Here is a 56,826-nt window from a genome sequence, read left to right on the forward strand (position 1 = left end):
CTCACCCCTCCCCGCGACAATCTGCCATATCCGACAGATCAGCTCCGTCAATTGCTCCGCATCCAGGCCTGTAGTAGAGTCGTACCGCATCGGCTTCCCGTTCCGAAAATAGCGAGCTTTGGAACTTCTATTCTCCCGAATGGGAAGCCGATGCCTCGGAACGACACGCCCGAGTCAGACCTTATGAATAACGCTCTAAGACGACCCACGAGAGCATCGGCATCCAGGGCGAAAGACGTGCGATCAGTTGATGACCCTGGCGGCGAAGCGACAGTTGAACCAGCACGAGCAGAATTCCTGCGATGAGGACATAGAAAACATATCCGAAAGCGAGCACGCCTCCAATAAAAGGCGCAAGGACGAAGACGACAACGACAGTCACGGCACCGAGTCCGCAAAAGCGAAGATAGACCTTCACCACTGCCCCTCCTGCCGATTCAACTCATTATGCTAATGTCGGTCATATTATGTTGGAAGATTGCCCATTGAGCGGTCGCCCCTACAAGGTAGGGACGCTTCCCCAAACCAGCGGGCTTGTCGTTGACGATGTACCCATGCACACTGAGAGTATACGTCCCCTCGCCCGGCTTCTTGAAGAAGGCGAGTCGATGAGCTTTCCGGCTGTGACAGCAACCCCCAGCGTCCCTTCGGCCAGCGCGGTTGCGTAGCCCGGCAGATCGGTGAGGCGAGTCAACTGAGAGGGATGTAGTCCATTCTCCAACTCTTCGAGGACAATGAGAACCCCGCCGATCGAACCTTCGTCACTCTGGTCCGGACGCGCGCCTACCGCGTTGTCCACATCGAGACCATGTTGAGACGAGAGTAAAGCAGTTGCAATGCCAATGAATCGCAACAACCCGTCACTCATCTGTCGCGCAGGCGTCCGCTCAGCCATCCCACCCGAGGACCCACGGACCTCCTCCAAAGCCAACATCACGTCGCCAAGATCCGACGAGACAAAAGAAATACCTTGAACTCGATCGTCGGCAATCCTGCTGACTAAATCGGTGATCTCCTCAAAGGCCCCCCGATCAGTTCTTTCGAGATTCTGAAGAGCGGCCGACAAGTTCTCGCCGGTTCGCCGGAGGTCGACATCGCGCCCAGAAACGAAGTCCCGCATGAGATGAGGAACTGGGTCGAAGTGGAAGCCCCCCCCCCCCCCCCCGAAGGGCGACTAATACAGCGTCTGAACCCTTCAACACCGACTGCTCTGCAACGTCACTTCCACTCAACGCCAACGGGATCTGACTGATGATGAGACGGCTATCGCGAAACTTGTGTGGAGGATTCTTGCCTCGCTTACCGTTGTGAAGCTCCGCTTCGATGCCAGTACCGGCGCTGAGTGCACTCTTCGTTTCGACGAGGGGACCGAACGAGATCTTTCCGCTACTGACCGCCACGCGGGGTCCCTGCAGGCGCTCCGAAATGATGCGCAAGTCGGGCCTTACTTCGATCTCCAGGTCGTAATCGTAGCGATCGGAGCCCAACTCGACCGAACAGCCCAGCTCAAAGCTGTTGGTCCCGTGAGGCGCACAACCGACAGACCCACCGCGGACCGCCCCACCCTCGCGCCTGCGACCGTCAAGGGCATCGACGAGGTCCTCGCCCTCGGCCAGACGAGCAAGAACCTCGAGCCCGTCGAGGGCATTAGATTTCCCGGAGCTGTTTCGGCCAGTGAGGAGTGTCGTGCCACCCAAAGGAAGCACGCTCCCCCGGAACGACTTGAACGCGCCCAAGCGGAGTTGAACTATCCGAGAGGTCACCATTCCCTCAAGGTAGGGGAGTAACTGGTGCCGACGACAGCTTCGAGGGCGGACCCCGCAGTGGGACGTTCCCACTACTGCTGACCTACAAAGTGATCGTCGCATGACCCTTGGTCATCGGTCCGATCTCTTCGCTCTCGTTACAGCACTTGCTGCCCTCGACGGCACCACCTCAGCCCACGTGCACGCCCGGGCGGCGTTCGCGGCGCGCCTCGGCGCGGCGCAGGACCTCGCGGGTGACGGGGGCGACCTCGCCGGTGCCCGTGATGAGGAAGCGGAACATGTTCGAGAGGGGGCCGCCCTCGGTCCACTCGAAGTAGACGTCGGGGATGACGCCGGTCAGGTCGCGGATCTCGAGCAGCACGGTGGCAATGGTGTTCGGGATGTTGCCACTGGTCACCGTGAGCACGCGAAAGCCGTGGCAGACGCGCCCCTGCACGATCAGGTCCTCCTCGAAGTCGGAGGAGTCCGTCGTGTGCACCTCCAGGAACAGCACCGGGCCGCGCATCGGCAGGTTGCTGTCGCGCTGCTCCTCCGCCAGCTTGTCGCGGTACTCCGCCTCGGATCCGTCGTCGGGTTCGTTGGCGAGGATGCGGATCACGCCGTAGTCGTCGGCGTCCGTGCTGAGGAAGTCGATCGCGGCGGCGTCGAACACCACGGAGGTGGCGCGCAGCTGGAAGGAGCGGTGCACGCGCGAGACGAGCGAGACCGCCAGGATGCCGACGATGAACACCGCCGCGATCCGCACGCCGTCGGGCCGCTCCACCACGTTGACCACCGTCGTATAGACGAAGACGAGAGCGATCACCGCGAAGCCCACCGCTCGCTTGCGCTGGTTCTTGCGCTTGGCCGAGAGGAACACGGCGACGGACGCGGAGGTGATCAGCACGAGCACGCCGGTCGCGTAGGCCCCGCCCTGGGCGTCGACGTCGGCGCGGAAGAGGATCGTGATGACGAGGACGAGCGGACGCACGGCCCCGGCCCACTGCGGTGCCATGCCGTAGCGGGGCAGGTAGCGCGGCACGATGTTGAGCAGGCCGGCCAGAGCGGAGGCGCCCGCGAACCACAGGATGCAGATCGTCGCAATGTCGTAGACGGTGCCGAAGCCCTCGCCCAGGTACTCGTGCGCGAGGTAGGCCAGGGCGCGGCCGTTGGCCTCGCCGCCGGGTTGGAACTGCGCCTGCGGGATGAGCAGCGTGGTCACGAAGCTCGAGGTGATGAGGAACGCCGACATGGTGACGGCGGCGGTGATCAGCAGCCGTTTCGCTCCGCGGATACGGCCGACCGGAGCGTCCTCGGTGTCGCCCGCGTCGCCGCGGATCTGCGGCATGACCGCGACTCCGGTCTCGAAGCCCGAGAGCCCGAGTGCGAGTTTGGGGAACACGATCAGGGCGATGCCGACCATGATCAGCGGATTCCCGTGCTGCGTCGTGAGCGCCGACCACCAGTCGCCGATGACGACGGGGTTCTCGGCCACGTGCCCGATCGCCACGGCGATCACGATCGCGTTGAGCAGGAGGAACACGGCCACGAGCACGACCGCGATCGAGATCGCCTCGCGGAAGCCGCGGAGGAACACGATCCCCAGCAGAGCGATCAGGCCCAGCGTGAGCGGCACCTCCGCCCCGTGGAACCACGCCGGGGCGAACGGGTTCTCGACCGCGTGCGCCGTCGCGTCGGCTGCCGAGAGGGTGATCGTGATCATGAAGTCGGTGGCCGCGAAGCCCAGCAGCACGAGCACGAAGAGCTTGCCGCCCCACCAGGGCAGCAGGCGCTCCAGCATCGCGATGGACCCCTCGCCGCGGAAGCTCTCGCGGGCGACGCGGCGGTACACGGGGAGCGCGCCCAGGAGCGTCAGCACCACCAGGACGATCGTCGCGAGCGGCGAGACCAGGCCCGCGGCGAGCGCCGCGATCGCCGGCTGGTAGCCGAGAGTGGAGAAGTAGTCGACGCCCGTGAGGCACATCACGCGCCACCAGGAGTGCGTCTTGGCCGTCGCCGCGTGCGGGCCGGGGTGGGCTCCGGAGTCGTCGCGCAGACCCTCGAGCAGCCACGCCTTCACCCCGCCCGCGCGCGCGGAGGAGAGAGGGGAGGGTTCGAGGGCGTCGGAGTCGCCCCGGACAACGGAAGAGGTCACTGGACGTTTCTACTCGCCGTGAGCCGCTCCAGAGCCCGGAACGGGCGGATCCTCACACTTTCCTCACGGGTAATCGGCTGTGGAGGGAGGTCGGCGCGCATCACACCTCGATGGTGGTGCCCGACGCGTCGATCAGGCTCACCCACACTTCGAGTCCGACGTCCTCGAACAGGTCGTTCCAGTCGCTCACCACCCGGTCGCAGAGGGCCGGGAAGAGGGGCCGGAGGTGGTGATCGCTGGTTGCGAAGGTGAGGACGACGTCGGGCGCGACGGCCGCCTGCACGGCCGACCGGTTGAACGAGATCGTGGTGCTCCGGTTCAACTCCACGATGATGTCGTTGTCGGGGATCTGCAGGATCTCCTTCGCCGCGGCGAACAGCAGGTCCATGACGGCGTCGCGGGCCTCGGTCATCCGCGCCTGGGATGTCTCGTTCTTGGGCAGGATGCGGATGTACGTCATGCGACGGACCGGCCCTCGTGGCGCGCCGCGAGATCCTGCGGCGGCCACGTCCCCGGGCAGTCACCCGCGACCAGGTGGGCGCCCTCGACCCGGGCGAGAGAGCTCAGCCGGAGCGCGGTCCCCTCCGCCACCTCGTCGGATCTCGGGTCTTCGGACACTCGTGTCGACATCGGAGGCCTCTCGTCACGTCGTCGTGCCGGCGCGGGCCGGAGCAGGCGAGGGGCGGGGCGATGCCGTCCCGGAGCTTCCCCGCATGCGGTGGAGAGTGAAACACATCCGCTCCCGCTTCGACAACCGGCGGCGCGGTCCATGCGGCTGTCACCCGGTGGGGCATCCGAGCTGCGCGGCGACCGCGGTCATCGCCCGCAGTGCCTCCTCGTGCGTGGTGACGCGGTCGGCGACGATGTGGATCCCGTAACCGTCTTCGAGGGCGACGAAGGTCTGGGCGACGAGTTCCGATCCGAGGGCGGGAGTGAACGCGCCGTCCTCGATGCCGGTCGTCACGATGCTCAGGTACGTCGCGACCTGCCGGCGGTTGAGCTCCTGCATCAGTTCCTCGTGCAGGTCGGAGCTGCCGGCGAGGATGTCGAGTTCGAGGAGCAGTCGCATCAGCGCGTCGTCAGGGCCGGACGGCAGGCCGGAGCGGAACGCGACGTCGAGCTTGGCCCGCGGATCCGACTCGGCTGCGACGCGCGCATCGCGCTCGTCGCAGAAGCGGGTGACTCCGGCAGCGTGGGCCTCGACCAGGAGCGAGTCGAGATCCTCGTAGTAGTACAGGACGGCGCCACGGGTCAGGCCCGCCTGCTTGGCGACGTCGGTCAGCGAGAGCGAGCGCAGACCGCGTTCGAGTCCAGCGGCGTAGGTCGCCTCGATGAGGGAGTTCCGCCGCGCCGCCTGATCACGTTGACGAGCCACCTGTTGACAGTACCGGCGCGCCGTGCCACTGTCTCTCCTAATTCTTTGACGCTGATGTCAAAGAATTATCGCGCCCCGTCGAGAAGAAAGCCGCACATGTCCCAGACCCCTGTCACCCCCGCCCTGGGCGAGGCCCCGATCGGCCTCTTCGACTCCGCTCAGTGGGCCAGCCTCGGTGTCGCGGCGGGAATCGTCGTCGCCGGCTACGTCTACGACGCCCTGTACCTCCGGCCTCGGAAGGGTACGCAGTTCCTCATGCTGGAGGCGCGCGACGACGCTTCGACCGAGTCCACCGGCTGACGACCGCCCGCGCACCTCGCAGCCCCGCCCCCACGTGAAGAGAGAGAACCCATGACTGACTCAAGCGACATCGCCATCGTGACCGGAGCGGGAAGCGCCGAGGGGATCGGCGCCGCGACGGCACTCCTGCTCGGACGCGCCGGCATGCGCGTGGTCGTCACCTCGACGACCGAGCGCATCCAGGAGCGCGTCGCCGACCTGAGGAGGGCCGGCGTCGACGCCCACGGGGTGGCGGCCGACCTGACGGGGCAGCTCGGGGTGGATGCGGTGCTCGACGCCGCGCGCCGCGCGTTCGGCGAGCCGACCGTCCTCGTCAACAACGCCGGCATGACCTCGGTGTCCACGGCCGACTCCCCCGCCGCGATCGACGACATCACCATCAACCAGTGGGCCATGTCCCTGGAGCGCAACCTCACCACCGCGCTGCGGATGACGCGGGCCGTGGTGCCCGCCATGAGAGCTGCCGGATACGGCCGCGTCGTGAACGTGTCGTCCCTCTCCGGAGCGGTCATGGCGTACTCCGGTGACGTCGCCTACCACGCCGCCAAGGCCGGGATGCTCGGGCTGACCAGGGGGGCCGCGGTCGATGTCGCCGCCGCCGGGATCACCGTCAACGCCGTCGCGCCCGGATGGATCGCCACGTCGTCCTCCAGCGAGCACGAGATCGCGATGGGGGCGGCGACCCCCGTGGGGCGTTCGGGGACGCCGGTGGAGGTCGCGGCCGCCGTGGCGTTCCTCGCCGGTCGCAGCGCGTCCTACATCACGGGACAGCTGCTCATCGTCGACGGAGCCAACTCCATCAACGAGGAACGCGGGGCTGCTGCTGAGTGATGCAGTGGATCCCGCCCCCGCGGTCGAAGATCGGGCGGGCGTCGATCGTCACGACGCGGCGACCGGGGTAGGCGTCGGCGATCATCTCCCGGGCACGTGCGTCAGCGGCCTCATCACCGAAGCCGCACAGCACGACGCCGTCGTTGGTGACGAGGTGGTTGATGTAGCTCCAGTCCAGCCAGCCTCCGTCGTCGCGGAGCGCCGTGGGAGCGGGGATGCCGGTGATGGTCACCTTCCGGCCGCGGGCGGCGAAAGCGGACTCGAGCTCGGCGCGGATAAGCCGCGACACCTCGTAGTCGGGGTGGCCGGGGTCGGTCTGCTCGTGCAGGAGGACGTGCTCCGGCGTGGCGAAGGTGGCGACCATGTCGACGTGGCCCTTGGTGCCGAGGTCTTCGTAATCGCGGGTCAGGCCCCGCGAGAGCCAGATCGCGTCGGTTGCCCCGATGGTGCGGGCCATCTCCGTGTCGACGCGGCGACGGTCGGCGAAGGGGTTGCGGCGCGGGTCGAGCTGCACCGTCTCGGTGAGCAGAACGGTCCCGGTGCCGTCGACGTGGAGACCACCGCCTTCGGCCACGAGGAGGGAGTCGATGCGCTCGATGCCCCTGTGCTCAGCGACCAGGCGGGCGATGTCGGCCGACTTCTGCCACTCGGCCCAGTGGGGCGCTCCCCAACCATTGAAGATCCAGTCGACCGCGCCGAGGACTCCAGGCCGTTCGGAATCGACCACGAAAGTGGGGCCCATGTCGCGCATCCAGAACTCGTCGATGGGGGCCTCGATGATCTCGACCGTCGAGGCGAGCATGCGCCGGGCGCGGGTCATCTCGGTGGGGTCGACCATCATGGTCACCGGCTCGAACTCCTCGACCGCGTGAGCGACGTCGGTCCACGCGCGGTAGCCCTCCTCGCGGCCCTCGGCATCGTCGCCGAGGGTGATCCCTTCGCGAGGGAACGCCATCCAGGTGCGTTCGTGCGGGGCGGTTTCTGCGGGCATGCGCCACATGGCGTGCTCCTTTTCCGGGTCGGGGTGGGTCAGTAGCCGGTGGTGAGGGTGCGGTCGAGGGCGTCGACGAAGACGTCGGCCGAGGCGCGCGTGATCACGAGAGGCGGCTTGATTTTGAGGACGTTCTGGTAGTCGCCGGTGGGTTGCATGATCACGCCGAGCTCGAGGAGACGGTCGCAGATCGCGGCTGTCTCCGTGGTCGCGGGCTGGAGTGTCTCGCGGTCGCGAACGAATTCGACGCCGAGGTACAGGCCCGCACCGTGCACGGTGCCGATGATGTCGTGCTTGCCGCGGAGCTCTTCGAGGCGCCCCTTGAGGTGGCGGCCGACGACGCGCGCGTTCTCCTGCAGCTCGTCCTGCTCGATGACGTCGAGCACGGCCATGCCGATGACGGCCGAGACCGGGGACCCGCCGGTGGAGGAGAAGAAGTACCCGCCGGTGCGGTAGCGGTCGGCGATCTCGCGGCTCGTGATGACGGCACCGAGTGGGTGCCCACCGCCGATGGATTTGGCGACGGCGACGATGTCAGGCACGGCGCTCTGCTGCTGGAAGCCCCAGAACCACTCGCCGAGCCGGCCGTAGCCGACCTGCACCTCGTCGGCGATCGCGAGTCCGCCGTGGCGGCGGATCGCGGCGTACACCTCGGTGAGATACCCGTCGGGCAGGGCTACCCCGCCGGCGTTGCCGAAGAAGGTCTCCGCGATCATCCCCGCAAGAGGTCGACCGGCCGCCGCGAGTCCGTCGATGACCGCGACGGCTTCGGGCGCGTACTTCACGGCATCCGCCCCACGGTGCACCCCGCGGTAGGAGTTCGCAGCGTCGACGGTGTGCACCCAGTCGGGACGCGACGCAAGCGCGTTCGGGTTGTCGGCGATGGAGGTGGACACCGCGTCGCTGGCGTAGGTCCACCCGTGGTAGGCCTCGCGCATCGCGACGATGTCGGAGCGTCCGGTTGCCGCCAGGGCCAGGCGGATCGCGAGGTCGGTGGCCTCCGACCCGGAGTTCACGAAGAACACGGTGTCGAAGCCGTCGGGCAGAGTCGCCGTGATCCGGTCGGCGTAGTCTGCGATCGCGCGGTAGTGGAAACGCGAGTTCGTGTTCAGCAGGTGCATCTGCCGCGAGCCGGCTTCGACCACGTGGGGATGAGCGTGACCCACCGAAGCGACGTTGTTGACCATGTCGAGGTAGACACGCCCGTCGACGTCGATCAGATGCTCGCGCCAGCCGCGCTCCATGCGCGGGGGCGCGGCGTAGTAGTGCTCCTGCACGTCTGCGAGCACGGCGTGCCGCCTCGCGAGCACGTCATCGGCCACGGGGGCGGCGGCCGGGATGCCGACGGCGGCACCCGGGTCTCCGGCGACCTCTCGCCACGCCGCGGCGAAAGCGGGAGTGACGCGCTCCGGCGGGGTCATCCCGTCGACGCCGCGACGCAGAACCAGGCGCGTGCGAGCGGGCAGGACGACGGAGGCCGGGTCGATGTCCCCGGTGATCGTCACCCTCTCCCCGCCGGAGGACCAGACCACGCTGTCGCCGTCGCGATGTGTGTCAGCGGAGGAGAGGGAGACGCTCTCCGCGAGCCAGACGGTCACACCGGTCGGCACCGAGTCGGAGGTCGAGGGCAGCGGGTTGGTCGTTCCGGTGAGCTGGGCTCGCCACGCGGGAACCGTCACCGTGGCCGCTCCCCGGTCGAGTGCGGCGAGGGCCGCCCCGTCGAGCGTCGAGGCGTCGAGCCACGCGCCCGCGTCGTTCAGCGGTGACTCGGTGGTCGCATCGAGCTCGACGTGCGGGGAGGCTCCTGCCAGGACACCCGCACCCGCCCACGTCGGCTCGTCTGCGGGCGGGCGGCCCAGAGCGGCTCGGGTGGCGGCGGTGATGACGGCGATCGGGACGGAGACCGCTTGCACCAGGATGCGGAACTCGCGATCGAGTGCGACGGCGGCGTAGTCGTTCTCGTCGTCGAGGCGTACCTGGGCGCGACCGCTGAGGACAAGCACAGCGCCCCGAAGGATGACGAGGGGCCAGAGCGCTGTGATCTCGTCATCGCCGAGCTCGCGCAGACGATCGAAGGCTCGGATGGCGGGCAGAGCGGTCTCGGGTGACGCACCGTCGTGGTGGAGCACGGAGGAGACGGTTGTCGCGATCTCGGCGACGCGCCACGAGGAGCACACATCGCCGAAGTCGATGACGGCGTCGGGCACGCGCGACCCGTCGGCACAGAGGACGTTGTCGTCGGTGACGTCGAAGTGCCCGGCCTGGAGGGGAAGCGCGTCCTGCACCGGCGCGAGGGCCGCGCGGGCAGCGTCGGCCGCACGCTGCACGATCGCGCGCACGTCGGTGTCGGGCTCGGCCGGGAGGAGGGTATCGATGACCCGACCTGAGTGTCGGAGGTCCCACTGCAGCACCCGACCGCTCGCCGGGTGAGTGAAGTCGGCCAGTGACATGCTCACCGCGCCGGAGAGCGCACCCATCCCCTCGACCGCGGCCGGCGAGAGGTAGCCGGACCCCATGAGGGTCCGACCTGCGATGTTCTCGATCACGCGGGCGTGGATGCGCCCCTGCGTCGAGTCCCACCACGTCGACATCGCTCCGCGCGGCCCCTCGACCAGCTTCGGGATGCGAAGACCGGCGCTGTGCGCGGCCACGGTGGCGGCCGCGGCATCCTGCAGGTCGATCTCTGCCTCGCTGAACACCGGGTTGCTGAGCTTCAGGACGCCCAGGGGCTCCGTCGAGCCGCGGGGGAAGACGCGGAAGTTCTGATCCTGCTGGCTGCCGAGCGAGCGCAGGTCGACCGCGACGCCGAACGTCTCGGCGAAGAGTCGCTGTACCTCGTCGTCACCGAGGGTAGGAGTGGGCAGGTCGACCTGCGTGAAGTAGTCGAAGACCTCGGTCATGGCGGTTCCTCGGGTGTCAGAGGGGTGAAGCGGAGGGGGTGGCGAGGGTACCGGCGACAGCGCCGGCATCGTCCCGGACGACCACAACGACGAGCGGGCCGTAGGGGGCGACCCATGCGCTTGCCGCGGTCGAGTGGTCCGCGGTCGCGGTGTGGGCAGTGCCCCGCACGCGGTCGCCGTCGAGGTGCGTCTCCACACGCACGCCGTCGACGTACGCGGCATGATCCAGCGCCGACCCGCCGCTGACGCTCGCAGCGAAGCGCACGACGGTCTCGTCCTCGCCGACCTCGACGTCCAGGTCGGTGACGGCCACGCGGAGCTCGCCGTCACCGACCACCCGCGCAGACGCGAAGACGGTCTCATCGGGTAGTGCCGGGGTGCGCGGGGGCGTCGTGCGGCGGTCGCCGAGAGCGGCCACGGCTGAACCCAGCTGCACGAGCCGGGCGTCGCTGTACGCGGGGCCGGCGATGGTCAGACCCACCGGGATCCCGGTGTCGTCCATCGTGCCCATCGGGACGGTGACCGTCGGAATGCCGAGGTGGCGGGGCACGAGGTTGCCGTTAGACACCCAGACGCCGTTTCGCCAGGCGATGGCGGCCGAGTCGGGATTCACATCCGCATCGGCGGGGCCCACATCGGAGTGGGCGGGGAAGATCACCGCGTCGAAGCCCTGGGCCGTCAGCCACTCCTCGAAGTCGACGCGGCGCGTGTGCTCGAGACCGCGCAGACCTGCTTCCAGGCTCGGCACCTCGCGCCAGTCGGGTTCCCAGTCCTGCGCCCGGGCCACATAGTCGCCGATGTCGTAGGCGATGTCGTAGTGCCAGATGCCGTAGCGATCCGGGAGGGCGCCAGGAGGGTAGGGGAAGATGCGCGCGGCATCGGCGTCGGCGAGGCGGTTGAGCGCCGGGTCGCCGTTCTGGCGAAGGAAGGTGTCCATCGCCCACACCGCCAGGTCGCCCACCTCGTCATCGAGGAAGTCGCGGGTGACGAAGCCGCGGTCGAGGAAGTCCTCGTCCCCGGGATGCAGCTTCTCGTAGCGGTCGACGACAGGGAAGTCGGTCTCGATGACGTCGGCTCCCGCGGCCTCGAGGTCGGCGCGCAGGTCCGCCCACAAGCGCATGACGCTGTCGCGCGTGAGGATGGGCGAGGCATTGTCGGGGTCTGCGTTGATGTAGATGCGCGGGATCGCCATCCGAAGACCCGCGAGCGGGAGCGGCTCGAGCGCGGCGAAGGAGTCGGGGCGCACCGTCGACGGGCGCGGAAGGTCGATCCACGGCTGCGTGCGCCACAGGTCGCCTTCGGTCACCGGGTCGTCGACCACGACGGCGTCCAGCACGAAGCAGAGGTCAGCTACCGACCGGGTGTGCGGCACGACGACATCCATCGTCGGGACAAGCGGCCAGTTGCCTCGGACCGAGATGATCCCGCGCGAGGGGGTGTAGGCCACGAGGGCGTTGTGCGAGGCGGGAGCGCGACCGGATGACCACGTCTCCTCACCGAGCCCGAACGCTGCGAAGCTGGCGGCCGTGGCAGTGCCCGAGCCGTTCGACGAGCCCGAGCCGAACGCCGAGGTGAGGTAGTCACCGTTGTAGGGCGACTCTGCGCGTCCGTAGACGCCCCGTTGCATGCCGCCCGCGGCCATCGGGGGCATGTTCGTCAGACCCAGGAGCACCGCGCCGGCCGCGCGCAGCCGCTCGATTGCGAAGGCGTCGTCACCGGCCACCAGCTCGGCGAACGCGGGAGAGCCCGAGGCGACCGTCAACCCGGTGACGCGGTAGCTGTCCTTCGCGGTGAAGGGGATGCCGTCGAGCGGGCCGAGCACCTCGCCGCGGGCGCGGCGCTGATCTGCGGCGCGCGCCTCTGAGAAAGCCCGAGGGTTCAGGACCGATACGGCAGCCAGGCGGATGCCCGCCCGGTCATAGGCCGCGATGCGGTTGAGGTATCGCGCCACGAGCTCGACGCTGGTCGCTGTGCCGGAGTCGAGCGCGGCGCCCAGGCTGGAGATGTCGGCATCGACAACGGTGAAGGCCCTAGAGGTCATGGCCGTAAACATACACCGTTTGTTTAGCATCGTGGCACGGGATCCCGGGGCTCCCGTCTAGGCTCGTACCGACCCTTGGAGGCTCCCATCGCTCGACCGCGCACACCGCTGCTCAGCCGCGATCTCATCGCGCGGACGGCTCTCGCGCTGGTCGACCGACAGGGCCCGGATGGAGCCAGCATCCGCCGCGTCGCCGCACGCCTTGGCGTCACTCCCGCATCCCTCTACAACCACGTCCCCAACCGGGCAGCGATGGTCGAGGATGTCCGCGCGCTCGTCTCCGAACACATCGACTCGAAACCGCTGCGAGAGTTGCCGTGGGAAGAGGCGCTCCGCGCGTGGGCGCGCTCGTACCGGCGCGCCTTCGCCCGGCACGCACGGGCCGTACCGCTGTTGATGACCGAGCGGGTCTCAGCCCCCGTCCTCCTCGCGCAGTACGAGGACTTCGCGGCCGCCGCGGACGTGGCCGGATGGGCGCCGCGCGATGTGATCCCGCTCTTGACGGCCTTCGAGTCGTTCATTCTGGGCAGTGTCCTTGACATGTCGGGGCCCGCAGTCGTGTTCGATCCCACCGGCCAGGAGGGCGAATTCCCTCGCTTTTCCGCGGCGTTCGAGACGCTCGCCGGCGAAGATCCCGCCGACCCGGTGGCCACACGCTCCTTCGAGCTGGGGCTCGACCTGCTCATCGCCTCGGCGCGGCCTCGCTGATTCGACGTTTCTCGTCGTCGAGCACGTCGGCGCGGATATCTGTAGCCGCCGGTAAACAAACGCTGTATGGTTTGCCCACCCAGTGATCTTCTCGGGCAGACATGGACGACCGATCCGTGGTGCTGATCCGATTGTCGAGACCGGGCTTCTGAACGGCCCATCCTCCACCCCCGTCAGGGCTTGGACCTGCGCGCCGGCGCTGATGCCGGAGAAACGAACGATGATGACCGTCACTGACTCCATCCGTTTACCCCTGACACCGAGACGAGCGGTCTCCACGTTCGCGATGTCGATGCTGGGGTTACTGACAGCGAACCTGCTGCCGTTGATGTTGATCGCGCTCGAGCAGTCTCTGGGTATGACCATCACGCAGGCGGGTGGCGTGTTGACCGGCTCGCTGCTGGCCACAGCCATCGCCTGCACGGCAGCTACGCGGTTGGCGGAAGGCGCAGGTCGCGTCCGTGTCGCTCAGGTCGGTCTCGTCATCTCTGCCGTCGCCTTCAGCATCGCGGCCATCAGCCCCGGCGTCGTTGCCACTGTCACCGCGGTGATCGTCGGTGGCGCGGGTGTTGGCGGAGCTCTGGCGGCCAGCGGGGCAGCATTGGCGGCACTGAAGAACCCCAACCGCACGTCTGCAGTGAACGGGTTGGTGAACCGCGCCGTGGTGACCGCGGTACTGGCGTTGATCCCCCTCATCGGAATTACGACAGGGAGCGCATTCGGGTGCGTCGCGGCCATCTCGGTCATTCTGCTGTTCACCGCACAGTGGCTTCCCCGCGCACCCCTTGCCACTACCCCTACCCTGGCGAGCGCGACCGTCGCGGAACCACAGAGCCGCGCAGTGACCATCGCCGGGATCGCGCTGCTGGCCATGTTCGCCCTCTGGGCGATCAGCGAAGACTCCGTCTGGGCGTTGGCGGGCACTATGGGCGCTGACCAGACCGGCCTCACCGACGCAGGCCTCGGCGTCGTGCTCAGTATTTCCAGCGCTGGCGGCTTCGTGGCAGCACTGGCCCTGATGGTCGTCGGGGACACGCTCGGCCGTGCGGTCCCCCTAGCGGTATTGCTCGTCGCGGGCGGAGCATTGAAACTGACCGCCTCGCTCACCAGCGATCCGACGGCGTACACCATTGTTCTCATCGCGTGGAACACCGTGTACCTCGCTGCTTTCCTGCTCTTCATCGCCACGGCGGCAGCTCTTGACGCGAATGGGCGCTTCTCCGGCCCGTCAATCGGTGTCTACCTCTTCGGGTCCAGCTTCTCGCCCCTGGTCGGTGCGTGGCTGGCCGAATCGTTCGGGTATTCCGGCTTCGGCTGGGCTATCGCGATCACGAGCTGGGTTCTGATCGTCCCTGTCGTGATCATCGCCGCACTGTCCACCCGCATCGAGCGTCGCGATCGACAGCGAGAAGCGGCATCCGAGAACGAACGAGAGGTCGTCCGATGACCCGTCTGGCCCTCACCCGTGCACGCCTTCTCGACCTCGCAGGAGACCGGCCCACGTCATCTGAGGCCACCGTCCTTCTCGACGATGGTCGCATCGTCGAGGGGAAAGCCGACGCCATCGCTGCCGATACCCCCACGATCGACGTCGGCGGTCGGGTGGTCGTGCCCGGTTTCATCGACTCGCACGTGCACCTGGTCTGGACAGGAGAGAGCCTCGCGAATGTGCCGCTCACTGATGCAGCCGATCTCGCCGAGATCCAGCGCCGACTCGTCGTCGAGCGTGCCCGTCTCGGCGAGGATGCACGCATCCTCCGGGGCAAAGGGTGGCTCTACGACGCACTCGACGGCGAGCCGACCGCAGCGATGATCGACGACGCCGTCTCTGACATCCCCGTGTTCCTCGACTCGAACGACATGCACTCGGTGTGGGTCAACACCGCCGCGCTGCGAGCGATGGGCGTCACTGCGACGACGCCGGATCCTCCAGCCGGTCGCATCTCGCGTCTGCCATCGGGGGAACCGGCAGGACTGCTTCTCGAGCGGGCAGCGCACGAGATCGGCTGGGCTCATCTCGCCCGGGCGACAACCGATGCAGACCGTGTCGAGTCCGCGAGACGGGCAGTGCACGCCTTCGCCGCCGCCGGCGTGACCTCCGTCGTCGACATGGGCATGGATCACGACGGCTGGCGCGCTCTGCAGACGCTCGCCGCCGAAGACGATGGCCGACTCCCCGTGCGGGTGGCCGCGCACTGGCTCGTCGCCGACGCCGGAAACGAGGACGCCAACCTCGCCCAGATCCACGACGCCGAACGTGCTCGCGCTGACACCACCGAGTGGCTCAGTGTGATCGGAATCAAGCTCGTCCTCGACGGTGTCATCGACGCGTGTACTGCGGCGATGCGGCACCCCTACTCATCCGGCTCGAACGCTGACCTCATGTGGGACGTCGACCGCCTGACCGCGGTCGCGGTCACGGCCGACGCGCTTGGATTGCGCCTCGCTCTCCACGCCATCGGCGACCAGGCCAGTGATGTGGCGCTCGACATCCTCGAGCACGTCGTCGCAGTCAACGCGGACTGGGATCGGCGGCCCCGCATCGAGCACCTCGAAGTCGTGTCGGAGGGAACGCCCGCTCGCCTCGCTGCCCTCGGAGTCACTGCCTCGGTCCAGCCCGCGCACGCCGACCCTGCCATTCAATCGAACTGGCGGGCCCAGCTCGGCGACGAGCGCGTCGACGGCGGATACCCGTGGGCCTCCTTCAGCGATGCGGGCGCCCGGATCGCTTTCGGTACCGACGCCCCCACCGCTCCCCACGAAACTCTGCTGCATCTCTACGTCGCCACCACACGACGGTCCGTCCTCGAGCCCGACCTCCCCGCGAACACACCGCAGTCGGTCGTGACGCTCGGTGCAGCTCTTCGACACGCCACCAGCGACGCGGCGGCGTCCTACGGAGTCGATGGAGACGTCGGCCGCATCGTGCCCGGGTACGTCGCCGACCTCGCTGTCCTCGAGCTCGATCCGGCGCACCCGGACGGCCTGCTCGGCAACACCGTGGTCCTGACCCTCATGGCCGGGCGCGTCACCCACCGGAGCGACAGCTTGCCCCTCCCGGACCTCTAGGCCGCGCAGGGCCAGCCCCGTCAGCGCTCAGCGGATCCGGATGAGCTTCTTGTTGGCGAACTCCTCCATCGCGAACCGGCCCAGCTCGCGCCCCGAGCCGGAGCGCTTCACACCGCCGAACGGCAGCTCCGCGGAGTCGCCCAGCACCAGATTGATCCACACCATGCCGGCGTCGATGCCGTCTGCGACGCGCAGGGCCTGCTCCTGGTCGGTGGTGTAGACGTAGCTGCCGAGGCCGTATGGGGTGTCGTTCGCGAGCCGCACGGCGTCCTCCTCGGAGGCCGCGCGGTAGAGCACCGCGACGGGTCCGAAGAACTCCTCGTGGTGAGCATCCATCTCCTCGGTCACCTCGGCGAGCACGGCCGGCGGGAAGAAGTTGCCCGAGGGTGTCCCCGAGGCCAGCACAGTGGCGCCCTGCTTCTTCGCGCGCTCGAGCTGCTCGGTGAGGCGCTCGGTCGCGGCGGTCGAGGACAGCGGGCCCAGCAGGGTCCCTTCCGCCAGGGGATCGGCCGGCTGCGCCGCCGTGAAGAGGTCGGTGAACTTCGCGGCGAAGTCCTCGTAGAGCTCGTCGATCACGATGAAGCGCTTGGCTGCGTTGCAGGACTGGCCGTTGTTGTCGAGGCGGGCGTTCACCGCGTCCTGCACGGCGGCGTCGAGGTCGTCGGTGGACAGCAGGACGAACGGGTCGGAGCCGCCGAGCTCGAGCACGATCTTCTTCAGGTGCCGGCCGGCCAGCTCCGCGACGGCAGCACCGGCACGCTCCGAACCGGTGACCGAGACGCCCTGCACCCGCGGGTCGGCGATGATCGTGGCGACCTGCTCGATCGAGGCGTAGACGTGGCGGTAGACGCCGACCTGGACGTGCAGTCCGGCGGCGGCGTCGTCGAAGATCCGTTGAATGGCGGCGGACGACTCCGGGCACTGCGGAGCGTGCTTCAGCAGGATGCTGTTGCCCAGCACGATGTTCGGGCCGGCGAAGCGGGCGACCTGGTAGTAGGGGAAGTTCCACGGCATGACGCCGAGCAGCACGCCGAGACCGGAGCGGCGGATGAAGGCCGAACCCGTGCCCTCCGCCAGTTCGATGTCCTCGTCGGCGAGGAAGGCCGCGCCGTTGTCGGCGTAGTACTGGTAGATGGCAGCGGCGAAATCGACCTCTCCGAGGGCCTGGTCGAGGGGTTTGCCCATCTCGCGCACGGCGATCTCGGCGAGTTCTTCGCGGCGTTCGGTGTGCAGCGCGGCGACCCGCGCGATCAGAGCGGCCCGCTCGGCCGTGGACACGCGGCGCGCCCAGCTGTCGTAGGCCGCGGAGGTCGCGGAGATCGCGTCCTCCAGTTCGAGGTCGGAGAAGGTGGCGTAGTCGGCGTGGGTCCGCCCTGTCGCGGGATCGATGACGATGTAGCTGCTCATGAGATGTCTCCTGACTCGTGCTTCAGACCGGCAAGGGTCTCGGTGGCGAGCCGTCGTCCGACTCGGATCGCGCCGTCGACGTGCTGGTAGCCCTCGGCGGCGAGGTCGCTGGTGCCGAAGCGCAGGGGTCCGACCGGCTCCAGCTGGAGTGCGCCGTAGCGCACGAGCCCGCCGAGGTCGAAGCTGGCGGCGTACGCGCCCTGCGTCCATTCCTCGGCGGCCCAGTCGCTCTCGAAATACACCACCGGAGTGAGGGCCTTCTGGCCGAAGTACGCCGCAAGTGACTCGAGGATCCGCTGCTTGCGCTCGGCGATCGGCAGGCGGAACAGCGCGTCCGCCTTCTCGTCGGAGACGAAGCCCACGAGAGTGCCACGGCTCTCCCCGTGGTTGGAGTTGTCGTAGGTCTCGTGGACCACCTGATAGGGGCTGAACGCGGTCGCCGACAGGCCGTCCTCGCGCCAGAACGGGGTCTCGTAGCTGGCGTGCACCTTGATGACGAGGCCGAGCGACTGGTGCTGCTGCATCTGCTGGCGCAGGCGCGGCAGGGTGGGCGCGTACTCGATGCGGTTCTGGAGGTTCGGCGGCACGGCGACGATGACGCGCTTCGCCGTGACGTGCAGGTCGTCGGTGAAGACCTCCACAGGTTCGCCCTCCCTCGCGCCGTCCGGCAGCGCGGCCGAGGACCAGCGGATGCGGCGCACCGGCTGCGAGAGCCGCACGTTCTCGAGCCCCAGCTTCTCCGCCAGCTTCAGCGGGACCTGCTGCAGTCCGCCGACGACCCGCTTGTCGAGGATGAAGTCGGCATCGACGAGGTTGCTGAAGGATCCAGCGCTGGCGGCCATCAGCAGCGCCTGCAGCAGCGAGAACGCGTGAGCGGGCTTGGTGAGCATGGCGTCGGCGATGAAGAGGGCGACGTTCGCGCGTGCCTCGGCGTCGTCGCTCTGCTCCTCGAGCCAGGCCTGGAAAGAGATGCGGTCGAACTCGGACGCCCGCGGCTGCTCCCAGGGCGCGGCCGGGTCGGTCTGGGCGACGAGCTCGTCCAGGACGACGATGAGACGCTCGATCTCCGCCTCGGTGTGCTCGCTCGCGGGGAAGATGTCACCGGTGAAGCGCTTGGCCACGCCGTCGGCGCCGATGTAGATGCTCTCGCCCTCGCGGTAGCGCTGGTAGGTGTCCAGGCCCAGCTCGTCGAGAGTCTCGAGTAGCGCCGTCTGGTCGGGTGAGACCCACTGCCCGCCGAGCTCGAACATCTGGCCCTCGATGTGGTTCGTCCAGAGACGGCCGCCGATGCGGTCACGCGCCTCGAGCACGATCACCGAGAGACCTGCGCTTCGCAGTGCTACGGCCGCTGTCAGTCCGGTCGCTCCGGCGCCGACGATGACGACGTCGCAGTGATGCTGTTCCCGATTCACGATTCCTTGTTTCTCTTGGTTCTTCACGGTTGAGCGAGATCGAGTGCCACGAGCAGTGCCCACAGCTCCGCCCGGCCCCTGAACTCGTCCAGGGGCAACTCCAGCTCCTGCCCGAGAGCGGTCATGCGCTGCTTCAGGGTGTGCCGGTGCAGATTCAGGTCGCGGGCGGCTCGTTCCCACGAGGCGTCGTGGCGCAGCCACACTGCGGCTTCCCGCAGCAACGCGTGCCCGTCGTCGGAGCGAAGGAGTGCGGCCGTTTTCAGCCGGGCAAGCTCGGCGACGCGGTTCTCCGCGAGCAGTCCGAGTACGGACCCACGACTCAGATCATCGAACGAGCGGATCTCCCCTGCCCTCGCTCCGGTCAAGGCCGCGCGTGACTGCTTCGTCGCATCGGTGAGGTCGTCCCACTCGTTGACTGTCGCGATCCCCGCGCTCACTCGATCCTCGGTGATGCGATCGACGACCGCGCGGCGGCCGCTCCGGTCGGTGAGGACGAGGAGACCGTCGTCGGATTGGACCGCGAACAGGCGGACGCCGGGCGAGACGGACATCCGCTCCAGCGAGTCCCTCAGCGCGGAGGGGACGCCGTCGAGGGGGAGGGCGACGACGACCAACGGAGGGCTCGGCAGCTCGATCGAGTAGTGACCGAGCGCCTCCCCGACGGAGTCGATCCGCCCGTCCAGCAGCAGTCGGAGCAGGTGAGGGGCGATGGAGCGAAAGCCCAGGCGCTGATCCTCGGCGTGCTCGAGCGAGAGCTCCGTCAGGGCAGTCAGCAGCGTCTCGACGGACCTGTCCGCGGAGCCCTGAGCGCCGGGCCGGTAGATGACGGTCGCTCCGACCAGCGCCCCCGTGCGGCCGAGCGTGTTGACGACCCAGTGACCCGAATCGTCGCGCCCTTCGTCTCGAGCCCGGGTGCCGAGCTTCACCAGGGCCCGCGCCCGATCGCGGAGCGACTGCGGCGCGGCACCGTGCACGACCAGACCCTCGGAGTCGAGCACCGCGACATCGCCCTGCAGCGCCTGCGCCGCCGTGGCCACCGCCGCGCGGAGTCCGCCGGAGCTCAGAACGGCCTTCGAAACGGCCTCCTGCGCCTGCAGCACCCACTCAATCCGTCGCCTCGACTCAGCGGCGTGGCGATCGGCGATGAAGCGGCTGACCGCGATGAACGGAGTCGCGTACGGCACTTCGATCAGTGCGAGGGCTGCGACTTCGCACGCATCGACGAGGAGACGCGGCGTCCCTGCTTCGACGACCTCGGTGCCGAATCCGATCGCCACAGCTCCGGCGCGGTCCAGCCTGCGGACGTACGCGTCGAACGAGGAGCGATCGGTGAATGTCGCGAACTGGCGCCCGGTCGTGAGCAGCAGCTGCCCTGGTTCCAGGAACGGGCTGGGGTCGGCGAGGTCCGAGGAGTGGGACCAGCCGATCTCGAGTCCGTCGAATCCCGTCGTCAGCAGCGTGAGCCCGAGAGGCTCGTGCGCCACGAGGTCGCGGACGGTCACTGTCATGGGATCAGCTAAACGCACATCCTTCGGAAACGGTCTGCCGGGAAGGCATTCGTAGGCGGTGTCTCTGCCGTTCAGGCACGAGGTCGTCCGGGCCGATCGGCCTAGCGTGAGGGGCACTCGATCGATCAGGAGGACGTGGGATGACCGCACTGCCCGTAGCCGACACCACCGTCGGCGGCCCGACGCTCATCCAGAAGCGCGAACTCCTCACGGAGATCCCCGGCCCGCGCTCCCGCGAGCTCCACGCCCGTAAGACGGCCGCCGTCGCCGCGGGCGTGGGCGTCACGCTCCCGATCTACGTCGAGGCGGCGGGCGGCGGTGTCATCCGCGACGTCGACGGGAACACCCTGATCGACTTCGGCTCCGGCATCGCGGTCACCGGCGTCGGCAACTCGGCTCCCGCGGTCGTCGAGGCGGTGCAGCGGCAGGTCGCCGCTTTCACCCACACCTGCTTCACCGTCACCGGCTACGAGGGCTACGTCGAGGTCGCGGAGAAGCTCAACGCCCTCACCCCGGGGGATTTCGAGAAGCGCACCGCCCTGTTCAACTCCGGCGCCGAAGCGGTGGAGAACGCCGTCAAGATCGCGCGCCACCACACCGGCCGGCAGGCCGTCGTGGCGTTCGATCACGCCTACCACGGCCGCACGAACCTCACGATGGCGCTCACGGCGAAGGCCATGCCCTACAAGTCCGGCTTCGGCCCGTTCGCGCCCGAGGTGTACCGGGCCCCCCTGTCCTACCCCTTCCGCGACGGCGGGGAGTCCGGTGCCGCGGCCGCCGCGCGCGCCGTCACGATGATCGAGAAGCAGATCGGCGCCGCGAACGTCGCCGCGCTCATCATCGAGCCCATCCAGGGCGAGGGCGGTTTCATCGTCCCGGCCCCCGGGTTCCTCCCGGCCCTGCTCGACTGGGCCCGCGCCCACGACATCGTGTTCATCGCCGACGAGGTGCAGACCGGCTTCGCCCGCACGGGGGCCCTGTTCGCCAGCGAGCACGAGGGCATCGACCCCGACCTCATCGTCACGGCCAAGGGCATCGCCGGCGGCCTTCCCCTCTCCGCCGTCACCGGCCGGGCGGACATCATGGACTCGGCTCACATCGGCGGGCTCGGCGGCACCTACGCCGGCAATCCCCTCGCCTGCGCCGCGGCACTCGCCACGATCGAGACCTACGAGCGCGAGAACCTCATCGAGCGGGCGCGCGAGATCGAGGTCCTGTTCCGCGGGCGGCTGGAGGAGATGCGCCGCACGGACGCCCGCATCGGCGATATCCGCGGCCGAGGTGCCATGCTCGCGATCGAGCTGGTCGACCCTGTCACCGGCGACCCGGACGCCGCGCTCACCGGTCGCGTCGCTGCGGCTGCGCACGCCCACGGCCTCGTGCTCCTGACCTGCGGCACCTACGGCAACGTCATCCGCTTCCTTCCTCCGCTCGCGATCTCCGACGAGCTGGCGCACGACGGACTCGACGTCCTGCGCGATGCCCTGGCGGCCGGCTGATGACGGCGTCACCGCAGCAGGTCGCGGCAGCCGCGACCCGCACCCGCGAGACGGCACCCTTTCCGGGGGCGCGCGGTGCCGGCCACCAGGCTCTGGCCGACGCCCGCGCTCAGCTCGCGGAGGCGGTCGCCTTCCACGGCTACGACGACGGCACCCACGCCATGCTCGCCGCGAGCCGGCGCGAGCTCACCGTCAGCATCCCGCTCCGACGCGACGACGGCACCATGGAGGTGCTGACCGGCTACCGGATCCAGCACAACATCTCCCGCGGCCCCGCCAAGGGGGGACTGCGCTACAGCGCCTCCGTCGACGTCGACGAGGTGCGCGCGCTCGCCATGTGGATGACCTGGAAGTGCGCCCTGCTCGACGTGCCCTACGGCGGCGCCAAGGGTGGGATCGCGATCGACCCGCGCCGCTACTCCAGCGCCGAGCTGGAGCGGGTGACCCGGCGGTACACGACCGAGATCCTGCCGATCATCGGCCCCCAGCACGACATCCCGGCCCCGGACATCGGCACCGATGAGCGGGTGATGGCGTGGATGATGGACACCTACTCCGTCAGCCAGGGCCACACCGTCCCCGGCGTTGTCACGGGCAAGCCCCTCAGCCTCGGCGGCTCGCTCGGCCGCGCGAGCGCCACCTCCCGCGGGGTCGTGCACGTCGCCCTCGCGGCTCTGGACACCGCCGGGATCGACGTCTCCTCCTCTACGGCCGCGGTCCAGGGGTTCGGCAAGGTCGGCCGCGACGCCTCCCGGTTCCTGCACCAGGCCGGAGTCGCCGTCGTCGGTGTCTCCGACCAGTACGGCGCGGTGCACGCCCCGGCCGGGATCGACGTCGAGGCGCTCGGCCGCCATGTCGACGCCACCGGCAGCGTCGTCGGATTCCCCGGTGCCGAGGCGCTCGAGAGCCTCGACCTGCTCGAGCTGGACGTCGATCTGCTCGTTCCCGCCGCGGTGGAGGGGGTCCTCCACGCCGAGAACGCCTCCCGAGTGCGAGCCCGCATCGTGGTCGAAGGCGCCAACGGCCCCACCACCCGCGATGCCGACCGCATCCTCGCCTCCGCGGGGGTGCTCGTCGTCCCCGACATCCTCGCCAACGCCGGCGGAGTGATCGTCTCGTACTTCGAATGGGTGCAGTCGAACCAGGCCTACCAGTGGAGCCTCGACGAGGTGGAGAGCCGTCTCGCGGAACGCATGCGGTCCGGATGGAACGACGTCACTGCGTTCGCCGCTCTCCACGACCTGACCCTGCGGGCGGCGGCCACTGCTCTGGCCGTCAAGCGCGTCACCGACGCCCACCGCCTCCGCGGCCTCTACCCCTGGGCCCTGCACCTCCTGTCCTGCCGCGGCCCCGCGACCGACCGCCCTGCCCGACTCGCCAGCACCGACCGACCTCGAGGAAGATCACCACGATGACAGCCCTGACGGAGCGCGAGCTCCTCGACAGTGTCCCCGCCCGCCTCTTCATCGGCGGGGAGTGGGTGGATGCGTCCGGATCGAGAACGCTCCACGTCGCCGACCCGGCCACCGGGGCCCGCCTCGCCACGATCGCGGACGCGAGCCCGGCCGACGGGCTCCGGGCCCTCGACGCCGCCGTCGCCGCCCAGGAATCCTGGGCGAGAACGGCGCCTCGGGCGCGCGGTGAGATCCTGCGGCGCACCTTCGATCTGCTGCAGCAGCGCCGCGACGCCGTGGCTCTCCTGATGACACTCGAGATGGGGAAGCCCCTCGCCGAGGCACAGGGCGAGGTCACCTACGGCGGCGAGTTCCTCCGCTGGTTCAGCGAGGAGGCCGTACGCATCTCCGGCCGGTTCGGCGACAACCCCGAGGGCACCGGGCGCATGGTGGTCTCGCAGCGACCCGTCGGCCCGTCCTACCTCATCACCCCGTGGAACTTCCCCCTCGCGATGGCCACGCGGAAGATTGCGCCGGCGCTCGCCGCCGGGTGCACCGTCGTCGTGAAGCCGGCGGAGCTCACTCCTCTGACGACCCTGCTCCTGGCCGCCCTCCTCCAGGAGGCGGGCCTGCCCGCCGGGGTGCTCAACGTCATCACGACGTCCACCTCGGCAGCCGTGTCGGAGCCGATTATCGCCGATCCCCGCCTGCGCAAGCTCTCCTTCACCGGGTCCACGCCGGTCGGTCGCGCGCTGATCACGCAGGCGTCCGAGAACGTGCTGCGCACCTCGATGGAGCTCGGTGGCAACGCCCCCTTCGTGGTGTTCGAGGACGCCGACCTGGACAAGGCCGTGACCGGCGCCCTCGCGGCCAAGTTCCGCAACACCGGCCAGGCCTGCACGGCCGCGAACCGCTTCATCGTCCACAGCTCGATCGCCGGCGAGTTCGCCGCGCGACTCGCCGACGCGGTGTCGAGCATGCGCGTCGGCCGGGGCACCGAGGAGGGAGTCGCCATCGGGCCCCTGATCAACGACGAAGCGGTGCGGAAGGCCGACGCGCTCGTCCAGGACGCCCTCACCCGTGGCGCCACCCTCGTCACGGGCGGCCGCGCTCTGGAGGGCGCGGGGAGCTTCTACGAGCCCACCATCGTGACCGGAGTGCCGTCCGGCAGCGACATCCTCCGCGAGGAGATCTTCGGGCCCGTCGTCTCGATGGTGGAGTTCGATGACGAGGCCGAGGCCGTGAGCCTCGCGAACGACACGCAGTACGGCCTCGTCTCCTACGTCTTCACCGAGTCGCTCGCCCGGGGCGATCGCATGATCGACGCTCTCGACACCGGGATGATGGGCCTGAACGTGGGCGTGCTCTCCAACGCGGCCGCCCCGTTCGGCGGCGTCAAGCAGTCCGGCATCGGCCGCGAAGGCGGCGCGGAGGGCATCCACGAGTACCTGTCGACGAAGTACACCCTCATCCCCAGCAGCTGATCCCCGGGGAGTGCTCGCTCACCTCGCGTCCGTCGACTGCTCGCTCAGCTCCACGACTGGTCCATCACGTCGAACAACCGGTTCAGTGAACGCCGGATGTCGGTGGCCTGTGCCTTGGCCAGTTCTCCCCGGGTGAGGTTGTCGATCTCGAGACCGGCGAGCACCGCCATGACGAGTCCGGCGTCCTCCTCCGGAGTGAGAGCGCCGCGTGAGTGCAGCACGTCGGCCAGCTGAGCGTGGAGCGACTGCTTCCAGGCGCTCGACGCGCGGGCGAGCTCAGCACGCCGCGTGGCCTCGATGAGGAACTCGTACTCGGCGACGATCGCATTGTCGGGGTTCTCGAGACCCTCGATGAGGAAGTCGGAGAGCACCCGCGCGAGGTCTGCCGCGGAACCGGCCGCTCCGATGGAGGAGATCGTGCGGATGACCCGGCGCAGCTCGCGCTGCGCGTGCAGGTCGAACGTCTCCTCGATCAATTGCTGCTTGTTGCCGAAGTAGTAGCTCACCGCGCCGAGGGGAAGCTCGGCCTCCGCGGCGAGGGTCCGCATGGAGAGGGCCGCCAGGCCGTCCCGCCCGATGATGCGCAGTGCGGTCTCGAGGATCTTCTCCTTCCGTTCCGCGCCCTTCCGGCTCGGTGGGGCGATCACTCCTGCAGCCATCAGATCTCCTTCCGGGCGCTGCGGATCCTCCCCGCGAAGCCCCCTCCGATTGTCTCAAGCGCGCCGTCGCCCTCCGGGAGCGCGAGCGCCACCTCGCCGACTCCGGCCCTCAGCGTCCACCGCGAGCCGGGCGTCAGCGGTGGCCCTCGGCTCCGTCGACGGTGGGCCAGCTGACCGGGCAGTGCCCGGCGATCAGCCTCGCGTCCTCCGCCGCGGCCAGCGCCGTCAACCGGTCGTGCGAGGTGCGCACGAGAGGCGCGTCCTCCGGGAGCGCGTGCGTTCCGACGACGCGGTCGAGATCGATGCCGGCCTGGAGATCGATGGCGTCCATAGCGAACAGCCACGTGCCCGTCTGCGCCATCCGCACCCGGTAGGACATGTGCCCCGGGGTGTGGCCGGGAGTGGAGACCGCCTCGATGCCGGGGGCGAGGACCGCGTCTCCGTCGAGCACCCGCCAGGTCAGGCCGCCGAGGTCGTAGTCGTCCCGCAGGTAGGCATCCTCGCGGCCCGCCGCCGTCATCGCGAACTCGAGCTCGCGGCGCTGGACGCAGACCTCGACGCCCGCTCCGGCCAGATGCCGGAGCCCTCCGGAGTGGTCGAAGTGGAGGTGCGAGACGGCCGCGAGGACGATGTCGGCGGGCGTCAGGCCATGCGCGGCAAGGGCGTCCAGGAGCGGGTCGCCGTCGGTGGGGAAGACGGGCAGCCCTCCTGGCGCATACAGCTCGCGATCCGCGTCCGGGCCGCGGAACCGGCGCGCGTCGGTCCCGGTGTCGAGCAGGACCCAGCCGATCGAGCTCTTGATGAGGACGGCGCAGACGGGCTCGAGGAGGATCTCGTCGGACCCTCCCGCGATCGAGATCCACTCCGGGATCTCGTCCCAGGCCAGGGTCAGGCAGTACAGCTGCTCGCAGGTGCCCGAGGCGCCCACCGGGATCACAGCACCTTCGAGAGGAACTGGCGGGTGCGCTCGTTCTGAGGGGCGGTGAACACCTGCGACGGGGGTCCAGACTCGATGATGCTGCCCGCGTCCATCACGATCACCCGATCCGCCACCTCGCGAGCGAAGCCCATCTCGTGGCTGACGATGATCATCGTCATCCCCGCGACCGCGAGGTCCTTCATGACGGCGAGCACCTCGCCCACCATCTCCGGGTCAAGCGCGCTCGTCGGCTCGTCGAAGAGGAGCAGGGCCGGTCGCATCGCGAGAGCCCGGGCGATCGCCACGCGCTGCTGCTGCCCGCCGGAGAGCGATCGAGGTCGCACGTCGGCCTTGTCCGCGAGGCCGACGCGGGCGAGCAGTTCCTTCGCGTGAGCGACGGCGACGGCCTTGGTCTCGCGCTTGACGCTGACGGGGGCGCTCCAGATGTTCTCCAGCACGCTCATATGCGGGAAGAGGTTGAAGTGCTGGAAGACGAAGCCGATGTCGGCGCGCTGCCGGGCCAGCTCGCGGGCCGAGAGCTCGACGAGGCGCCCGTTCGCGCTCTCGCGGCAGCCCAATCGCTCCCCGTTGACGAAGATCTCGCCCGAGTCGATGGGTTCCAGCCGGTTGAGGGTGCGCAGGAACGTCGTCTTGCCCGCGCCCGACGGCCCGACGAGGACGACGACCTCGCCAGCCTCGACCGCCAGATCGACCTCGTTCAGGATGCGCTTGTCGCCGAAGGACTTGACGATCTTCTCGGCGCGGACGAGCGGTCCAGCCGAGATCGTCCGGACAGGGGTGGTGTATGCAGTGCTCATGGGGCCCTCACGCGGCTTCGACGGGTACGGGCTGCGGTGCGATCGTCCGGCGGCGGGTGCGCAGGCCGAACAGGCGCTTCCAGAGCGATTCCGCGGGCGGGAGGCCCGCGCGGGCGTTCAGCACGTTCTCGATCCAGGTCTGGACTGCTGTCCAGACCGTGGTGAGCGCCAGGTAGTAGAGGGCGACGACCAGGTAGATCTCGAAGACCTTGAAGGTCGCCGCGCTCATGGTCGCGCCGGCCTGGAACATCTCCGCAACGCCGATGACAGAGAGGACGGAGGTCTGCTTCATCAGCCCATTGAAGGAGTTCCCGAGCGGCGGCACCATGATCCGGATCGCCTGCGGCACGATGATCCGGCGCATGGCGGCACCGGGGGTCATCCCCAGCGAGAGCGCCGCCTCGGTCTGTCCGCGATCCACCGACTCCAGTCCGGAGCGGACGATCTCGGAGATGTAGGCGCTCTCGTTGAGCATCAGGCCGACGACCGCGGCCTGGACGGCGCCCTTCACCAGGACTCCGGCGAGGTCCTGATCCTCGAATCGGAACAGCCCGATCGCAGCGAAGCCGGTGTAGAGGATGACCAGCTGGACGAGCAGGGGCGTCCCGCGGATGATCCACACATAGAAGCTCGCGAAGAGCCTGAACGGGAGGATGCGGCTGCGACCGAGCAGCGCGATCCCCAGTCCCACCATCAGAGCGAGGACCATCGCCGTCACGGAGATCAGGATGGTGAGCGCGAGTCCGCTGAGGAACCGCGGACTGGGAGTGAGCAGGCTCTCCCAGAAATAGGACCAGTCGAAGGTCATCATGTCTCCTTGCCGGGAGGAGGCGCTGCCGGACAGCGCCTCCTGAGGTGATCAGGACGAAGCGTTCGCGATATCGAGAGCGTCGAAGCCCCACGTGTCGAGGATGCCTTTGTAGGTGCCGTCCTCCTGAAGTGCGGCGAAGGACGCTGCGAGCGCGTCGTGCAGGGCCGTGTTCGACTTCAGCGATGCGGCGCCGATCGTGATCTCGCCCACGGTCTTACCGACAGGGATCAGCCGGCCCTCCGACTGCTTCGCGAAGTACGCGGCGCCCTCGGCGGTGTCGAGGTAGACGTCCTGCTGCCCCGCGATGACCTGCTGGAGCGCGTCCGCCGCCTTGTCCGTCAGTGTCACGTCGATGCCGGGCTTGCCGGCGGCGGTGCACGCCGCGGCCTGCTCGTCGAGCAGGCCGGCGCCGGTCGCGCCGTTGATGCCGATCGCCTTGGTGCCGCAGAGGGAGTCGTCGTATCCGTCGATGCCCGCGGGGTTGTCCTTCGCCACGACGATGCCGGAGCCGGAAAGGAGGTAGGGGACGAAGCTCGCGATCTCCTCGCGCTCGGGTTTGATGTAGAGCGACGAGATGATCGTGTCGCACTGCTGCGCCTGCAGGGCCGGGATGAGTCCCGCGAACGACAACTCGCTGAACGCGATGTCGAGGTCCATCTGCTTGGCCATATCCTTCGCGAGGTCCACCTCGACGCCGACCGGCGTGCCGTCGGCCTCGGCGTACACGTTCGGCGGGGATTCGAGGTTGACGCACACGGTGAGAGTGCCGGGCTCGATCAACCCGAGCGCGTCACCTCCTCCGCTCTCTGCGTCGGAGCCACCGGCTGACGTGGCGCAGCCGGCGAGCAGCAGAGCAAGTGCTCCCATACCGGACAGCGCGGCGAGTCGAGTGCGCATCATGTCGCTTCCTCTCGTGGTGCATCAGTTGAACGATCGTCCTAGACGGAGTTTGACAGTCGGTAGGACCAACCGTCAATGTGGACTCACACATCACGGAAGGGGATCTCATGGAATGGTCTGCGCTCCGACGCTCACCCACCCTCTCCCTCCCGGACCAGCTCTCCCTCGACATCGAGCGGACGATCCTCGAGGGCTCGCTGAAGCCAGGTGAGCGCCTCCCCACCGAGCAGGCCCTCGCTCAGCAGCTCGGAGTGTCGCGCGTCTCGGTGCGACAGGCCCTGCACGAGCTGGAGCAGCGCGGGTTGATCGACCGCAAGCCGGGGCGCGGCACCACGGTCCGTGCCCCCTCCTCGCGGTCGGGAACGGCTGCGCACTCCCTCGCTGCGATGATGACGACGACGAGACAGGGCACGGAACTCACCGAGATCATGGAACTGCGCACCCTCATCGAACCGCCCATCGCCGCTCTCGCCGCCGAGCGCGTCTCCCCTCGCGACAGCGAGCAACTGAAGACCCTCATCCACGAGATGGAGGCCGAGACCGACCTGGCCCGGTATTCCGAACTGGATCGACTGTTCCACCAGACGATTTCGGTCTACACCCACAACCCGCTCATGGCTCAGCTGACCGACCTCATCTCGACCCGGATCGCGCCCAGCCGGCGCAGCACCCTGCAGTCGGTCGCGCGGCTGCGCACCTCGAACGACGGACATCGCCGGATCTACGAGGCCATCGCTCAGAAGGACAGTGCACTCGCGGAGGAAGCCGCGCGTCAGCACGTCCGAACCGTGTTCGAGCAGATCCTGCTCGCCTCAGCCGAGCGCCCGGCCGTCTCGACGGACGAAGCATGAGCGGGGCCGTATCGACGTCGCACTACCTGGCGACCTCCGCCGGCGAGCGCGCACTACGCGCCGGCGGTTCCGCGGTCGACGCGGCCATTGCCGCCGCGGCGGCGCTGTGCGTCGTGTATCCGAACAACGTCGCGCTCGGCGGCGACCTCGTCGCCCTCGTCCGCAGCCCCGACGGCCGCATCCGTTTCATCAACGCAACGGGGACCTCCGCGCGCGGAAGCAGTCTCGACACGATGCGCGCGCGCTACGAGAACCAGCTCCCCTCCCGCGGCATCGACACGGTCACCCTGCCCGGCGGCGTCGCCGGTTGGGGCGTGCTGCACGACGCGGGCGCGCGACTCCCCCTGGGCGAGCTGCTCGAGCCCGCACGGACCTGGGCGGAGTCCGCTCCCGTCTCCCGCTCGGTCGGTGCGGCGATCCGCGTGGACCGCGATGCTCTGGCGGCCGACCCCGGTTGCGCCGCCCTCTTCCTCCCTGACGGCCGGGGCCTCGTCGAAGGCGACACTCTGCGCCAGCCGCAGCTCGCCCGCACGCTCGAGACCCTGCAGGAGCAGGGCACCTCGGCTTTCTACCGCGGCCCCCTCGCCGCGCGCTGGATCGCCGGACTGCGTGCGCTCGGCTCGGCGCTGACCGAGGACGACGCCGCCGAGTACCGCCCGACGGTCTCCGGAGCGCTCACACGACGCGTCTTCGGCCTCGACCTGCACACGGGCCGCCCCAATTCGCAGGGCTTCGCCTTCCTGCGCAACGCGGTGACCGCCGCGTCCGCAGCCTGGCCCGACCCGCTCGGCGCGGATGCGGGTCTGCTCGCGCGGACCTTCTATGCGAGCAACAGCGTCCGCCGCCGATGGCTCTCCGACCCTGACACGGCCCATCACGACGCCGACGCGCTGATCGCGATGCCGGAGCCGGCGTCCCTGCCCGCGACCGCGATCGCGCCGGCGACGGGCGACACCGTCGGACTGGTCGCGGTCGACGACGACGGGTGGGCGGTTTCCCTCGTCCAGTCGGTGTTCTGGGCGTTCGGCGCGTGCGTCCTCGAGCCGGAGACGGGGATCCTGTTCCATAACCGCGGCACCTCGTTCTCCCTGGACCCGCGACATCCCGCCGCCTACGCCCCCTCGCGCCGACCACCGCACACGCTGATGCCCGTGCTGGTCGAGCGAAGCGGCGCTCTCGCCTACGCCGGTGCGACGATGGGCGGTCAGGCGCAGGCTCAGATCCATACGCACCTTCTTCTGCGCCTTGTCGCCGGATCCTCCGCACTCGAAGCGACTTCTGCACCGCGGTGGGTCGTCGGCATTCAGGACGATGGCGACGTGGAGGAGACCGTAACGATCGAAGCGGACGTTCCGCGCGCCGCCCGTGATGCTCTCGCCGATGCAGGTTTCCCGCTCCGTGTCGTCCCGCCCCGCGACGAGCTTCTTGGGCACAGCAACGTGATCGTGGCAACGGAGCAAGGGTGGGACGCCGCCAGCGACCCGAGATCGGACGGCTCGGCCGTTGTGGTGGTCGCGCCCGAGATGGCGGCTGGCGCTGAGCAGTCCGGGCGCCGTCCGGAGGAGGCGCGAGCGGAGGAGTGATCGCGCGCATGACCGAGTCGCGGGCCGGGTGGCTGACCGCCGCTCCCAGCCCCGGGCGCAAGGATCGGGGACGTCCGCCACCGAGAGGAGCACCTCATGACCACACCGCACCGCGCACTGATCCTCGTCGACGTGCAGCTGGAGTACTTCAGCGGTCCGCTCGAAATCCAGTACCCGCCGCACGCGCAGTCGCTGCCGCGGATCGCCGCCGCCCTCGACTCCGCCGCCGCAGCGGGCCTCCCGATCGCCGTCGTCCAGCACAGCGCAGGCGAGGGAGCACCGATTTTCGACCCGGCCGGCCCGTCCTTCGCGCTGCACCCGGAGATCGAGCGGCGCCGCTCCGACACCTGGAAGAGCGTGACGAAGCAGTTCGGCAGCGTCTTCGCGGGGACCGACCTGCTCGACTGGCTGCGCGAGCACGACGTCGACACGATCACCCTCGTCGGCTACATGACCAACAACTGCATCCTCGCCTCGGCCGCCGAAGCCCAGACGCACGGGCTCCGAGCGGAGGTCCTCTCTGACGCCACCGGTGCCGTCGCTCTCTCGAACGATGCCGGCTCGGTCGACGCCCACTCCCTGCACACCACGCTGATGGCGCTGCTCAACTCGAACTTCGCCGCCGTCGCCCCCGCCACCGTGTGGACCTCGGCGCTGAAGGGCGAGTACACCCTCCCCATGAGCACCCTCCCCGAGTCCGCCGTCGCCGGCGCCACCCGCTGACCCCACCTCCGCGAGATGCCACTTGAGTGGGCGACACGCCGGTAGAGGCGTACCCAAGTGGCATCTCGCGGAGCAGGGCCGGCTCAGCGCAGCGACGCGAGCACGGCCTCCAGCTCGTCGACGGCGAGGTCGATCTCAGCGGCGGTGACCACCAGCGGCGGCGCCAGCCGGATCGTCGAGCCGTGCGTGTCCTTGGCCAGCACTCCGCGGGCCATCAGGGCCTCGCAGACGGCGCGGCCCGTGGCGAGCTGCGGGTCGATGTCGATGCCGGCCCACAGTCCGGCGCCGCGGACGGCGACCACTCCTCGACCGATGAGCGCCTGGAGGCGCGCGTGCAGCTGGGCGCCGCGCTCGCGGGCGAGGGCCTGGTAGTGGCCGGTCGCGAGCATCTCGACGACCGCGAGGCCGACGGCGGCGGCGAGCGGGTTCCCGCCGAAGGTCGAACCGTGCTGGCCGGGCTGTAGGACGCCGAGCACGTCGGCATTCGCCACCACGGCGGACACCGGGACGATGCCGCCGCCGAGAGCCTTGCCGAGCAGGTAGACGTCCGGGATGACTCCAACCAGGTCGCAGGCGAAGGTCGCGCCGGTGCGGCCGAGGCCGGACTGGATCTCGTCCGCGATGAAGAGGACATTCCGCCGCGAGGTGATCTCGCGCACAGCCGGCAGGTAGTCGGCGGGCGGTACGACGATGCCCGCCTCACCCTGGATCGGCTCGATCAGCACGGCCACGGTGTCCTCGTCGATCGCGGCCTCGAGGGCTGAGGCATCCCCGAATGGGACCGTGCGAAACCCGGGCGTGAACGGAGCGAAGCCGTCGCGCGCCTCCGCGTCGTCGCTGAACGAAATGATGGTGGTGGTGCGGCCGTGGAAGTTGCCTGCCGCGACGACGATGTTCGCCCGCCCCGGCGCAACGCCCTTGACCCGGTACCCCCAGGCGCGGGCGACCTTGATGCCCGACTCCACCGCCTCCGCGCCCGTGTTCATCGGCAGGACCATGTCCTTGCCGGCGAGCGCGGCGAGCGCCGCGACGAACGGGCCGAGGCGGTCGTTGTGGAATGCGCGGCTGGTGAGGGTGATGCGGCCGAGCTGCTCGCGGGCCGCCTCCAGGAGCACCGGGTGCGAGTGGCCGAAGTTCACGGCGGAGTAGGCGGCGAGGCAGTCGAGGTAGCGGCGGCCCTCGACGTCGATGATCCAGGCGCCCTCGCCGGTGGCCGCGACGACGGGCAGCGGGTGGTAGTTATGGGCGGCGTGCTCCTCCTCCGCGGCGATGAGGGCGGCGGAGCGTGCAGTGGTGGTGTCGGTGATGCTCATGTCGTTCCTCCTGAGGGGACGATCGACTCTCCAGGAGTCAGTGGAGGGTGGGCCGGCGCTGCGCAGGGGCGGCACCGGCCGGGGGTCAGCGGCGCAGTTCGAGCGTGCAGCACTTCACGCCGCCGCCACCGAGCAGCAGCTCGGACAGGTCGACGCCGATCGGGTTGTACCCGCGCTCGCGCAGCTGGCGCTCGAAGCCCGTCGCGCGGGCGGCGATCACCACGTTCAGGCCGTCCGAGAAGGAGTTGAGGCCGAGGACGGAGGCGTCCTCCTCCGAGACGAGGATCGCGTCGGGGTAGAGCTCGCGGAGGGTGCGATTGCCCTCCTCGCTGAACGCGCTCGGGAGGTAGGCGATGGTCGCGTCATCGAGCACGGCGATCGCGGTATCGAGGTGGTAGAACGACGGATTCACCAGCTCCAGCGTGACGACCTCGCGACCGAACACGCGGCCGACCTCGGCGTGCGAGTCGGAGGCGGAGCGGAAGCCGGTGCCCGCGAGGATCCGCTCTCCGACGAGGAGGAAGTCGCCCTCCCCCTCGTTGACCTCCTCCGGAACGCGGACGTCGAAGCCGGCCGAACGGAACCAGTCCATATAGGCCGGGCCCTCGGGCTGGCGCTCCGGGAAAGTGAAGGAGGCACCGTAGGCGATGCCGTCGATCACGAAGCCACCGTTGGCGGCGTAGACCATGTCCGGCAGGCCCGCCTCGGGCTCGATCAGCTCGATCGCGAAACCGAGGTCGACGTAGGTGTCGTAGAGGGTCTGCCACTGCCGGACGGCGAGGGAGGTGTCGGTGGGCACCTGCGGGTCCATCCACGGATTGATGCGGTAGACGACGGTGAAGTGCTCGGGGCGGCACATCAGGATCGTCTTCGCGACGGAGGTTCGGGCGGGTGCCTCGGGGAGCACGGCGGTATCGGTCATTCGAGTCCTCCTGCGAAAGGATGCGGATGAGCGGACCGGGTCCAGTGGCTCCGTGCCCCGGCGGGGTGCGAGCACGCTCCCGCCCAGTGTGACACGCCGCAATCCCTCACTCTCCGCCGTGGCACGCACACATCATGCGTCCACACCCCCTCTCACGCAGCGCCCCGCCCATCGAGGGAACCCCGGCCCGTCGAGGGAACCAGCTGGAGGGGGCTCCCTCGACGGTTCGAGGTTCCCCCAGCGACGCGCGCGCGGCGGAGGGCGATCGGAACCCAAAAAAGGGGGACTACGGACGTCCGCCAGCCGGTGGGACGATCCTTGCAGCCCGACGATCGTCGGCCTTCTCCCCGCGACGAAGCTGGATGCACACTCATGCGCACGAAGACCCTCAGCGTCTGGCTCCTGCTCGCTCTCCTCCTCTCCTTCTTCGTCGCCACTCCGGCTCAGGCCGCGGGGTCGCCGGCCGCGCCGACGAATGTGGTCGCGGCCGACAACAACTGCACGGATGCCGTCACAATTTCGTGGACGGCGCCGACTTCAGCGCCAGCTGGTTACCGGATCCACGTGTATGGCATCCATTCGAACTACTGGAACCAGGAGGACTACGGACACCCGTATTCGGTCAGCCTTCTCGAGGTCACCGGTCAGGCGACTGTCACGGTGGATGTGAAACGTTCCCCCGATCCCTACTTTTTCCAGGTTGTGAGCGTCACCGACATGCGGGCGCCCTTCACTGGTGGAAGCGAAGGGACGCCGCTAGCGCCCTCGGCCTCTCAGAGTACCTCGGCAGAGGGATCTTTCACCCACTTCTGGGACGTTCCCGCACCGACCGGTCTGACCGTCGCCGTGGATCCGGGGACTGCGCTTGCTACTGCGCGGTGGCAGCGACCATCGGCGAACGGCGAGGCCTGCAACTTCGACGGGTATCACTACATTCTCGACGACCTCTCGTCTCCTTACGATTACCATCCCTACGACGACTTCGACGGCTACCTCTCGCCAGCGGACAACTCGTTCACCTTCGAAGTTGCGTCCTCGGGCCGCTACAGCTTGTGCATCTGGGCCTCTTCTGAGGTCGAATGGTCTTACGACGCGGAACACGGCACCTATGCCGACTCCCCCGCGTCGTGCGCCACTTTCGGAGCCAATGTCTCGGCACCGAACGCACCCGACAGCCTCCGCGTGTCTTCCACCGGCACATCCATCACCATCGAGTGGGACGAGCCTTACTCCGTCGGCGGCACCGACATCACTGGCTACCGAGTAGCTCGCACCGGCACCGACGCGTCCGGCAGCGGCCCCTGGTCGACCGTCGTTGCAGCCGATCGCCGCTCACAGACCTTCACGAATCTCCGACCAAACACCTCCTACACCTTCGCCGTCCAGGCGATCAACGCGGTCGGCAGCAGCCTGCCCGCCACCGCGACCGAGGTCGCGAACCCTTACTCCGCGCCATCCGTGCCCACAGGGGTGACTGGTTCAACGAACGACACGGCGCGAACCGCCACGATCGCTTGGGCGCCGCCCGTCTCGGCCGGAAATCCGGGGATCACCGGCTACCGCGTCTCACGCAACGGCGTCGACAACGCAGGGTCCGGCCCCTGGTCCACCGTGGTCGCGGGCTCTACGCGCTCCTTCACCTTCACCAACCTCGCGGCGAGCGGCACCTACACGCTCACTGTCGCCGCGGTCAACGCAGGAGGCGAGAGCCCGACCGGAGCGACCGTGGTCGCCCTGCGCGGCACCGCCCTCACCGCAGCGACGCCGACGATCACCGGCACTGCGAAGGTCGGGTCGACCCTGACGGCGAACGCCGGAACGTGGGGGCCGTCGCCCGTCGCCCTCGCCTACCAGTGGCGCGCGAACGGCACCGCGATCAGCGGAGCGACCGGCCGCACGTACCGACCGGTCCCGGCCGACGCAGGCACCGTGATCACGGTCGCCGTCGCGGGCTCCCAGTCGGGCTACGTCTCGACGACGCGGGTCTCCTCCGGAACCGCGGCCGTGACCGCGGGCACCCTCACCTCGGCGACACCCACGATCACCGGCACCGCGAAGGTCGGCTCCACCCTGACCGCGAAGCCCGGCACCTGGGGCCCCTCCCCCGTCACCCTCGCCTACCAGTGGAAGGCAAACGGGACCGCCCTGAGCGGAGCGACGGCCGCAACGTACACTCCGACCAGCGCGACGATCGGCAAGGCGATCACCGTGGCAGTCACGGGGTCGAAGTCTGGATACGCCGGCGCGTCGAAGACTTCCGCCGCCACGGGCGCGGTGGTCGCCGGCACCCTTTCCGCCGCGACTCCAAGCGTCACCGGCACCGCCAAGGTCGGCTCGACACTCACTGCCAAGCCCGGCACCTGGGGCCCTTCCCCCGTCACCCTCACCTACCAGTGGAAGGCGAACGGAACCGCCCTGAGCGGGGCGACGGCCGCCACCTACAGGCCGACCAGCGCCACGGTGGGGAAGACGATCACGGTGACCGTCACGGGCAAGAAGACCGGCTATGCGACGGCGACGCGCTCCTCCGCCGCCACGGCAGCGGTCGCCACGTAGAAGGGACACCCGTCGGGGGGAGTCTGCTCGTGCGGACTTCCTCGGCGGGGTCACGAACCTCGTCAGACCCCCGGATGGGGGTTACTCCCACCGATACTCAGCCCCCCGCCGGACCGTGGGCGGCGGCTAGCATTCAGACACCGTGTCCGCCGCGGCCTCCCGCGGACTCTGCGAAAGGCCCGCCGTGCCCGCACGCTCCCTCGCCGCGATCGGCGTCTCCGCTCTCCTGCTCGTCGGCCTCGCCGCCGGTCCCGCCGTCGCCGACCTCCCCGGCGCCAACGCTGTTCAGAAGGAGGCGGCCGACGCCGTCCTGTCCGGCACCGTCGCGCTCCGCGACGCCGACGAGGAGCATCCTGCCCCCGCTGATCCGCGCTTCGAGTTGCGCGTCCAGGACGCCGCCGGAGCGCAGGTGGCACTGGTCGAGACCGGCCCCGACTTCTCCGTCGCCGTCCCGGGCGGCGAGCCCCTCACCCTCCGCGCGACCCTGATCGGCAGCGACGACTGGTACCCGACCTGGTACGGCGACACTCCGATCGCCGACTCCGCGAAGACGACCCAGGGGCCCGACGGGGACCTCACCATCACCCTCCCGCGCACCGCCGCGCTGTCCGGGTCGATCAGCGCCGACGCGATCGCGGGCGTCTCCTCGTCCGCCTTCACCGTGCAGGCCTGGTGGGCCGACGGCGGGACGTACACGCGCCTCGCCTCCATCCCGGCCACGGGAGCCCCCGATGCCGCCCGCGCCTGGAGTACGGGCGAGCTCCCTCTGCCCGCCGGTGACTACCTCCTGCGCCTCGTCGAGCCGGGCTACCCCGCCTACGACGACCAGTACTTCTCCCGCCTGGCCCGCCTCGACGAGCGCGCCGTCGTCTCCGTTCCCCCGGGCGGACGCAGCGACGTCGACTTCTTCCCGTCCGCCTACGCCTCCGACACCGCCCGGCTCGCCGGCACAGACCGCTACGCCACCGCGGTCGCGGTGACCGCCTCCGCGTTCACGGATGCGGCGCCTGTCGTCTACCTCGCCAGCGGAGCGAACTGGCCGGACGCGCTCAGTGCCGGTCCCGCCGCGGCCAAGCAGGGCGGTGCGCTCCTGCTCACCGATCCGAACGTCCTGCCCGACGTGGTGGCGGCCGAGCTGCGCCGCCTGGCACCGCAGCGGATCGTCGTGGTCGGCAGCTCCCTCTCCGTGAGCGACGCGGTGTTCGAGCAGGTCGCGGCCCTGGGGATCCGGACCGACCGCATCGCGGGAACGGACCGCTACGACACCTCGCGCAGGATCGTCGAGGACGCCTTCCCGGCCGGCAGCTACCCGGACGTCTTCCTCGCCACGGGGACCAGCTTCCCGGACGCCCTCTCTGTCGCGCCGATCGCCGGCCGCCGCGAGGAGCCTGTACTGCTCGTCGACGGCGCCCGCTCGCGGCTCGACCAGGCGACCCGCGACTCCCTCGCCCGCCTCGACCCCGTCGCCGCGCGCCTGCTGGGCGGTGCACCGTCGATCTCGACCGGAGTCGAAGCCGATCTGCGCGCCGCGAAGCTGGCTGACACGGTCTCCCGCATCGCGGGCGTCGACCGGCACGACACCAGCCGCCTGCTCAACGACGCCTTCCCGCCCTCCGACCTGACCGACACCGTCTACCTGGCCACCGCGACCGGCTTCGCCGACGCCCTCGCCGTCGGCCCTGTCGCCGCGCGACAGGGCGCAGCGCTCTACCTCAGCGAGCCGACCTGCCTCCCGCGCACCACCCGTGTGAAGATGCAGAGCCACGACCTCGATCAGGTCCTCCTGCTCGGTAGCCCCCTGACGCTGTCGGCGCAGGTGCAATCGCTGACCGCCTGCTGAGGCCCCGCCGTACCGCACGAGCCCGGAGTTCCATGACCGACACGACCGACCGTCCCCTCCTCGTCGGCATCGAGACCGGGGGGACCAAGGTCGTGGCGGCGGTCGCAACGGCAGCCGACCCCGAGCGGATCCTCGCGACGACGACGTTGCCCACCCGCGGGCCCGACGAGACCCTCGCCGACCTGGCCGGGTTCGTCGGCGGTCACGCAGTCCCGGGCACCGTCGCCGCAATCGGCGTCGCCTCCTTCGGTCCGCTCGATATCGACCCCTCCTCCCCGACCTACGGCCACCTCACCTCCACCCCGAAGCTCGGCTGGGAGGGCACGGACGTGCTCGGCCCCCTCGGCGCGGCAGCGTCGGGCGCCCGGCTCGCACTCGTGACCGACGTCAATGGAGCCGCACTGGGGGAGGCGCGCTGGGGAGTCGGAGTCGGCGATTTCGTCTACCTCACGGTCGGCACCGGAGTCGGCGGAGGCGTCATCGCGGGCGGGCGGCTCCTCGCCGGCAGCGGCTGGCCAGAGGTCGCGCATCTGCTGCCCCGACGACACCCCGAGGACGGCTTCGCGGGCACCTGCCCGTTCCACGGAGACTGCCTCGAAGGCCTGGTCGCCGGTCCTGCGATCTCGGCCCGCTGGGGCATGGACGGCTCCCGCCTCCGCGCCGAGCAGGCGGCCGCGAACCTCCGCTTCAGCTCCTACTACCTCGCGCAGCTCGTGACAACGCTCGCTTACGTCGCGGGCGTGCGGCTCGCGGTGGTGGGCGGAGGGGTGTCGAAGACGCCGGGGCTTGTCCCCGCGATCGAAGCCGAGGTCGAGCGGCTGATGGGCATGCCCGGAGCGACGGGGACGGCCGGCGGGCGGATCCGCGTCGTGCGCCCGGCACTCGGCGACGAGTCCGGCGTGCGTGGGGCGCTCTCACTGGCGGGGTCGCTGCTCGAGGGAGTTCCGCCCTTCTCGCAGGGGCACGCGACCCGGTGACGCGTCCGCTCGCGGGGTGGAGGGGTGTCGGCGTGACGTGAGCGGGGCGAGGTGCGATTCGCAGGGGATCGTGCGATTCGCAGGGGAAGGTGCGATTCGCAGGGGATCCGCGCACCATCGTCGATCCGTCCGCTTTCCTGCTTCTTCACGCGCACGATCCCCTGCATATCGCACGCGGTCCGCAGGAACACGTCCGATCCGCAGGAACACGTCCGATCTGCAGGAACACGTCCGATCCGCAGGAACACGTCCGATCTGCAGGTTTTTCAGCGGGCGGACCCCTCGACGCCGCATGGAACGGTCGGCGCCGTCGAAATCCCCTGCGAATCGCACCAGCCGCGCCGAAGCCGCCACTCCTCCACAGCCGCCGGATCCCCCAACTCTCCCCCGATCAGCCCGGGCCCGCCCACCGGCACCCGCGGACCGAGCACGCTCGTGACATGCAGCAGTCGAGTCAGTCCCCCGGAGCGTCGAGCTCCTCGAGCGCCCTCAGCGCCTCCCGCGCGCGGGCCAGTCGATCGGCCTCGGGCTCGTCCCACCAGATCGGTCCACGCTCACCGAGTCCGTGCTTCGCGAGACCCACCCGCCTCCGCGCCAGCGCCTCGGCTTCCGCGTCGTCGTGCATCCTCGCCGAGCGCACTGCTGAGCGGCCCCGTCCGAGATGCGAGATCAGCCCCGCGACCACATCCTTCGGAAGCGAGGGGTCGGTTCGCCGCCACCGCCGGCCCTTCACCACCAGCCAGCGCTCGTCGTCGTCAGTCACCCCGTCCCCGCAGCCTCAGGTTCACGCCGTCACCAGTGCTCGTGAGGTCCACCTCGAGCGGCAGGAGGAGCGCCTCGATCCGCCCCGTGCGGGAGAGGAGCAGCAGGTCGTCGAGGAGGGCCCGCGAGCCGCCGACCAGCGTCGAGTCGACGTCGACCTCGCTCGCGAGATACCACGCCCGGTCCTCCGGCCAGAGGGCGAGCGGAGTCCGCGTGGAAAGCCCCGAGGCATCCGCGAAGCCCGAGACGCGCGCCCAGCCAGTGTCTTCGAGAGCCCATACGTCCAGCGGCAGAAGAGGCCCGTCGCGCCCGGGCGGCCCTACTGTCCCCGCGGCGGCAATCTCGGGGTGCTCCCAGCCGGTCGGGCGGGTGTCGCTCCTCCACTCGGGCAACCAGTCCGATCCGCCCGAGCGGGACAATACGGTCGCCGACCCGCCGGTCAGCGTCCCGAACCTCGCCCAGAGGACGGCGAGGCAGTCCCCCGGAGTCGCCGTGTGCGCGGCGAGGGCCTCGGCGATCAGCGTGAGCTCGTCGAGCGGAAGAAGTCCGAGCCGGGGCGCCGAGCACTCGCCCAGGTGCTCGCCGACAAGCGGGTTCCACTGCGCCAGCGGATGCAGGTCGGTCCCCTCGCGTTCGGCGACCTCGCGCGAGCGCACACATGGGTCCCTGCCGGAAGGATGCAGGATCCGCACCGCCGCCTCGAACCGCGGCGGGACGATCCCGTCGAAACACCCGAGCGTGCCGAGAGCGTCCAGCACCCAGCCGGCCCGGGCGACGTCCTGCTCTGCGCGCAACGGCGCACCCCTCGGCGTCGGCTCGATCATCGGCCCAGGCTAGCGCTGCACCGTCGCTCCGCTCAGGGCGGAGAGGGCGCGGTGCGGCCCCGTCTCTCCTGCGAGGCCGTCGGCGAGCTCCGCCAGTCGAGCGCGGACGGCAGCGTCGAGTGCGAGCATCTGCCGAGCAGCCTCGGCGAGCTCCGTCACAGTCGCCGCGTTCGGGTCGAGTACGGCGGCGAACCCGGCGTCCTCGAGCGCGGCGGCCCCCGCGAACTGGTCGGTCGAGAACGGCAGTACCACGAGCGGCACGCCGGCGGTCATCGCCTCGGTGACGCTGTTGTTGCCGCCGTGACTGATCGCGAGGTCGGCCCGGCGGAGCACAGCGACCTGCGGGAGGAAGCCGCGCACGAGCCAGCCCTCGGGGACCGATCCGAGGGCCGAGAACTCCGTCGCACCCGAGGCGAGCGCCACCCGCACGGGCCGGCCCCCGACTTCAACCCCCGCCAGGGCTTCGACGACCCGGGCCAGCACGTCGTCACGCACCGAGAGGAAACTGCCGAAGCTCACGTAGACGATCGGATCCCCGGACGCCGCGAGCCACTCCTCGACCTCCGCGTCTTCGGGTTCCTCGCGGACGGCGGAGCCGAGGAACGCGTGCGGCGGCAGCTGAGCGGTCCGAGCGGGGTCGTGGAGCTCGCTCGGGTAGTTCAGCAGCAGGACGTCGCCGCTCTCCGCGAAGGCGTCGGCACTGGGGGCCGCTCCCGGGTCGAGGGCGGCGAGAGCGCCGTTCCATTCGCCGGTGAAGGAGTCGCGCACCTGCTCGCAGAGTGCGCGCAGCGCACCGAGGTCGTCCGGGTCGGGAACGAAGGCGTCCGGCCAGACCGGAGGGAATCCGTAGACCTCTCCGGGCACGGTGAGCGCGCTGGGGTGACCGAGCACGACGTCCCCATAGGGCACGCGGAGGCCACGCAGCGCCACCCGCGCCGTAAAGGCGAGGTGATCGACCACGATCGCTCCGGGCTGTACCTCGTCGAGGATCACCCGCAGCCGCGCGGCGACTCCGGCCGGGTCCCAGAGCAGATCAGTGAGCCGCTCCCGCGCCTGGTAGGCGAGGGTGGGCACCATCCCGCGTCGTGTGGCGTCGAAGAAGCCGCGGAGGGACGCTCCCTCATCAGGGGCCTGCTCCTCCGCGCGGATGGTACCCGGGTTCGACCCGCGCCCCAGCCGGAGCGCGATGTGCTCGAAGTCGAAGCTGTCCACGATCGAGCGCGTCGCGTCGCCCGTCGCCACGACGACGCGCTCGCCCGCCTCCTGCCACGCCGTGCCGAGGGTCGCCAGCGGCAGCAGGTGCGATGCGTAATCGGGACTGATGATCAGCAGGGTCACGAGGCCCCCAGGACGAGCGGTGAGCGGAGGGGACGCTCCTGGTCCGCGGTCGCATGCGCGTAGACGCCGGCGAGGGCGTGCGCCATCGCCTGCACCGTGTAGCGCTCGGCGACCATCGCGTGCCCGCGGGACGCCGCGCGTTCGCCGAGAGGCCCGCCCGCGAGATCGAGTGCGGCGGCAGCGCCGGCGGCGAGCGCCGCGGAGTCGGCGGTGTCGACCAGGAAGCCGGTCTCCCCTTCCTCGACGTAGGTCGCGGGCCCACCGGTGGCCGGAGCGACGACGACCAGGCCCGCGGAGAGCGCCTCGAGGAGGGCGATGCCGAACTCCTCCTTCACGCTCGCGCAGACGTACGCCCCACCCGCGGCCGAGAGACCGGGCCGGCCGTGTCGGATCGCGCCGAGCCACCGTGCGACCGTCCCGTTCGCGCGGTGGCCGGCCAGGAGCAGGCCGTCGGATGGGACGGCGGCGATGCGGTCGAGCTGCTCGCGTTCGTCGGGGCTCGGGTCGGCGAGGTCACCGCCGACGAGGAGCAGGTTGGCGCGGTCGCGGAGCGACGAATCGGCCGCCCACGCCTCGGCGAGCGCCGCCATCCCCTTCACCCGGTGCAGGCGCCCGACGCTGAGCAGCAGCGGGAGTCCGCGCCGGTCCTCGGGAAGCGTCGCCAGCAGCTCGTCGAGCGAGGCCAAATCGCCGCCCTCGTCCAGAGCGACTGTCTCACCGGCGGCGGAAGCGCGCGCCGCCGTCTCCCCGCGCTCGACGAGGCCGACGTCGATCCCCTCGGGGACGATCGTGTGCCGCTCCGGATGCGCGGTGATGTCGACGCCGATCAGCTCTCGGATGGTCGCCGCCAGCTCATCGCGCGGGAAGAGCACTGTGTGCGCAGCGTCTGCGGCCAGGCGCTGCACGAGACGCACCCGGAACCAGAAATGCTCGGCGACGTCGCGCTCGCCGAAGTCTGCACGGGTGAGCGCGCCGGACGCGTCCAGCCCCGCCATCAGAGCGTGCGGGTCCGGAGCGAGGGTAAACACGACCGGGATCTCGAGCTCCCGCGCGACCGCGGCCGCCGCGAGAGACCCCACATCGGCCATACGCAGGTGCAGCACGTCGACCCGTCCCGCCGCTCGCAGGATCCGCCGGATGCCGCGCTCCGCCGCGATGCGACGGCTCCAGGTCTGGGGCATTGCGACAGGCGACCCCACGAAGGGCACCGGAGCGAAGCCGTGGCCGGCGTCGGGCAGCTCGCCGAGTGCACGCTCCGCCTCAGCCGGGGTCCCGCGCGAGAGCGTGAGCACCCGGTCGATCCCCTCCTGCTCAACGAGCGAGTCGCCCAACCGCACGAGCAGTGTCGCGATGCCGCCGTTGTCGCCGGCGCCCACCCGGGTCAGGGTCCCGTCGATGTCAGCGTGGACGAAGAGCTGGGCGACCGTCGGCCCGGCCATCCCGGCGGAAGCGGGAGCGAGGTCGGTCAGAGCGAGTCGGGCAATCGACCCGATCGGCCCCTGCTCCTCCGCCAGGCGCGTGAGCAGGAGCTCGGCGTCGTCGGATCCGCGCTCGCCGAGCGCCTCCGTCGCAGCGGCTCGGGCCTGCGGTCCCTCCCTTCGATCTGCGGCCACGTGCACAAGGGTGCGCTCTGCGATCGCTCCCGGCACCAGCCCGAGCGTCTCAACGAACCGAGCTCGGGCGGACGCCTCGAACTCGCCGAGCAGCGCTCCCTCGAGCGACACCGCGATGAGGTCGGGGGTCGAGGAGGCCCAGAGCAGGACCGTGCGCTGCGCGAGCATCCCCGAGAAACCGCCGTCGCGCACCAGGCGCAGCAGCGGACCGAGTGCGGCGGGCCGGGGCAGCCGCCCACCGAACGCCCAGGCCGCGTGCTCACGGAGGTACGGCCGCTCGTCCTCGAGCAGCATCAGCAGCGCGAGGTCGGCCTCCTCGTCGAAGACCTGGGCGAGCGAGTGGACAGCCGCGATCGCGGTGAGCTGATCGGAGGGGTCCAGGGCCGCGCGGGTGAGCAGGCGCACGGCGCGACCACCGCCGTCGCTCACCGCGGCGATCGTCAACTCGTCGGCCGACCGGATCGCCTCAAGCAGAGTGGGAGCGGCGCGCACGGCGTCAAGAGCGGTCTGCGTGGCCATGCTTCACCTGGTCTGTTGGAGCGGAGAGTGCTGTGGAGGATGGGGCGGAACGCCACTCCAGACCGCCCGAGCAGCCGCAGAGAAGCGGACCGGTATCGAGCATGCCGCCTGAGGAGCTGGGATTTCGCCTCTTGCGGCCGAACCCCTCCCGCGATACGGCCGCCTGTCAAGGGGATGATGCTCGCAGTTCGTGTGCGCGATGCGGGAGATGCGTCAGCCGCGGGTCCACTCCAGGAGCCGCTCCAGCGGCCAGGTGGTCACAATCCGCTCCTCCGGCACCCCGAGGCGCTCTGCCCGCTCGGCGCCGTAGTCGAGCAGGCCGAGCTGGCCCGGCGCGTGCGCGTCGCTGTCGATCGAGAACAGGCAGCCCGCCTCGAGGGCGAGCGCGATCAGCTCGTCCGGCGGATCCTCGCGCTCGGGTCGAGCGTTGATCTCGACCGCGGTCCCCTGATCGGCGCAGGCCCGGAACACGGCGCGGGCATCGAAGGTCGACGGCGGGCGGGTGCCGCGCTCACCCGCCACCAACCGTCCGGTGACGTGCCCCAGGACATCGGTCCGTGGGTCCGAGGCCGCCGCCACCAGCCGAGCCGTCATCTCGCTGGAGGGCAGCCGCAGCTTCGAGTGGGCGCTCGCGACAACCACGTCGAGCCGGCGCAGCAGGTCGTCGCTCTGATCCAGCGCCCCGTCCTCCAGCACGTCGACCTCGATACCGCTGAGCAGCCGCAGCGGCGCAGTGTCGAGCATCGCGAGATGCTGGAGCTGTTCCTCCAGCCGCTGCGCACTGAGACCGTGCGCGACCCGCAGCCGGGGAGAGTGATCAGTGAGTGCCAGATACTCGTGGCCGAGGGCGCGAGCCGCCTCCGCCATCGCAACAATGGGGGTCGCCCCGTCGGACCACTCGCTGTGACTGTGCAGGTCGCCGCGGAGCCGCCCTCGCAGCGCACTGGTGGGCGGCGGCGCGGAGGCGCGCAGCTCAGCGAGGTACTCGGGCACGCGGCCCGCCAGCGTCTGCTCGATCACGGAGAAGGTCGTGTCTCCAATCCCGGACTCCCTCCGCACCCGAGCGAGGTCGTCCCGCTCCTCGGGGGTCATGCCTTCCAGTACCGCGGCCGCGCGCCGAAACGCCTTCGCCCGATAGCGCGAGGCCCTCTCCCGCTCCAGCAGCGCCGCGATCTCCTCCAGTGCCGCGATGGGATCCATGCCCTCGGTCTACCACGGCCAGGCCCAGCACTCATCCCCTCGACGACGCACGAGGGCACCCGACACCGCAGCCTGAGAACCGCCCGAGGCCTGTTGCGAGGCGTCCCGATCGAGATATATCGTGACAACACCAACTCGCGATGTATCGCGTTTCCGCAAGGCACCGCAGGTGCAGGAGGAGGAGCTCATGTCCCTCGAGAAATGGCTCGTGCAGTCGGGCGAGACGAAGGTCATCGACCTCGACGTCGTCCGCTCGGTCAAGGTCGCCCTCGTCGGCGGCCAGGTCGACGTCATCGCCCACGACGAACCGACGGCGCGCGTGGAGGTCCACAGCGTCAACGGCCGCCCGCTCAAGGTCTCGATGGAGGGCGACCGCCTCGAGGTCGACCACATCCAGCTGCGCTGGGACACGATCGTGGACGTCGTGAAAGGCCTCGGCCGACGCGGCGATCGCGCCGATATCAGCCTGCTCGTCCCCCGCGGCATCGCCTTGGCGTTCGACACTGTGTCGGCCGACGGCCTGGTCTCCGGCCTGCACAGCGACGCACGCGTCTCGACGGTCGGCGGCGACATCGTCCTCGACGGCCTGCACGGCGACATCGAGGTGAACACCGTCCACGGCGAGCTCTCGGTCCGCAGCCACACCGGCCGGGTGACCGCCCGCACCGTCTCCGGCGACGTCACTGCGACCGGCGACCTCACTCGTTTCACCGTCGACGGCCTCTCGGGCAGCGTCTTCGTCGACGCCGAGGGCACCCCCGACCGGATCCAGGCCAACACCGTCAGCGGCGACCTCACCGTCCGCATCGACGAGGGCCTCGGCGCCCGCTACCGCATCAACACGGTCTCGGGCGCGCTCCAGCTCGACGGCTCCGTCGTCAAGGGCACCTTCGGCCGGGGCTACACCTCGACCACCGGCTCCCTGGACTCGGCGTGGGTCGACGTCGCCGCCAACTCGGTCTCGGGCGATGTGAGCGTCGTCCGCCGATCGAAGACCACCGCCTCCGCTACGGTCGGCGAGGGCTGGGGCTCCCCCGAGTCCGGTCCCGCCGACGGTCAGCGCCCGATGGACGGAGGCTCGCTGTGAGCCCCGTCTTCGCGCACGGCCGTCTGCGCCTCTACCTGCTCAACCTCCTCGCCGAATCGCCGCGCCACGGCTACGAATTGATCCAGGCTCTCAGCGAGCGCTTCGGCGGCACCTACGCCCCCAGCGCCGGCACCGTTTACCCGCGCCTGGCGAAGCTCGAGGAGGAGGGACTCGTCACGAAGGAGGCGGACGGCCGCAAGACCGTCTACTCCATCACCGATGCGGGCCGCGCCGAGCTCGCCGCCCGCGCGACCGATCTGGGCGACATCGAGGAGGAACTCACCGACTCCGTCCGTCGGCTGGCCGACGAGGTACGACTCGGCGTCGCGGAGGCGATGAAGAGCCTCCGCGCCGACCTGGCCAGCGCCGCCCGCGACGCTCGGGAACCCGGTCGCCGTCCGGAGCGCTCCGCAGAGAAACAGCGCCCGCAGGACCCGGCGGCCGGCCCGAACGGCTCCGAGCACACCGCCTCCGAGCACACCGCCTCCGGCGCGACCGGCTCCGAGCAGCCTGAGCCCGACGCGCGCACCGCCTCGCGCCTCGCTCTGCGCGACGCCGAAGTGCTGCTCACCGAGTTCCGCGACGAACTGCGCGCGCAGCTGCGCACCGCCTCCGCAACCGGCTCTGTGACCACCGCGAGCGTCGACGCTCTGCGCGCCGCGCTCGAGCAGGCGCGCGCCTCGGTCCGCTCCACCCTGGGCTGACAGCGCGGTAGGCGGGGAACTCCCCAAGTCCCCGCCTACTGCCGCCCGACCGCCAGCGCCTCCTCCTCCACGTCGAGGAACGCCAGCGCACTCACCACCGCCGGCTCCTGGTACCGCCCCTGCGCGCGCGCACGCAGCACCGCCTCCCTCTCGGCTGCAATCATCACGCGCCGGAGCCGGTTGTAGGCCTGCGGCAGCGGCTCCACGCCCTCGCCCTCCGGCGGATTCTGCAGCGCGTCGGCGAGGAACGTCGCATTCCGTCGCAGCCGGTCGAGCACCCGATCCTCGACCCCGTCCTGCGGCTCCTCGTCGAGCCGCGAGAGACCGGCCGCCTGCGCCTCCGCGAGCAGCATCTGCTTCTCCACGTGCTCCTGCATCTCGTTCGGAGCCGGCAGTTTCAGCGCTCGGACGAGCCGCGGAAGCGCGAGACCCTCGATGAGCGTCCCCGCCACCACGACGAAGGCGAGGAACTGCAGGAATGCGCGCTGCGGCGTCTCCTCGGGCAGGAGGAAAGCGGCCGCGAGCGTCACCACGCCGCGGATGCCCGCGAAGGACACACCGATCGCGGTCGGCCAGGTCCACCCTCGCTGCCGCAATCGGTTCGGGCCGTGACGGAAGAGCAGCGTGGTCAGGCACATCCAGGCCACGCGGCTTCCGATCAGCGCCGCGAGTACGGCCGCGCCGATGCCGACCGTCTGCCAGACCCCGACCCCGGAGTCGGCCGTCGCCCGCACCACCGACGAGAGGCTGAGCCCGATGAAGAGGAACACCGCGTTCTCGAGCAGGAACTGGATCGTCCGCCAGTTGAGCGACTCCGCGATGCGCGCCTGCGCCGACTGGATGACCGGCGCCCGGTAGCCCAGGTAGAGGCCTGCGACCACGACCGCGAGCACCCCGGAACCGTGCAGCAGCTGCGCCGGGATGAACGCGACGTACGGCGTCACCAGCGAGAGGCTCGTGTCGAGGACGGACGACTGCACCTGCTTGCGCACGAAGCCGAGCAGCACGGCGATGCCGATGCCGACTCCGCCGCCCACAGCCACGGCCAGCACGAAGTCGAGCGCGATGCGCCCCGGCGTGACCGTGCTGACGATCGCCAGAAGGGCGGCGTTCAGCGCCACCAGCGCAGTCGCGTCGTTCAAGAGGCTCTCGCCCTCAAGCACCGTGAGCATGCGCCGCGGCAGGCGGAGGCGTCCCGCGATGGCCGTGACCGCCACGGCGTCCGTGGGCGCCACGATCGCCCCGAACGCGAGGGCCGCGGCGAGCGTGATCGCCGGGACGACCATCCAGGCAACGGCGCCGACGACCGCGACCGTGAAGACGACGAGCCCGATTGACAGCAGGAGGATGCTGTCGCCACGCGCGCGGACATCGAGCACGGAGGTGCGGATCGCCGCCGCGTAGAGCAGCGGCGGCAGGATCCCGAACAGCACCACGTCCGGTTCGACCACCACCTCCGGGATACCGGGGACGAAGGAGGCCAGAGCCCCGACGGCGACGAGCGCCACGGGAGCGGACCAGTTCACCCGCCCCGACAGTCCCGTGACCAGGACGGTCACGACCACGAACGAGACGATCCAGACGATCGCGACGACGGGCTCCTGCATCGCGTCTCTCCTCCCGGGCGTCCTGGCGCCACGGCCCTAGTGTGGCCGTCCGGCGGGCCCGGCGACGAGCGTCAGTTACCGCCCGGCCTCGTGGATGTCGCGTGCTTTCGTGACCTTCGCCGGGTCCACTGGGTTCATCCCGAGCACGATCTTGCCCCGCGAGTGCCGCTTCTCGAGGTCGTCGAAGGCGTCCTGCACCTGATCGAAGGGGTAGAAGCCCGACACGAGCACCCGCAGCTTCTGCTCGGCGACCAGGCCGACCAGCTCGCCCAGGATCTCGGTGTCGCGCTGGGCCGTCTCGGCGTCGGGCCACACGGCGCGCAGCTCGATCTCCTTGCGGTCGTCGCTGGAGTGGAAGCGCCCCGCCGCGATGCCGAGCTCGTCGGCCAGGGCGTCGTTCTCTCCGCCGAAGTTATCGAGGAACACCGTGACTCCGTCGCGCGCCGCGGCGCGGATGCGCTCGGCGATCCCATCGCCGTAGACCACCGGCTTCACGCCGATCTGGCGGAGGTAGTCGAAGTTCCGCTCGCCGCAGGTGCCGATCACGGATGCACCGCGCAGCTTCGCGAGCTGGATCTCGAGGCTGCCCACTCCTCCGGCCGCGGCGGAGACGACAACGGTGTCGTGGGGTCCGACGTGCGTGGCCTCGAGCGCGCGCCAGGCCGTCACTCCGGCGAGGAACAGTGCTCCGCCGACCTCCCAGCTCACGGAGGCGGGCTTGGCGACGAGGTTGCGGCGCGGCACCACGATGTGGGTGGCGTGCGAGCCGACGAGCGCGTGGCCGACCACATTACTGCGGAGTTTGAGATCGGTGACGCCCTGGCCCAGGGCGACGACGACCCCCGAGAAGTCGGTGCCCTGGCGCATCGGGAAGGCGGCGGAGTGGGCGGAGTCGAACCGGCCCTGTCGGATGAACGCCTCCATGTGGTTCACCCCGGCGGAGAGCACCTCTACGAGAACCTCGCCCGTTCCGGGCCTGGGCCGCTCGACCTCGGCGATCTCGAGGACATCCGCGTCGCCGAATCGGCGGTATTGGACGACGCGGGCGGCGGTGGGGCTCAGTCGGGACATGCGCTCATCATCCGCCCCCACCGCCCGAAGCTCCTGACCCCCGAACGGGGACGTGCGACTCAGGAGGCGTCGCTCGGGCAGTACAGCTGGGTCCGTGGTCCCGAGCGGTCGATCACATGCTCGGACATCGGTCGTCCGCAGAGCGGGCAGGCCCGGCCCGCCGACGCCTCCTGCTCGGGCTGGTTGTACGGGCCCAGCGGCGGCGGACCAAGCCAGGGGAACAGCCGCGCATTGAAGCGCTGGTAGAGGGAGCCGGTCTTTTTCCGCGTCATATCCTTAGTGTACTAACCATCAGTGCGCGATGAGAGGATGTCGTTGTGGAACCCGACCCGCTCGCCCTCCAGAACCAGGTGTGCTTCTCCCTCGCCGTCGCGGCGCGCACCGTCATCGGCCTGTACCGACCCGTGCTCGAACCGCTCGGACTCACGCATCCGCAGTACCTCGTGATGCTCGCGCTCTGGGAGCGCAGCCCGCGCTCGCTCGCCGACCTCGGCTCCGCCCTGCACCTCGAACCGGCCACCCTCAGCCCGCTCGTGAAGCGCCTGGAGGCGAGCGGCCACCTCACCCGCGCGCGCAGCAGCGATGACGAGCGCCGCCTCGACGTCGCACTGACCCCCTCCGGACGAGCGCTGCGCGAGCAGGCACTGCAGGTCCCCCCGCAGATCGTCGAGCGCCTCGACGTCCCTCTCGACGAGCTCACCGGGCTCCGCGACAGCCTCACCCGCATGATCGGAGCTGCCACCCGCGGCAGCCGCTAACCCCCTCTCGGGGCACCCGCGCCCAGCACCTCACCTGCCGCACATCACAGCACAGGGAAACTCCCGGTCACAGGGCGAGATCAGCCTCCGCTCGGCCCGCTCCCGGGCGTCGTGACTGCCCCCGTGCAACGGAGTAGTGTCGTCGCTCGTGACACACGAGGGTCCCCCGTCCGCCGCGGACGGATCACCGACCGACGCGACCGAGCTGCGCACCGCGAAGCACTTCTTCATCGGCGAGCCGCTCCCGAGCGACAAGCTCGAGGGGCAGCTGCTGCAGAAGCGGCTCGCGCTTCCCATCTTCGCCAGCGACCCGCTCTCCTCCGTGGCCTACGCGCCGCAGGAGCTGCTGATGATCCTGCTGCTCGGCGGGCTCTCCTTCCTCACCTTCGCGCCCTGGGTCGCCGCCTGCGTGGTCGTGCTGCTCGTCGTGGTGGTGCTGAGCTATCGCCAGCTGATTCGGGCCTACCCGTCCGGAGGCGGCGACTACGAGGTCGCCCGCACCAATCTGGGCGAAACGGCGGGCCTCACGGTCGCGTCCGCACTGCTCGTGGACTACGTGCTTACCGTGGCCGTGTCGGTCGCCTCCGGAGTCGACAACATCATCTCGGCGGTCCCCGAGCTGGCGCCGTTGCGGGTCGAGCTGGCCATCCTCTTCGTGGTGCTGCTCGCGGCTGTGAACCTTCGCGGCGTCTCGGAGTCGAGCCGCGCCTTCGCGATCCCGACCTACTTGTTCGTCGCGAGCGTCTTCGCGATGGTCGTGGTCGGCCTGATCCGCACTGTCGTCGGCGACACCCCGGTGGCGGAGTCGGCGGGCTTCACCGTGCAGGGCGAGCAGCTCACGCAGGCGGCCGTAGTGCTCCTGCTGCTGCGCTCCTTCGCCAGCGGCTGCGCGGCGCTCACCGGCGTCGAGGCGATCTCGAACGGGGTGCCCGCGTTCCGGGCGCCGAAAGTCAAGAACGCGCAGCGCACGCTCGTCGCGATGGGGACGATCGCGATCGTGCTCTTCGTCGGCCTCACCGCGCTCGCACTGCTCTCCAACGTGCACTACGCCGAGAACGCCTGCCACCTCGTAGGCTTCGCCGACTGCGCCACCACTCCGCAGCGCTCGGTGATCGCGCAGGTGGCCGCGGCCACCTTCGGCAATAACACGATCCTGTTCTTCATCATCCAGGCGGCGACCGCCGCCGTCCTGCTCCTGGCCGCGAACACTGCCTTCAACGGCTTCCCGCTGCTGGGTTCGGTCCTGGCCCGCGACGGCTACGCGCCCAAGTCGCTGAACACGCGCGGCGACCGCCTGATCTACTCCAACGGAGTGATCATCCTGGCGCTCGTGGCCGCGATCATCCTGCTCGTCTACCAGGCCTCGCTCACGAGCCTCGTGCAGCTCTACATCATCGGCGTCTTCGTGTCGTTCACGCTCGGGCAGTCGGGCATGGTCAAGCACTGGATGCGGATGATCCGCAACGGCGAAGGCTCGCGCACCGTCTACACGAGCCTGGGTATCAACCTGTTCGGCGCGACTCTGACCTTCGCGGTGCTTGTGGTCGTCACGATCACGAAGTTCACCCACGGGGCCTGGCTCGTCTACCTGGTGATGCCGATCCTCGGCTTCCTGATGGCCGGCGTCTACCGCTACTACCGCGACGTCGAGAAGGAGATCGAGGTCGACCCGACCACGACCTTCGGTGCGAACGGCGACCACGCGATCGTCCTCGTAGGCCGGATGAACAAGCCCACCCTGAAGGCGCTCGACTACGCCATCGCGGCGCGGCACGAGACGCTGGAAGCGGTGCACTCCTCCATCGACGACGCGCAGACCGCGCAGCTCAAGGCCGACTGGGCGCGAATGGACATCGAGGTGCCGCTGCGCTGCGTCGCTTCGCCCTATCGCGACATCTCCTATCCGCTCATCAAGTACATCAAGGCGCACCGCCTCGAGCACGGCTCCGAAATCACCACGGTCTACATGCCGCAGTACATCGTCGGGCACTGGTGGGAGGCGTTCCTGCACAACCACAAGTCGAGGCGGATCCGCCAGAAGCTGCTGCTCGTGCACGGAGTGACGGTGGCGCTGGTCCCGTGGCTGCTCGACTCCTCCGAGCTGATCTACGGGCGCCGCTCTCGGCCGATCCCCGGGCAGTCGCGTCGAGGCGAGCCGGTGCGACCGGTAACCCGTCGGCCGATCCCGCCCGCGTCATCGCTCCCGCAGGGCGCCGCCGGCGAGGGAGCCCCGCGCATCCCGCAGCGTCCGGCCGCGGCGAATCGTCCGCGCTCGAAGCGGCGCTGAGCCCCCCATCAAACGGGTAGAGGGCCCGCGGCGTCAGCCGCGGGCCCCCGATTTCCCCTTGCTGCCTTCCCCCGAAGGCGGCCCGCCCCAACGGGCCGTGTCCGACGCTATCGGCAGGCTATGCACTCGCGCATCCTCCTCACGGCGGATGCCCGTGCTCCCTTCAGGGGACCGCTTCCGCCTCAACCGACGGCGCCGAGGCCGGTCAGCCACCAGACAGCGGCGACCGCGACCACCGCCCCTCCGCCTCCGGCCACGAGCAGGATCGACGCCCGCACCACCTGCGCACCGGAAGCGGCGTCGAGCGGGTCAACACCCGCCCCAGCGAGCACGATCCCTGCCTGCAGCACCGCGGCCGCGAGCTCGATCGCCGCCGCCGCGATCCGCGCGGACTGTCGGCCGTCCGGGTCCAGCGACCGCGGACGCCTGCCGACGTACCAGACCACGCGCCGATCCGGAGGCCGAGCAGCCGAGCACGCCGCTCGCGTACTGCGACCACCCGTAGCCGCGGAAGGGCCCGAGCTGCTGCTGCAGCACCGGAATCGCCGAGACGAGGAGGCCGCCTCGATGGGTGACGCCGTCCCACACCACGTGGCTGCCCGCTCCGATGACGACTCCGGCGGCCGAGCAGCAGGTCGACCGTGACAACGCCCAGGAGGGAGTGGCTCGACTCGCGTGCGACACCGATCGGAAAATACATCCCAATGTCCGGCATCATCGCGCCGACCGCCACCGCGGCGGCGGGGATCCGACCGTTCGAGACCGCGAGCGCGACGACGGCATGGCTCAGCGTGAAAGGTATGACGCGCACGCTATCCCGGCGGCAGCACGACCGGCGCGGTCCGCGGCCGCGAAGAGTGCGTCACCGGTCCGAGCCGGGCCCCTGCGATTCCGACCGCCGCAGCCCCCGCTCGGGGGCGGTCGCCGCAGGCGAGACATCCGCTTGCTCGTACGCCCCTCCCTACGCTCTCGACGCCGGCCTGCTTCGTCCGGCACGTCGGTACTCTCGGGAAGGTCAACAAGGCTTGCAGTGAAGCTACCCTGCGAACCCCGGCGGGAGTCGAGGACTTCCCCCTGAGCGGCCATTCACGTGAATGATCCCATCCCGACAGGACAGAAGTACTCCACGTCCGCGATAATTTACCGCGTCAGGTCCACGCTACGGTGGGGAGAGCCTGGTTCTGGCGATACTGATCACCTGGGCGTGAAGAGGACGTAATGGTGGACGGTATCACTAGAAAAGGTCCCGGTGTCTTGTGCTCCTCGGTGACACCGATTGACCTCTCATAATGAGGACAATAACCGCTAGAAGCTCTAGCATCTTGAACATCTTCTTCGACGTCGTAGCGGCTGCGATCCTCGTCGGAACTGGTCTGAGCGGCGCCCCAGCTGCGACTTCCGCCGGGCCCGCGAACGCCGATGCCATTACGGTCTGCGAGGGCAGTTCGTTGTCGACACTCGATTCTTCTGGGGCACCTCTTCCGCAGGAACAGAGTGACGTTCTCGTGAGGCAGCTGCAAGGTCTGTGCGATGCCAGCGTCGGTACGAGTCGGGAGTTCGGTGAGGACACCTCCGACCGGCTCGACGCCGAGGCGAAGCAGAGCGACGGCTTCTCTGCGAACGTTGCAGCACAGATCAACGCCGGGCCCGGTGTCATGGGAATCAGTGAGGCTTATGCACAACCTGTTTGTGGGTTATCGATCGGAGCGTGTCGCTCACGAATGAAACCGACCGATCCGCTTTACTCGAGAAATACTTCTGACGGAACTTCTCGCGAAGGAATCGGCCGGTGCGCACACAGACTACTACGGGAATGACCTCCGAGCAATGTGCTCTCCTCGCCGGACGAATCGAGAACGAGTTCATCTGGCGCAGACCTACCGGGCGCCCGCGGAAGCTTTCTTTCTCACGAGCACAGAATCTCGTCCTGGATTTCCGACAGTCGTTCACAACTGGTCACGTTGGGCATCAGCTTCCTCTTCGGCTAGTCTTGGGCGCAGTATATAAATGCTCCAGAAAACGTAACGCGGCTCAAACCTCGCCCGAGCTTTCTTATATCTACCTACGAGCGAGGATCTCGTGTTGGATCCGCAGACCGAGTTGCACCTCTTCCAGAGAGTTCGCGCCGAGCACGCGACCGTCGCCGATGCGGAACGATACCCCGTCTTTGAGCGGCTCATGCCGTACCCCGTCCGGAAGAAACTCGACGAACGAAGAGTCCGCCCGGTAGTTCAGCCAACCCAGCTGCTCTTTCGTTTCTGAGTTACGCACTGCGCCACGGTAAGCCTGCTCGGTGACGAGCGCGCGATCAGGGTTCCACAAATCGATCATGTATCGAAACACCTGCTCAGACACCACCGGGTCAAGCAACGGCGACGCAGAATCGGCCACCGTCAACGTCACGCTACTCGACAGGCGAGGACTTGTAGCTCCCGCAAATATCGACACGTGCACGAAGTCACGCGTTTGTTGCCTTTCTGGCTCGGTCACAAGGTTAAAGCTCCAACCGACACTTGCCGTTGAATTCGCGGTGGGGCACCCGTTATCATCAAGGTGCGTGAAGAAATGCTTAGGAGCATCCATATCCCAGCCGCGTTCGAGCATAAGCTCCTCAAGGTGCTGTAGATCAGCTCCGAGCGGTTTCTCGTCGTTCATTCGATCGCCGAGCACATGCCACGTTTCGAAGACGGGATGCAACTCTCGTAGCCCTTCAAGGAACTTTCGCACCTGGATTGTGAACTGACCGAAGGTCAGTTCACGCGATTCCCAGAATGCGGCGAGATATGATTGAAACGTCGTCATGGTTCCTCGCTCTGGCTCAGAGCGTTATTCATAAGGTCTGTTTCGCGCGTGTCGCTGTGAAGACATCGACTTCTCGCGGGAGAGAATGGAAGTTCCTACACACCATTCTTGAAGCGAGAAGTCGATGCGCTATGACTCTACTACAGGTTTGACCTCTGGGCAGGTGACGGAGTTGGTGGCTCGGATATTTCAGGTCCTGTCCGGGCGTCCATCGTGGCCTGGCCGCCCCGCGCTTCTCAACCTGCGGGAGCAGGTCATCCTGACGTTGCTGCTGTTGCGACAGAACCTGAACCAAGCCGCCGTCGCGGACCTGCACGGCGTCTCCCACGCCACCGTCTCGCGGATCTACCTGAGGTGCCCCATTCTTTCTGGACCACCGCGGAATTGGTAGGATTACCGCGATGACCGAAAGGAAGGCCCGGGATGTCCAGTTCCCGTGGGAAGTATTCTCCGGAGTTCCGCGTGGAGGCAGTGCGCGAGGTGATTGATAGGTCGCGATCCGTCGCGGACGTCGCTCGAGAGCTCGGACTGGTTCCGCAGACCCTCACTAATTGGGTGGCTGC

48 protein-coding genes and 2 pseudogenes are annotated in these 56,826 nt (G+C 69.4%); 20 read left to right on the top strand and 30 right to left on the bottom strand.

What is annotated here, in order from left to right:
• Window positions 1-181 precede the first annotated feature (181 nt).
• The 6 genes from C5D07_RS15145 to C5D07_RS01635 form a co-directional block, all read right to left on the bottom strand.
• Window positions 182-421 carry a hypothetical protein gene (locus tag C5D07_RS15145; RefSeq protein WP_146076830.1) on the bottom strand — a complete coding sequence of 80 codons (240 nt, stop codon included), beginning with the start codon at window positions 419-421 and terminating at the stop codon, window positions 182-184.
• A gap of 78 nt (window positions 422-499) precedes the next feature.
• Window positions 500-1,120: an AAA family ATPase gene (locus C5D07_RS01620; protein WP_084416072.1), complete on the bottom strand. Its 621-nt coding sequence runs from the start codon at window positions 1,118-1,120 to the stop codon at window positions 500-502.
• Window positions 1,032-1,868: an AAA family ATPase gene (locus C5D07_RS16345; protein WP_146079778.1), complete on the bottom strand. Its 837-nt coding sequence runs from the start codon at window positions 1,866-1,868 to the stop codon at window positions 1,032-1,034. The genes C5D07_RS01620 and C5D07_RS16345 overlap by 89 nt, the downstream gene beginning before the upstream one ends.
• A 67-nt stretch (window positions 1,869-1,935) precedes the next feature.
• Window positions 1,936-3,729: an APC family permease gene (locus C5D07_RS01625; RefSeq protein ID WP_249028148.1), complete on the bottom strand. Its 1,794-nt coding sequence runs from the start codon at window positions 3,727-3,729 to the stop codon at window positions 1,936-1,938.
• 271 nt (window positions 3,730-4,000) lie between these two features.
• Window positions 4,001-4,360, bottom strand: a complete 360-nt coding sequence (locus tag C5D07_RS01630) for a hypothetical protein (protein ID WP_068255872.1) — start codon at window positions 4,358-4,360, stop codon at window positions 4,001-4,003.
• A gap of 318 nt (window positions 4,361-4,678) precedes the next feature.
• The gene (locus tag C5D07_RS01635; RefSeq protein WP_104258489.1) at window positions 4,679-5,275 is read right to left on the bottom strand and encodes a TetR/AcrR family transcriptional regulator; all 597 of its coding nucleotides are present in this window, start codon (window positions 5,273-5,275) and stop codon (window positions 4,679-4,681) included.
• A 96-nt stretch (window positions 5,276-5,371) separates the two neighbouring features.
• Here C5D07_RS01635 and C5D07_RS01640 point away from each other — a divergent pair, with 96 nt between their 5' ends.
• On the top strand, window positions 5,372-5,575 hold the full coding sequence (locus C5D07_RS01640) for a hypothetical protein (RefSeq protein ID WP_068255874.1): 204 nt from the start codon (window positions 5,372-5,374) through the stop codon (window positions 5,573-5,575).
• Window positions 5,576-5,626: 51 nt separating this feature from the next.
• On the top strand, window positions 5,627-6,406 hold the full coding sequence (locus tag C5D07_RS01645; protein ID WP_104258490.1) for an SDR family NAD(P)-dependent oxidoreductase: 780 nt from the start codon (window positions 5,627-5,629) through the stop codon (window positions 6,404-6,406).
• Here the strand turns inward: C5D07_RS01645 and C5D07_RS01650 are convergent.
• The 3 genes and pseudogenes from C5D07_RS01650 to C5D07_RS01660 form a co-directional block, all read right to left on the bottom strand.
• Window positions 6,375-7,406 carry an agmatine deiminase family protein gene (locus tag C5D07_RS01650; RefSeq protein WP_249028144.1) on the bottom strand — a complete coding sequence of 344 codons (1,032 nt, stop codon included), beginning with the start codon at window positions 7,404-7,406 and terminating at the stop codon, window positions 6,375-6,377. The two genes, C5D07_RS01645 and C5D07_RS01650, sit on opposite strands and share 32 nt — an antisense overlap.
• A 29-nt stretch (window positions 7,407-7,435) precedes the next feature.
• Window positions 7,436-10,297 carry an aminotransferase gene (locus tag C5D07_RS01655; RefSeq protein WP_104258491.1) on the bottom strand — a complete coding sequence of 954 codons (2,862 nt, stop codon included), beginning with the start codon at window positions 10,295-10,297 and terminating at the stop codon, window positions 7,436-7,438.
• Between the two features lie 367 nt (window positions 10,298-10,664).
• Window positions 10,665-12,338, bottom strand: a pseudogene (locus C5D07_RS01660) (amidase); the annotation flags it as partial.
• A gap of 75 nt (window positions 12,339-12,413) precedes the next feature.
• On the opposite strand from C5D07_RS01660, the gene C5D07_RS01665 reads away from it, so the two are divergent.
• From C5D07_RS01665 to C5D07_RS01675, 3 genes are all read left to right on the top strand, one after another.
• Window positions 12,414-13,046 carry a TetR/AcrR family transcriptional regulator gene (locus C5D07_RS01665; RefSeq protein ID WP_104258493.1) on the top strand — a complete coding sequence of 211 codons (633 nt, stop codon included), beginning with the start codon at window positions 12,414-12,416 and terminating at the stop codon, window positions 13,044-13,046.
• 220 nt (window positions 13,047-13,266) lie between these two features.
• Complete coding sequence (locus tag C5D07_RS01670; protein ID WP_211286307.1) at window positions 13,267-14,493, top strand: MFS transporter; 1,227 nt, start codon at window positions 13,267-13,269, stop codon at window positions 14,491-14,493.
• Window positions 14,490-16,115, top strand: coding sequence for an amidohydrolase (locus C5D07_RS01675; protein ID WP_104258494.1), 1,626 nt, complete (start codon window positions 14,490-14,492; stop codon window positions 16,113-16,115). The genes C5D07_RS01670 and C5D07_RS01675 overlap by 4 nt, the downstream gene beginning before the upstream one ends.
• Before the next feature lie 27 nt (window positions 16,116-16,142).
• Here C5D07_RS01675 and C5D07_RS01680 read toward each other — a convergent pair whose 3' ends face one another.
• The 3 genes from C5D07_RS01680 to C5D07_RS01690 are packed head-to-tail and all read right to left on the bottom strand — an operon-like array spanning window position 16,143 to window position 20,442.
• Entirely contained in the window at window positions 16,143-17,522 is a 1,380-nt protein-coding gene (locus tag C5D07_RS01680; RefSeq protein WP_104258495.1) for an NAD-dependent succinate-semialdehyde dehydrogenase, read from the bottom strand.
• Complete coding sequence (locus C5D07_RS01685; protein ID WP_146076711.1) at window positions 17,519-18,961, bottom strand: FAD-dependent oxidoreductase; 1,443 nt, start codon at window positions 18,959-18,961, stop codon at window positions 17,519-17,521. Before C5D07_RS01685 ends, C5D07_RS01680 begins: the two co-directional genes overlap by 4 nt.
• A complete protein-coding gene (locus C5D07_RS01690; RefSeq protein ID WP_104258497.1) occupies window positions 18,958-20,442 on the bottom strand; it encodes a PucR family transcriptional regulator in 1,485 nt (494 codons plus the stop codon). Before C5D07_RS01690 ends, C5D07_RS01685 begins: the two co-directional genes overlap by 4 nt.
• Before the next feature lie 140 nt (window positions 20,443-20,582).
• Here C5D07_RS01690 and gabT point away from each other — a divergent pair, with 140 nt between their 5' ends.
• From gabT to C5D07_RS01705, 3 genes are read left to right on the top strand one after another with little or no spacing between them, the layout of a single operon-like run.
• Complete coding sequence (gene gabT / locus C5D07_RS01695) at window positions 20,583-21,941, top strand: 4-aminobutyrate--2-oxoglutarate transaminase (protein ID WP_104258498.1); 1,359 nt, start codon at window positions 20,583-20,585, stop codon at window positions 21,939-21,941.
• Window positions 21,941-23,356, top strand: a complete 1,416-nt coding sequence (locus tag C5D07_RS01700) for a Glu/Leu/Phe/Val family dehydrogenase (RefSeq protein WP_104258499.1) — start codon at window positions 21,941-21,943, stop codon at window positions 23,354-23,356. The genes gabT and C5D07_RS01700 overlap by 1 nt, the downstream gene beginning before the upstream one ends.
• On the top strand, window positions 23,353-24,819 hold the full coding sequence (locus tag C5D07_RS01705; RefSeq protein ID WP_104258500.1) for an NAD-dependent succinate-semialdehyde dehydrogenase: 1,467 nt from the start codon (window positions 23,353-23,355) through the stop codon (window positions 24,817-24,819). Before C5D07_RS01700 ends, C5D07_RS01705 begins: the two co-directional genes overlap by 4 nt.
• 44 nt (window positions 24,820-24,863) lie before the next feature.
• Here the strand turns inward: C5D07_RS01705 and C5D07_RS01710 are convergent, their stop codons facing one another.
• The 5 genes from C5D07_RS01710 to C5D07_RS01730 form a co-directional block, all read right to left on the bottom strand.
• Entirely contained in the window at window positions 24,864-25,478 is a 615-nt protein-coding gene (locus tag C5D07_RS01710; protein WP_104258501.1) for a TetR/AcrR family transcriptional regulator, read from the bottom strand.
• A 133-nt stretch (window positions 25,479-25,611) separates the two neighbouring features.
• Entirely contained in the window at window positions 25,612-26,415 is an 804-nt protein-coding gene (locus tag C5D07_RS01715; protein WP_104258502.1) for an N-acyl homoserine lactonase family protein, read from the bottom strand.
• Window positions 26,412-27,215 carry an amino acid ABC transporter ATP-binding protein gene (locus tag C5D07_RS01720; RefSeq protein ID WP_104258503.1) on the bottom strand — a complete coding sequence of 268 codons (804 nt, stop codon included), beginning with the start codon at window positions 27,213-27,215 and terminating at the stop codon, window positions 26,412-26,414. Before C5D07_RS01720 ends, C5D07_RS01715 begins: the two co-directional genes overlap by 4 nt.
• Window positions 27,216-27,222: 7 nt before the next feature.
• Complete coding sequence (locus C5D07_RS01725) at window positions 27,223-28,026, bottom strand: amino acid ABC transporter permease (protein WP_249028145.1); 804 nt, start codon at window positions 28,024-28,026, stop codon at window positions 27,223-27,225.
• 48 nt (window positions 28,027-28,074) lie between these two features.
• A complete protein-coding gene (locus C5D07_RS01730; RefSeq protein WP_104258505.1) occupies window positions 28,075-28,926 on the bottom strand; it encodes an ABC transporter substrate-binding protein in 852 nt (283 codons plus the stop codon).
• A gap of 107 nt (window positions 28,927-29,033) precedes the next feature.
• On the opposite strand from C5D07_RS01730, the gene C5D07_RS01735 reads away from it, so the two are divergent.
• From C5D07_RS01735 to C5D07_RS01745, 3 genes are all read left to right on the top strand, one after another.
• On the top strand, window positions 29,034-29,777 hold the full coding sequence (locus C5D07_RS01735; protein ID WP_104258506.1) for a FadR/GntR family transcriptional regulator: 744 nt from the start codon (window positions 29,034-29,036) through the stop codon (window positions 29,775-29,777).
• Window positions 29,774-31,360, top strand: a complete 1,587-nt coding sequence (locus C5D07_RS01740; RefSeq protein WP_104258507.1) for a gamma-glutamyltransferase family protein — start codon at window positions 29,774-29,776, stop codon at window positions 31,358-31,360. The genes C5D07_RS01735 and C5D07_RS01740 overlap by 4 nt, the downstream gene beginning before the upstream one ends.
• 96 nt (window positions 31,361-31,456) lie before the next feature.
• Window positions 31,457-32,083 carry an isochorismatase family protein gene (locus C5D07_RS01745; RefSeq protein ID WP_104258508.1) on the top strand — a complete coding sequence of 209 codons (627 nt, stop codon included), beginning with the start codon at window positions 31,457-31,459 and terminating at the stop codon, window positions 32,081-32,083.
• 83 nt (window positions 32,084-32,166) lie between these two features.
• On the opposite strand, the gene rocD is transcribed toward C5D07_RS01745, so the two are convergent.
• Together rocD and ddaH are read right to left on the bottom strand one after the other, a co-directional pair.
• The gene (gene rocD / locus C5D07_RS01750; RefSeq protein WP_104258509.1) at window positions 32,167-33,396 is read right to left on the bottom strand and encodes an ornithine--oxo-acid transaminase; all 1,230 of its coding nucleotides are present in this window, start codon (window positions 33,394-33,396) and stop codon (window positions 32,167-32,169) included.
• Between the two features lie 85 nt (window positions 33,397-33,481).
• A complete protein-coding gene (gene ddaH, locus C5D07_RS01755; protein ID WP_068255887.1) occupies window positions 33,482-34,318 on the bottom strand; it encodes a dimethylargininase in 837 nt (278 codons plus the stop codon).
• A gap of 372 nt (window positions 34,319-34,690) precedes the next feature.
• Between ddaH and C5D07_RS01760 the strand changes: the two genes are divergently transcribed.
• The 3 genes from C5D07_RS01760 to C5D07_RS01770 all read left to right on the top strand — a co-directional run bounded on the left by C5D07_RS01760 (window position 34,691) and on the right by C5D07_RS01770 (window position 39,691).
• Window positions 34,691-36,874 (top strand): fibronectin type III domain-containing protein, encoded by a 2,184-nt coding sequence (locus tag C5D07_RS01760; RefSeq protein ID WP_104258510.1) that lies wholly within the window; start codon window positions 34,691-34,693, stop codon window positions 36,872-36,874.
• Window positions 36,875-37,058: 184 nt separating this feature from the next.
• Complete coding sequence (locus C5D07_RS01765) at window positions 37,059-38,714, top strand: cell wall-binding repeat-containing protein (protein ID WP_146076712.1); 1,656 nt, start codon at window positions 37,059-37,061, stop codon at window positions 38,712-38,714.
• 32 nt (window positions 38,715-38,746) lie between these two features.
• Complete coding sequence (locus C5D07_RS01770; RefSeq protein WP_104258512.1) at window positions 38,747-39,691, top strand: ROK family protein; 945 nt, start codon at window positions 38,747-38,749, stop codon at window positions 39,689-39,691.
• 454 nt (window positions 39,692-40,145) lie between these two features.
• Here the strand turns inward: C5D07_RS01770 and C5D07_RS01775 are convergent, their stop codons facing one another.
• The 5 genes from C5D07_RS01775 to C5D07_RS01795 all read right to left on the bottom strand — a co-directional run bounded on the left by C5D07_RS01775 (window position 40,146) and on the right by C5D07_RS01795 (window position 45,947).
• Window positions 40,146-40,454 (bottom strand): biopolymer transporter Tol, encoded by a 309-nt coding sequence (locus C5D07_RS01775; protein WP_104258513.1) that lies wholly within the window; start codon window positions 40,452-40,454, stop codon window positions 40,146-40,148.
• Window positions 40,447-41,277, bottom strand: coding sequence for a hypothetical protein (locus C5D07_RS01780; protein ID WP_104258514.1), 831 nt, complete (start codon window positions 41,275-41,277; stop codon window positions 40,447-40,449). Before C5D07_RS01780 ends, C5D07_RS01775 begins: the two co-directional genes overlap by 8 nt.
• Before the next feature lie 9 nt (window positions 41,278-41,286).
• Window positions 41,287-42,615, bottom strand: a complete 1,329-nt coding sequence (locus tag C5D07_RS01785) for a nucleotide disphospho-sugar-binding domain-containing protein (protein ID WP_104258515.1) — start codon at window positions 42,613-42,615, stop codon at window positions 41,287-41,289.
• Entirely contained in the window at window positions 42,612-44,747 is a 2,136-nt protein-coding gene (locus C5D07_RS01790; RefSeq protein WP_104258516.1) for a glycosyltransferase, read from the bottom strand. Before C5D07_RS01790 ends, C5D07_RS01785 begins: the two co-directional genes overlap by 4 nt.
• A 213-nt stretch (window positions 44,748-44,960) precedes the next feature.
• Window positions 44,961-45,947 (bottom strand): PHP domain-containing protein, encoded by a 987-nt coding sequence (locus C5D07_RS01795; RefSeq protein WP_104258517.1) that lies wholly within the window; start codon window positions 45,945-45,947, stop codon window positions 44,961-44,963.
• A gap of 187 nt (window positions 45,948-46,134) precedes the next feature.
• On the opposite strand from C5D07_RS01795, the gene C5D07_RS01800 reads away from it, so the two are divergent.
• Both C5D07_RS01800 and C5D07_RS01805 read left to right on the top strand, forming a co-directional pair.
• On the top strand, window positions 46,135-47,034 hold the full coding sequence (locus C5D07_RS01800) for a DUF4097 family beta strand repeat-containing protein (protein ID WP_249028146.1): 900 nt from the start codon (window positions 46,135-46,137) through the stop codon (window positions 47,032-47,034).
• Window positions 47,031-47,738, top strand: coding sequence for a PadR family transcriptional regulator (locus C5D07_RS01805; RefSeq protein WP_104258518.1), 708 nt, complete (start codon window positions 47,031-47,033; stop codon window positions 47,736-47,738). The genes C5D07_RS01800 and C5D07_RS01805 overlap by 4 nt, the downstream gene beginning before the upstream one ends.
• A gap of 35 nt (window positions 47,739-47,773) precedes the next feature.
• Here C5D07_RS01805 and C5D07_RS01810 read toward each other — a convergent pair whose 3' ends face one another.
• The 3 genes from C5D07_RS01810 to C5D07_RS01820 all read right to left on the bottom strand — a co-directional run bounded on the left by C5D07_RS01810 (window position 47,774) and on the right by C5D07_RS01820 (window position 50,688).
• On the bottom strand, window positions 47,774-49,345 hold the full coding sequence (locus tag C5D07_RS01810) for a cation:proton antiporter (protein ID WP_104258519.1): 1,572 nt from the start codon (window positions 49,343-49,345) through the stop codon (window positions 47,774-47,776).
• 75 nt (window positions 49,346-49,420) lie between these two features.
• A complete protein-coding gene (locus C5D07_RS01815; RefSeq protein ID WP_068255915.1) occupies window positions 49,421-50,416 on the bottom strand; it encodes an NADP-dependent oxidoreductase in 996 nt (331 codons plus the stop codon).
• Between the two features lie 59 nt (window positions 50,417-50,475).
• A complete protein-coding gene (locus C5D07_RS01820) occupies window positions 50,476-50,688 on the bottom strand; it encodes a hypothetical protein (RefSeq protein ID WP_068255916.1) in 213 nt (70 codons plus the stop codon).
• Between the two features lie 45 nt (window positions 50,689-50,733).
• On the opposite strand from C5D07_RS01820, the gene C5D07_RS01825 reads away from it, so the two are divergent.
• Both C5D07_RS01825 and C5D07_RS01830 read left to right on the top strand, forming a co-directional pair.
• Window positions 50,734-51,174, top strand: coding sequence for a MarR family winged helix-turn-helix transcriptional regulator (locus C5D07_RS01825; protein ID WP_068255918.1), 441 nt, complete (start codon window positions 50,734-50,736; stop codon window positions 51,172-51,174).
• Window positions 51,175-51,379: 205 nt separating this feature from the next.
• Window positions 51,380-53,461 carry an APC family permease gene (locus C5D07_RS01830; protein WP_104258524.1) on the top strand — a complete coding sequence of 694 codons (2,082 nt, stop codon included), beginning with the start codon at window positions 51,380-51,382 and terminating at the stop codon, window positions 53,459-53,461.
• Window positions 53,462-53,643: 182 nt separating this feature from the next.
• On the opposite strand, the gene C5D07_RS16010 is transcribed toward C5D07_RS01830, so the two are convergent.
• From C5D07_RS16010 to C5D07_RS15155, 3 genes and pseudogenes are all read right to left on the bottom strand, one after another.
• Window positions 53,644-53,907, bottom strand: a complete 264-nt coding sequence (locus tag C5D07_RS16010; protein WP_249028147.1) for a hypothetical protein — start codon at window positions 53,905-53,907, stop codon at window positions 53,644-53,646.
• 25 nt (window positions 53,908-53,932) lie between these two features.
• Window positions 53,933-54,272: pseudogene (locus C5D07_RS16350) on the bottom strand (DUF4184 family protein); the annotation flags it as partial.
• Window positions 54,273-55,519: 1,247 nt separating this feature from the next.
• Window positions 55,520-56,263: an Imm52 family immunity protein gene (locus C5D07_RS15155; RefSeq protein WP_146076713.1), complete on the bottom strand. Its 744-nt coding sequence runs from the start codon at window positions 56,261-56,263 to the stop codon at window positions 55,520-55,522.
• A 124-nt stretch (window positions 56,264-56,387) separates the two neighbouring features.
• Here C5D07_RS15155 and C5D07_RS16355 point away from each other — a divergent pair, with 124 nt between their 5' ends.
• Window positions 56,388-56,654 (top strand): transposase family protein, encoded by a 267-nt coding sequence (locus C5D07_RS16355; RefSeq protein WP_146076714.1) that lies wholly within the window; start codon window positions 56,388-56,390, stop codon window positions 56,652-56,654.
• 32 nt (window positions 56,655-56,686) lie between these two features.
• On the top strand, window positions 56,687-56,826 hold a 140-nt coding region (locus C5D07_RS01850; RefSeq protein ID WP_146079779.1), incomplete at its 3' end, for a transposase.

The sequence above is a fragment of the Rathayibacter tritici genome, from assembly GCF_002932875.1.
Taxonomy (GTDB): Bacteria; Actinomycetota; Actinomycetes; order Actinomycetales; family Microbacteriaceae; genus Rathayibacter; species Rathayibacter tritici.

Excerpts from the sequence above, each read along its gene's own strand:
- C5D07_RS01800 (WP_249028146.1), top strand. The coding sequence starts at position 46,135 with ATGTCCCTCGAGAAATGGCTCGTGCAGTCGGGCGAGACGAAGGTCATC.
- C5D07_RS01645 (WP_104258490.1), top strand. The coding sequence starts at position 5,627 with ATGACTGACTCAAGCGACATCGCCATCGTGACCGGAGCGGGAAGCGCC.
- C5D07_RS01725 (WP_249028145.1), bottom strand. The coding sequence starts at position 28,026 with ATGATGACCTTCGACTGGTCCTATTTCTGGGAGAGCCTGCTCACTCCC.
- C5D07_RS01670 (WP_211286307.1), top strand. The coding sequence starts at position 13,267 with ATGATGACCGTCACTGACTCCATCCGTTTACCCCTGACACCGAGACGA.
- C5D07_RS15155 (WP_146076713.1), bottom strand. The coding sequence starts at position 56,263 with ATGACGACGTTTCAATCATATCTCGCCGCATTCTGGGAATCGCGTGAA.
- C5D07_RS01735 (WP_104258506.1), top strand. The coding sequence starts at position 29,034 with ATGGAATGGTCTGCGCTCCGACGCTCACCCACCCTCTCCCTCCCGGAC.
- C5D07_RS01650 (WP_249028144.1), bottom strand. The coding sequence starts at position 7,406 with ATGTGGCGCATGCCCGCAGAAACCGCCCCGCACGAACGCACCTGGATG.
- C5D07_RS01820 (WP_068255916.1), bottom strand. The coding sequence starts at position 50,688 with ATGACGCGGAAAAAGACCGGCTCCCTCTACCAGCGCTTCAATGCGCGG.
- C5D07_RS01795 (WP_104258517.1), bottom strand. The coding sequence starts at position 45,947 with ATGGATCCCATCGCGGCACTGGAGGAGATCGCGGCGCTGCTGGAGCGG.
- C5D07_RS01780 (WP_104258514.1), bottom strand. The coding sequence starts at position 41,277 with ATGATCGAGCCGACGCCGAGGGGTGCGCCGTTGCGCGCAGAGCAGGAC.
- C5D07_RS01770 (WP_104258512.1), top strand. The coding sequence starts at position 38,747 with ATGACCGACACGACCGACCGTCCCCTCCTCGTCGGCATCGAGACCGGG.
- C5D07_RS01700 (WP_104258499.1), top strand. The coding sequence starts at position 21,941 with ATGACGGCGTCACCGCAGCAGGTCGCGGCAGCCGCGACCCGCACCCGC.
- gabT (WP_104258498.1), top strand. The coding sequence starts at position 20,583 with ATGACCGCACTGCCCGTAGCCGACACCACCGTCGGCGGCCCGACGCTC.
- C5D07_RS16355 (WP_146076714.1), top strand. The coding sequence starts at position 56,388 with ATGCGCTATGACTCTACTACAGGTTTGACCTCTGGGCAGGTGACGGAG.
- C5D07_RS01810 (WP_104258519.1), bottom strand. The coding sequence starts at position 49,345 with ATGCAGGAGCCCGTCGTCGCGATCGTCTGGATCGTCTCGTTCGTGGTC.
- C5D07_RS01740 (WP_104258507.1), top strand. The coding sequence starts at position 29,774 with ATGAGCGGGGCCGTATCGACGTCGCACTACCTGGCGACCTCCGCCGGC.
- C5D07_RS01705 (WP_104258500.1), top strand. The coding sequence starts at position 23,353 with ATGACAGCCCTGACGGAGCGCGAGCTCCTCGACAGTGTCCCCGCCCGC.
- C5D07_RS01680 (WP_104258495.1), bottom strand. The coding sequence starts at position 17,522 with ATGAGCAGCTACATCGTCATCGATCCCGCGACAGGGCGGACCCACGCC.
- C5D07_RS01690 (WP_104258497.1), bottom strand. The coding sequence starts at position 20,442 with ATGACAGTGACCGTCCGCGACCTCGTGGCGCACGAGCCTCTCGGGCTC.
- ddaH (WP_068255887.1), bottom strand. The coding sequence starts at position 34,318 with ATGACCGATACCGCCGTGCTCCCCGAGGCACCCGCCCGAACCTCCGTC.
- C5D07_RS01760 (WP_104258510.1), top strand. The coding sequence starts at position 34,691 with ATGCGCACGAAGACCCTCAGCGTCTGGCTCCTGCTCGCTCTCCTCCTC.
- C5D07_RS01625 (WP_249028148.1), bottom strand. The coding sequence starts at position 3,729 with ATGTGCCTCACGGGCGTCGACTACTTCTCCACTCTCGGCTACCAGCCG.
- C5D07_RS01790 (WP_104258516.1), bottom strand. The coding sequence starts at position 44,747 with ATGGCCACGCAGACCGCTCTTGACGCCGTGCGCGCCGCTCCCACTCTG.
- C5D07_RS01815 (WP_068255915.1), bottom strand. The coding sequence starts at position 50,416 with ATGTCCCGACTGAGCCCCACCGCCGCCCGCGTCGTCCAATACCGCCGA.
- C5D07_RS01710 (WP_104258501.1), bottom strand. The coding sequence starts at position 25,478 with ATGGCTGCAGGAGTGATCGCCCCACCGAGCCGGAAGGGCGCGGAACGG.
- C5D07_RS01655 (WP_104258491.1), bottom strand. The coding sequence starts at position 10,297 with ATGACCGAGGTCTTCGACTACTTCACGCAGGTCGACCTGCCCACTCCT.
- C5D07_RS01745 (WP_104258508.1), top strand. The coding sequence starts at position 31,457 with ATGACCACACCGCACCGCGCACTGATCCTCGTCGACGTGCAGCTGGAG.
- C5D07_RS01620 (WP_084416072.1), bottom strand. The coding sequence starts at position 1,120 with ATGCGGGACTTCGTTTCTGGGCGCGATGTCGACCTCCGGCGAACCGGC.
- C5D07_RS01630 (WP_068255872.1), bottom strand. The coding sequence starts at position 4,360 with ATGACGTACATCCGCATCCTGCCCAAGAACGAGACATCCCAGGCGCGG.
- C5D07_RS16345 (WP_146079778.1), bottom strand. The coding sequence starts at position 1,868 with ATGCGACGATCACTTTGTAGGTCAGCAGTAGTGGGAACGTCCCACTGC.
- C5D07_RS01640 (WP_068255874.1), top strand. The coding sequence starts at position 5,372 with ATGTCCCAGACCCCTGTCACCCCCGCCCTGGGCGAGGCCCCGATCGGC.
- C5D07_RS01720 (WP_104258503.1), bottom strand. The coding sequence starts at position 27,215 with ATGAGCACTGCATACACCACCCCTGTCCGGACGATCTCGGCTGGACCG.
- C5D07_RS01675 (WP_104258494.1), top strand. The coding sequence starts at position 14,490 with ATGACCCGTCTGGCCCTCACCCGTGCACGCCTTCTCGACCTCGCAGGA.
- C5D07_RS01730 (WP_104258505.1), bottom strand. The coding sequence starts at position 28,926 with ATGATGCGCACTCGACTCGCCGCGCTGTCCGGTATGGGAGCACTTGCT.
- rocD (WP_104258509.1), bottom strand. The coding sequence starts at position 33,396 with ATGAGCATCACCGACACCACCACTGCACGCTCCGCCGCCCTCATCGCC.